The organism is Solimonas flava DSM 18980 (assembly GCF_000426685.1).
Lineage (GTDB): Bacteria > Pseudomonadota > Gammaproteobacteria > Nevskiales > Nevskiaceae > Solimonas > Solimonas flava.
This window is the reverse complement of record NZ_AUFV01000001.1, coordinates 456,476-511,865: the sequence shown is the minus strand read 5'-3', so window position 1 is coordinate 511,865 and position 55,390 is coordinate 456,476. Positions and strand designations below refer to the sequence as shown.

Annotated in this window: 58 protein-coding genes and 3 tRNA genes (2 of these 61 cut by a window edge); 46 read left to right on the top strand and 15 right to left on the bottom strand. The window is 69.2% G+C overall.

All coding sequences use genetic code 11. The features are described from left to right. Positions 1-266 carry the start of a hypothetical protein gene (locus tag K343_RS23135; protein WP_051277862.1) on the bottom strand. Its footprint begins 580 nt before the window's first position, so 266 of the gene's 846 nt are visible here — the first part of the coding sequence; it begins with the start codon at positions 264-266; its stop codon lies beyond the left edge, outside the window. Between the two features lie 306 nt (positions 267-572). Here K343_RS23135 and K343_RS0102255 point away from each other — a divergent pair, with 306 nt between their 5' ends. From K343_RS0102255 to K343_RS20605, 8 genes are all read left to right on the top strand, one after another. Next, complete coding sequence (locus tag K343_RS0102255) at positions 573-1,994, top strand: 3-oxoacyl-ACP reductase (protein WP_028006670.1); 1,422 nt, start codon at positions 573-575, stop codon at positions 1,992-1,994. A gap of 168 nt (positions 1,995-2,162) precedes the next feature. Beyond that, complete coding sequence (ribA, locus tag K343_RS0102250) at positions 2,163-2,765, top strand: GTP cyclohydrolase II (RefSeq protein ID WP_028006669.1); 603 nt, start codon at positions 2,163-2,165, stop codon at positions 2,763-2,765. Positions 2,766-2,872: 107 nt separating this feature from the next. Next, positions 2,873-3,892: a quinone-dependent dihydroorotate dehydrogenase gene (locus tag K343_RS0102245; protein ID WP_028006668.1), complete on the top strand. Its 1,020-nt coding sequence runs from the start codon at positions 2,873-2,875 to the stop codon at positions 3,890-3,892. 156 nt (positions 3,893-4,048) lie between these two features. Then, the gene (locus K343_RS23130; protein ID WP_084615609.1) at positions 4,049-5,284 is read left to right on the top strand and encodes an OmpA family protein; all 1,236 of its coding nucleotides are present in this window, start codon (positions 4,049-4,051) and stop codon (positions 5,282-5,284) included. Positions 5,285-5,381: 97 nt separating this feature from the next. Further along, positions 5,382-6,488, top strand: a complete 1,107-nt coding sequence (locus tag K343_RS0102235) for a metallophosphoesterase (RefSeq protein WP_028006667.1) — start codon at positions 5,382-5,384, stop codon at positions 6,486-6,488. Between the two features lie 4 nt (positions 6,489-6,492). Next, a complete protein-coding gene (locus tag K343_RS0102230; RefSeq protein ID WP_028006666.1) occupies positions 6,493-7,029 on the top strand; it encodes a hypothetical protein in 537 nt (178 codons plus the stop codon). Next, a complete protein-coding gene (locus K343_RS0102225; protein WP_043111865.1) occupies positions 7,016-7,234 on the top strand; it encodes a DUF1289 domain-containing protein in 219 nt (72 codons plus the stop codon). Before K343_RS0102230 ends, K343_RS0102225 begins: the two co-directional genes overlap by 14 nt. Beyond that, complete coding sequence (locus K343_RS20605; protein ID WP_051277860.1) at positions 7,234-7,677, top strand: acyl-CoA thioesterase; 444 nt, start codon at positions 7,234-7,236, stop codon at positions 7,675-7,677. The genes K343_RS0102225 and K343_RS20605 overlap by 1 nt, the downstream gene beginning before the upstream one ends. Before the next feature lie 39 nt (positions 7,678-7,716). On the opposite strand, the gene K343_RS20600 is transcribed toward K343_RS20605, so the two are convergent. Then, complete coding sequence (locus K343_RS20600) at positions 7,717-8,235, bottom strand: DUF7931 domain-containing protein (RefSeq protein ID WP_051277859.1); 519 nt, start codon at positions 8,233-8,235, stop codon at positions 7,717-7,719. A gap of 169 nt (positions 8,236-8,404) precedes the next feature. Beyond that, positions 8,405-9,772, bottom strand: a complete 1,368-nt coding sequence (purB, locus tag K343_RS0102210) for an adenylosuccinate lyase (RefSeq protein ID WP_028006664.1) — start codon at positions 9,770-9,772, stop codon at positions 8,405-8,407. 155 nt (positions 9,773-9,927) lie between these two features. On the opposite strand from purB, the gene K343_RS0102205 reads away from it, so the two are divergent. Then, positions 9,928-11,316 carry a class II fumarate hydratase gene (locus tag K343_RS0102205; protein WP_028006663.1) on the top strand — a complete coding sequence of 463 codons (1,389 nt, stop codon included), beginning with the start codon at positions 9,928-9,930 and terminating at the stop codon, positions 11,314-11,316. A gap of 13 nt (positions 11,317-11,329) precedes the next feature. Further along, complete coding sequence (locus K343_RS0102200) at positions 11,330-11,713, top strand: VOC family protein (protein ID WP_028006662.1); 384 nt, start codon at positions 11,330-11,332, stop codon at positions 11,711-11,713. Here K343_RS0102200 and K343_RS0102195 read toward each other — a convergent pair. After that, positions 11,701-12,258: a cytochrome b gene (locus K343_RS0102195; RefSeq protein ID WP_028006661.1), complete on the bottom strand. Its 558-nt coding sequence runs from the start codon at positions 12,256-12,258 to the stop codon at positions 11,701-11,703. The genes K343_RS0102200 and K343_RS0102195 overlap by 13 nt on opposite strands. Then, complete coding sequence (locus K343_RS0102190) at positions 12,255-13,349, bottom strand: catalase family peroxidase (RefSeq protein WP_028006660.1); 1,095 nt, start codon at positions 13,347-13,349, stop codon at positions 12,255-12,257. Before K343_RS0102190 ends, K343_RS0102195 begins: the two co-directional genes overlap by 4 nt. A 156-nt stretch (positions 13,350-13,505) precedes the next feature. Here K343_RS0102190 and K343_RS0102185 point away from each other — a divergent pair, with 156 nt between their 5' ends. The 3 genes from K343_RS0102185 to K343_RS0102175 all read left to right on the top strand — a co-directional run bounded on the left by K343_RS0102185 (position 13,506) and on the right by K343_RS0102175 (position 16,271). After that, positions 13,506-14,015 (top strand): sigma-70 family RNA polymerase sigma factor, encoded by a 510-nt coding sequence (locus K343_RS0102185; protein WP_028006659.1) that lies wholly within the window; start codon positions 13,506-13,508, stop codon positions 14,013-14,015. Beyond that, positions 14,012-14,752 (top strand): anti-sigma factor family protein, encoded by a 741-nt coding sequence (locus K343_RS0102180; protein WP_028006658.1) that lies wholly within the window; start codon positions 14,012-14,014, stop codon positions 14,750-14,752. The genes K343_RS0102185 and K343_RS0102180 overlap by 4 nt, the downstream gene beginning before the upstream one ends. A 196-nt stretch (positions 14,753-14,948) precedes the next feature. Further along, positions 14,949-16,271, top strand: coding sequence for a sigma 54-interacting transcriptional regulator (locus K343_RS0102175; protein ID WP_028006657.1), 1,323 nt, complete (start codon positions 14,949-14,951; stop codon positions 16,269-16,271). 56 nt (positions 16,272-16,327) lie between these two features. On the opposite strand, the gene K343_RS0102170 is transcribed toward K343_RS0102175, so the two are convergent. Then, positions 16,328-17,455, bottom strand: coding sequence for a cytochrome-c peroxidase (locus K343_RS0102170; RefSeq protein WP_245585094.1), 1,128 nt, complete (start codon positions 17,453-17,455; stop codon positions 16,328-16,330). Between the two features lie 128 nt (positions 17,456-17,583). Beyond that, positions 17,584-18,879, bottom strand: a complete 1,296-nt coding sequence (locus K343_RS0102165) for an alkaline phosphatase family protein (RefSeq protein ID WP_028006655.1) — start codon at positions 18,877-18,879, stop codon at positions 17,584-17,586. 210 nt (positions 18,880-19,089) lie between these two features. Here K343_RS0102165 and K343_RS0102160 point away from each other — a divergent pair, with 210 nt between their 5' ends. From K343_RS0102160 to darH, 8 genes are all read left to right on the top strand, one after another. Beyond that, a complete protein-coding gene (locus K343_RS0102160) occupies positions 19,090-20,622 on the top strand; it encodes a fumarate hydratase (RefSeq protein ID WP_028006654.1) in 1,533 nt (510 codons plus the stop codon). 26 nt (positions 20,623-20,648) lie between these two features. After that, positions 20,649-21,155 carry a disulfide bond formation protein B gene (locus K343_RS0102155; RefSeq protein WP_043112012.1) on the top strand — a complete coding sequence of 169 codons (507 nt, stop codon included), beginning with the start codon at positions 20,649-20,651 and terminating at the stop codon, positions 21,153-21,155. Positions 21,156-21,158: 3 nt separating this feature from the next. After that, complete coding sequence (gene rraA / locus K343_RS0102150) at positions 21,159-21,647, top strand: ribonuclease E activity regulator RraA (protein WP_028006652.1); 489 nt, start codon at positions 21,159-21,161, stop codon at positions 21,645-21,647. Between the two features lie 128 nt (positions 21,648-21,775). After that, positions 21,776-23,140 carry an MATE family efflux transporter gene (locus K343_RS0102145; protein WP_028006651.1) on the top strand — a complete coding sequence of 455 codons (1,365 nt, stop codon included), beginning with the start codon at positions 21,776-21,778 and terminating at the stop codon, positions 23,138-23,140. A 249-nt stretch (positions 23,141-23,389) separates the two neighbouring features. After that, positions 23,390-24,325, top strand: coding sequence for a hypothetical protein (locus K343_RS0102140; protein ID WP_028006650.1), 936 nt, complete (start codon positions 23,390-23,392; stop codon positions 24,323-24,325). Between the two features lie 5 nt (positions 24,326-24,330). Further along, entirely contained in the window at positions 24,331-25,509 is a 1,179-nt protein-coding gene (locus tag K343_RS0102135) for a beta-ketoacyl-ACP synthase III (protein WP_051277857.1), read from the top strand. After that, complete coding sequence (locus K343_RS0102130) at positions 25,506-25,901, top strand: DarG family dialkylresorcinol biosynthesis protein (RefSeq protein ID WP_028006648.1); 396 nt, start codon at positions 25,506-25,508, stop codon at positions 25,899-25,901. Before K343_RS0102135 ends, K343_RS0102130 begins: the two co-directional genes overlap by 4 nt. Next, entirely contained in the window at positions 25,898-26,911 is a 1,014-nt protein-coding gene (gene darH, locus K343_RS0102125) for a BtrH-related acyltransferase DarH (protein ID WP_028006647.1), read from the top strand. The genes K343_RS0102130 and darH overlap by 4 nt, the downstream gene beginning before the upstream one ends. A 16-nt stretch (positions 26,912-26,927) precedes the next feature. On the opposite strand, the gene K343_RS23125 is transcribed toward darH, so the two are convergent. The 5 genes from K343_RS23125 to K343_RS20580 are packed head-to-tail and all read right to left on the bottom strand — an operon-like array spanning position 26,928 to position 31,074. Next, positions 26,928-27,776 carry a hypothetical protein gene (locus tag K343_RS23125; RefSeq protein WP_051277856.1) on the bottom strand — a complete coding sequence of 283 codons (849 nt, stop codon included), beginning with the start codon at positions 27,774-27,776 and terminating at the stop codon, positions 26,928-26,930. After that, positions 27,770-28,885 (bottom strand): beta-ketoacyl synthase N-terminal-like domain-containing protein, encoded by a 1,116-nt coding sequence (locus K343_RS20590; RefSeq protein WP_051277855.1) that lies wholly within the window; start codon positions 28,883-28,885, stop codon positions 27,770-27,772. The genes K343_RS23125 and K343_RS20590 overlap by 7 nt, the downstream gene beginning before the upstream one ends. Continuing rightward, positions 28,882-29,148: an acyl carrier protein gene (locus K343_RS0102110; protein ID WP_028006646.1), complete on the bottom strand. Its 267-nt coding sequence runs from the start codon at positions 29,146-29,148 to the stop codon at positions 28,882-28,884. Before K343_RS0102110 ends, K343_RS20590 begins: the two co-directional genes overlap by 4 nt. A 4-nt stretch (positions 29,149-29,152) precedes the next feature. After that, positions 29,153-30,352, bottom strand: coding sequence for an ABC transporter permease (locus K343_RS20585; protein WP_043111861.1), 1,200 nt, complete (start codon positions 30,350-30,352; stop codon positions 29,153-29,155). A 2-nt stretch (positions 30,353-30,354) separates the two neighbouring features. Further along, on the bottom strand, positions 30,355-31,074 hold the full coding sequence (locus K343_RS20580) for an ABC transporter ATP-binding protein (protein ID WP_043112007.1): 720 nt from the start codon (positions 31,072-31,074) through the stop codon (positions 30,355-30,357). 109 nt (positions 31,075-31,183) lie between these two features. Between K343_RS20580 and K343_RS24300 the strand changes: the two genes are divergently transcribed. From K343_RS24300 to K343_RS0102055, 9 genes are all read left to right on the top strand, one after another. Further along, entirely contained in the window at positions 31,184-31,546 is a 363-nt protein-coding gene (locus tag K343_RS24300) for an EF-hand domain-containing protein (RefSeq protein WP_043111859.1), read from the top strand. 158 nt (positions 31,547-31,704) lie between these two features. Beyond that, positions 31,705-33,012: an isocitrate lyase gene (aceA, locus tag K343_RS0102090; RefSeq protein ID WP_028006645.1), complete on the top strand. Its 1,308-nt coding sequence runs from the start codon at positions 31,705-31,707 to the stop codon at positions 33,010-33,012. Between the two features lie 542 nt (positions 33,013-33,554). Continuing rightward, complete coding sequence (locus K343_RS0102085; protein WP_028006644.1) at positions 33,555-34,586, top strand: SRPBCC family protein; 1,032 nt, start codon at positions 33,555-33,557, stop codon at positions 34,584-34,586. A 127-nt stretch (positions 34,587-34,713) separates the two neighbouring features. Continuing rightward, positions 34,714-35,370 (top strand): UvrY/SirA/GacA family response regulator transcription factor, encoded by a 657-nt coding sequence (gene uvrY / locus K343_RS0102080; RefSeq protein ID WP_028006643.1) that lies wholly within the window; start codon positions 34,714-34,716, stop codon positions 35,368-35,370. 50 nt (positions 35,371-35,420) lie between these two features. Next, complete coding sequence (gene uvrC / locus K343_RS0102075; RefSeq protein ID WP_028006642.1) at positions 35,421-37,232, top strand: excinuclease ABC subunit UvrC; 1,812 nt, start codon at positions 35,421-35,423, stop codon at positions 37,230-37,232. A 48-nt stretch (positions 37,233-37,280) separates the two neighbouring features. Further along, positions 37,281-37,859 (top strand): CDP-diacylglycerol--glycerol-3-phosphate 3-phosphatidyltransferase, encoded by a 579-nt coding sequence (gene pgsA, locus K343_RS0102070; RefSeq protein WP_028006641.1) that lies wholly within the window; start codon positions 37,281-37,283, stop codon positions 37,857-37,859. Between the two features lie 82 nt (positions 37,860-37,941). Next, positions 37,942-38,017, top strand: a tRNA-Gly gene (locus K343_RS0102065). Between the two features lie 88 nt (positions 38,018-38,105). After that, positions 38,106-38,179 (top strand) — tRNA-Cys (locus K343_RS0102060). Positions 38,180-38,191: 12 nt separating this feature from the next. Next, positions 38,192-38,278, top strand: a tRNA-Leu gene (locus K343_RS0102055). Positions 38,279-38,446: 168 nt separating this feature from the next. On the opposite strand, the gene K343_RS0102050 is transcribed toward K343_RS0102055, so the two are convergent. Beyond that, entirely contained in the window at positions 38,447-38,851 is a 405-nt protein-coding gene (locus tag K343_RS0102050; protein WP_028006640.1) for an SWIB/MDM2 domain-containing protein, read from the bottom strand. A gap of 307 nt (positions 38,852-39,158) precedes the next feature. Here K343_RS0102050 and K343_RS0102045 point away from each other — a divergent pair, with 307 nt between their 5' ends. Next, positions 39,159-41,309, top strand: a complete 2,151-nt coding sequence (locus tag K343_RS0102045) for a putative bifunctional diguanylate cyclase/phosphodiesterase (protein ID WP_245585093.1) — start codon at positions 39,159-39,161, stop codon at positions 41,307-41,309. A 255-nt stretch (positions 41,310-41,564) separates the two neighbouring features. On the opposite strand, the gene K343_RS0102040 is transcribed toward K343_RS0102045, so the two are convergent. After that, positions 41,565-42,170, bottom strand: a complete 606-nt coding sequence (locus K343_RS0102040) for an OmpW/AlkL family protein (protein WP_028006638.1) — start codon at positions 42,168-42,170, stop codon at positions 41,565-41,567. Between the two features lie 160 nt (positions 42,171-42,330). Here K343_RS0102040 and hemN point away from each other — a divergent pair, with 160 nt between their 5' ends. From hemN to K343_RS0101965, 15 genes are all read left to right on the top strand, one after another. Beyond that, entirely contained in the window at positions 42,331-43,719 is a 1,389-nt protein-coding gene (gene hemN / locus K343_RS0102035) for an oxygen-independent coproporphyrinogen III oxidase (RefSeq protein ID WP_028006637.1), read from the top strand. 97 nt (positions 43,720-43,816) lie between these two features. Then, the gene (gene ccoN, locus K343_RS0102030; protein WP_028006636.1) at positions 43,817-45,250 is read left to right on the top strand and encodes a cytochrome-c oxidase, cbb3-type subunit I; all 1,434 of its coding nucleotides are present in this window, start codon (positions 43,817-43,819) and stop codon (positions 45,248-45,250) included. Beyond that, positions 45,247-45,882 (top strand): cytochrome-c oxidase, cbb3-type subunit II, encoded by a 636-nt coding sequence (gene ccoO, locus K343_RS0102025; RefSeq protein WP_028006635.1) that lies wholly within the window; start codon positions 45,247-45,249, stop codon positions 45,880-45,882. Before ccoN ends, ccoO begins: the two co-directional genes overlap by 4 nt. Then, positions 45,879-46,064, top strand: a complete 186-nt coding sequence (locus tag K343_RS20570; protein ID WP_043111855.1) for a cbb3-type cytochrome oxidase subunit 3 — start codon at positions 45,879-45,881, stop codon at positions 46,062-46,064. Before ccoO ends, K343_RS20570 begins: the two co-directional genes overlap by 4 nt. Then, entirely contained in the window at positions 46,061-46,951 is an 891-nt protein-coding gene (ccoP, locus tag K343_RS0102015) for a cytochrome-c oxidase, cbb3-type subunit III (protein WP_028006634.1), read from the top strand. Before K343_RS20570 ends, ccoP begins: the two co-directional genes overlap by 4 nt. Further along, positions 46,948-47,259 carry a hypothetical protein gene (locus K343_RS0102010; protein WP_028006633.1) on the top strand — a complete coding sequence of 104 codons (312 nt, stop codon included), beginning with the start codon at positions 46,948-46,950 and terminating at the stop codon, positions 47,257-47,259. Before ccoP ends, K343_RS0102010 begins: the two co-directional genes overlap by 4 nt. Continuing rightward, entirely contained in the window at positions 47,246-48,748 is a 1,503-nt protein-coding gene (ccoG, locus tag K343_RS0102005) for a cytochrome c oxidase accessory protein CcoG (RefSeq protein ID WP_028006632.1), read from the top strand. The genes K343_RS0102010 and ccoG overlap by 14 nt, the downstream gene beginning before the upstream one ends. Before the next feature lie 19 nt (positions 48,749-48,767). Then, positions 48,768-48,950: a hypothetical protein gene (locus K343_RS0102000; protein ID WP_028006631.1), complete on the top strand. Its 183-nt coding sequence runs from the start codon at positions 48,768-48,770 to the stop codon at positions 48,948-48,950. A gap of 37 nt (positions 48,951-48,987) precedes the next feature. Beyond that, positions 48,988-51,186: a heavy metal translocating P-type ATPase gene (locus K343_RS20565; protein WP_051277853.1), complete on the top strand. Its 2,199-nt coding sequence runs from the start codon at positions 48,988-48,990 to the stop codon at positions 51,184-51,186. Continuing rightward, the gene (gene ccoS, locus K343_RS23795) at positions 51,186-51,329 is read left to right on the top strand and encodes a cbb3-type cytochrome oxidase assembly protein CcoS (RefSeq protein WP_084615607.1); all 144 of its coding nucleotides are present in this window, start codon (positions 51,186-51,188) and stop codon (positions 51,327-51,329) included. Before K343_RS20565 ends, ccoS begins: the two co-directional genes overlap by 1 nt. Before the next feature lie 59 nt (positions 51,330-51,388). Then, on the top strand, positions 51,389-51,730 hold the full coding sequence (locus K343_RS0101985) for a TraR/DksA family transcriptional regulator (protein WP_028006630.1): 342 nt from the start codon (positions 51,389-51,391) through the stop codon (positions 51,728-51,730). 1 nt (position 51,731) lies between these two features. Then, on the top strand, positions 51,732-52,370 hold the full coding sequence (locus K343_RS0101980; protein WP_028006629.1) for a sulfite exporter TauE/SafE family protein: 639 nt from the start codon (positions 51,732-51,734) through the stop codon (positions 52,368-52,370). After that, entirely contained in the window at positions 52,367-52,807 is a 441-nt protein-coding gene (locus K343_RS24725; protein ID WP_161628848.1) for a thioredoxin family protein, read from the top strand. The genes K343_RS0101980 and K343_RS24725 overlap by 4 nt, the downstream gene beginning before the upstream one ends. 49 nt (positions 52,808-52,856) lie before the next feature. Beyond that, positions 52,857-54,383: a PAS domain-containing sensor histidine kinase gene (locus K343_RS0101970; protein WP_051277850.1), complete on the top strand. Its 1,527-nt coding sequence runs from the start codon at positions 52,857-52,859 to the stop codon at positions 54,381-54,383. Positions 54,384-54,401: 18 nt separating this feature from the next. Next, the gene (locus K343_RS0101965; protein ID WP_028006627.1) at positions 54,402-55,013 is read left to right on the top strand and encodes a response regulator transcription factor; all 612 of its coding nucleotides are present in this window, start codon (positions 54,402-54,404) and stop codon (positions 55,011-55,013) included. Between the two features lie 21 nt (positions 55,014-55,034). Here K343_RS0101965 and K343_RS0101960 read toward each other — a convergent pair whose 3' ends face one another. After that, positions 55,035-55,390 carry the end of a Crp/Fnr family transcriptional regulator gene (locus tag K343_RS0101960; protein ID WP_028006626.1) on the bottom strand. The gene runs 412 nt beyond the window's last position, so 356 of the gene's 768 nt are visible here — the last part of the coding sequence; its start codon lies beyond the right edge, outside the window; its stop codon occupies positions 55,035-55,037.

Below are 55,390 nucleotides of genomic sequence, written 5' to 3'. Positions count from 1 at the left end.
GCGGCGGGTGCCGCCGCGTCGTCGGTGTTGACCGCCGGGCCGCTGGCGCTCGCCTCGGCCGCGCCGGCCTGCTCGGCGCCCGGCGTCGCGGTCGCGGCGGCCACCTCGGCCGGCGACTGCAGCGTTCCGGAGAACACCGTGTCGGCAGGGATCAGGCCCTCCAGCGTCACTTCAGTCTTGTGATGCGGCAGCAGCAGCTTGAGGACGGCATAAGTGCCGACGCCGATGACGACCGCGAGCGCGGCGATCTTCCAGCCTTTCGTCATGAATGACCCCAACCGAAGTATTTCGTTGAAATTGTAGTGTGTGCGGATGATGCCGCGGCGCCGCCTGCGCGCGCCCTGCAGACGGGGCTTGCAGTCCGGGCACGGTCATCATGCCGTCGGTCTGTCCCGGAAGAATCGGACCGCCACGGGCGGCTCACTATCGTTGCACTCCCGGCGGGCGTCAATGGCGTTTGCGTCGCACCGCAGTGGTGGCGCTGCGCTGTCGGCTGGACCGGGCGCTTGCCATAATCGCAGCCTTCGCATTTTGCCCATTCCTTGACCCTTTCTGCGTCCGGACCCGTCACGATGAACGACCGTTATCTCGAATTCACGCATTCCTCCTTCGGCAAGAGCCTGGCGGCGATGATCGGCCTGCCGACGCCGCCGCGCCTGAAGCGCGCCGACGGTCCGTGGGAGTCGCAGCCGCTCGACGGCAAGGCGGTGCTGGTCGGTTCGAGCCGCGGCGCGACGCTGGTCGGCCCGCTGCTGTCCGCCTTGAGCGGCGCCGGCGCGACGCTGCGCATCGTGCCCGAGCATTCCGGGCTGGCGCCGCTTAAGGAAGCCGCCGCGGCCCTGCGCATCACCGTGCACGGCAATCCGGCCGACGGCGCCGGCGAGCCGCGCAACCACGCGGTGGTGTTCGACGCCTCCGGCCTGTCGTCGCCGGCGCAGCTGCGCGAGCTCTACGATTTCGTGCAGCCGGTGCTGCGCGGCATCGCCGCCAACGGCCGCATCCTGCTGCTGTCGCGCGCGCCCGAGTCGCTGCAGGACGTCGCCGCCAAGACCGCGTCGACGGCGCTGCGCGGCTTCATCCGCTCGCTCGGCAAGGAAGTCGGCAAGAACGGCACGACCGCCAATCTGATCGAGGTGCCGACCGGTGCCGACGAGGCGATCGATCCGGTGCTGCGGTTTTTCCTGACACCGCATTCGGCTTATGTCACCGGCCAGGTCCTGCCGCTGGCAGCGCCGCAGACGCGCGGCGTCGCGCTGCCGGGCAGCCTCGAAGGCAAGATCGCGCTGGTCACCGGCGCCGCGCGCGGCATCGGCGCGTCGATCGCCGAGACGCTGGCGCGCGAAGGTGCCAAGGTCATCGGCATGGATCATCCGTCGGCCGAAGGCGGCCTCGGCGAGACCATGGCCAAGATCGGCGGCGTCGGCCTGGCGCTCGACGTCACCGCGCCGGACGCGGCCACCCGCATCGCGTCCGAGGTCGGCAAGAACTTCGGCGGTCTCGATATCGTCGTCCACAACGCCGGCATCACGCGCGACAAGATGCTGCGCAACATGCCGGCGCACTTCTGGGACATGGTGCTGAACATCAACCTCGGCGCGATCCTGAAGATCAACGAGGGCCTGCTCAAGGAAGGCTTCCGCGACGGCGCGCGCGTGGTCTGCATTTCGTCGATCGGCGGCATCGGCGGCAACGCCGGCCAGACCAACTACGGCGCGACCAAGGCCGGCGTGATCGGTTACGTCGATGCCATGGCCTCGACCTTCGCGCGCCGCGGCGGCGCGATCAACGCGGTGGCGCCGGGCTTCATCGAGACGGCGATGACCGCGGCGATGCCGTTCGGCCCGCGCGAAGTCGGCCGCCGCATCAACTCGCTGTCGCAGGGCGGCCTGCCGCAGGACATCGCCGAGGCGGTGACGTTCTTCGCCTCGCCGGCGGCCAGCGCGGTCAACGGCCGCACGCTGCGCGTCTGCGGCCAGAACTTCTTCGGCCAGTAAGCCGCGTCCGCCGCTAGCATGCCGCTCCGCCGCCGGCGGGGCGGCACGCTGGCGGCGGGGCGGGCGAGGGCCCGAGTCGGTTATGCTTGGCGCCCCGTACCGGTGCATGCCGGGGTGGCGGACCCTCGAAGCCCGTCGCCACCCGCACCGCAGAACCGCGAGAACGCTTTGAAGTCCCCTCAATACGTACTGGAACGGATCGCCGAGTCGAAGCTGCCGACGCCGTTCGCCGAATTCCGGATCACCGTTTTCCGCGCCGCGGACGGCAAGGAGCATGTCGTCATCGCGCTCGGCGAGCTGTCCGGTCCGCCGCCGCTGATCCGCGTCCACTCCGAATGCCTGACTGGCGACGCCCTGTTTTCGCTGCGCTGCGACTGCGGCGCGCAGCTCAAGGCGGCGCTGCAGAAGATCGCCGAGGAAGGCCGCGGCGCCGTGCTTTACCTGCGCCAGGAAGGACGCGGCATCGGGCTGGGTAACAAGATCCGCGCCTATGAGCTGCAGGATCGCGGCGCCGACACAGTCGAGGCCAATCACCAGCTCGGTTTTCCGGCCGACGCCCGCGAGTACGGCCTGGCCGTCGAGCTGCTGCGCCGACTCGACCTGTGCCACATCCGGCTGATGACCAACAACCCGCGCAAGCTCGACGCGCTGCGCCGCGATGGCGTCGAGATCGTCGAGCGCGTGCCGCTGGAAAGCGGCCGCAATCCGTACAACGAGCGCTACCTCGACGCCAAGGCCGCCAAGCTCGGCCATCTGTTCACGCCGCACTGAACCGGCGCGTGGCCGGCCGTGCCGGCCGCCACGGCCGACTGACTGCCGCTCGCCGCGCCGGCCGCAGCTGCGCCGATGCGGCCCGCCACCGATCGGAAGACTGACCCATGTACGCCGCCGCCCGCTCGCTGCTGTTCCGACTCGACGCCGAACGCGCGCACGAACTGACGCTCGAGACGCTGCGCCGTGCGCCGGCGCTGGCGACGCTGCCGTTCGCGCGCGCGCCGGTCGACGATCCGGTCGAACTGCTCGGCCTGCGCTTCGCCAACCGCGTCGGACTCGCCGCCGGCCTCGACAAGAACGGCGAGTGCCTGCGCGCCTGGAGCCGGCTCGGCTTCGGCTTCGTCGAGATCGGCACGGTGACGCCGCGGCCGCAGCCGGGCAATCCGCGACCGCGCATGTTCCGCCTGCCGGAGCATGAGGCGATCATCAACCGGCTCGGCTTCAACAACAAAGGCGTTGACTACCTGCTCGAACGCGTCGCCGAGAGCGATTACCGCGGCGTGCTCGGCATCAACATCGGCAAGAACTTCGACACGCCGATCGAGCGCGCCGCCGACGACTACCTGATCGGCCTGCGCAAGGTCTATCGCGCGGCGGGCTACGTCACCGTCAACATTTCCTCGCCGAACACCAAGAACCTGCGCGAGCTGCAGAGCGAGGACCGGCTGCGCGAGCTGCTGACGCAGCTGAAGGCCGAGGCCGAGCGCCTCGCGCAGACGCACGGCAAGCACACGCCGCTGCTGGTCAAGATCGCCCCGGACGTCGATGACGAACAGCTCGACGCGATCGCCCGCGTCGCCCGCGAATCGGGCATCGCCGGCCTGATCGCGACCAACACCACGATCACGCGGCCGGGGCTCGAAGCCGATCCGCGCGCGCGCGAAGCCGGCGGCCTGTCCGGCGCGCCGCTGCGGCCGCTCGCCGATCGCACGCTCGCGGCGCTGCGCGCGCGCGTCGGGACGGATTTCGCGCTGATCGGCGTCGGCGGCATCACTAGCGCCGAGGGCGCGCGCGCCAAGCGTGCAGCGGGCGCCGATCTCGTGCAGATCTATACCGGTTTCATCTATCGCGGCCCCGCGCTGGTGCACGACTGCGCGCAGGCGCTGCGGGCGGCGTCCCGCTAGCGCCGGCGCGCTCAGGCGCTGTCATCGGAGCGCGGTTGCCGCTGCCGTTGCGAATCCTATAGAGTCGCGCGATCAGCAGGCGGTGACAATCAACAAGCTGAGCAGGACGGAACGCTGCGTGCGTTCTCAATCGCGTCCAACTTTGGGAGTCTGACAATGCGCTTCAAACGGGGATTTGCGGGCGGGGTGTGGGCGGCGCTGGCCATCGGCTGGGCGGGTTCGGCGGCGGCGGTGACGACGGAAGGCCATGACATTCCGTACATCGGCGGCAGCTACGTTTACGAGATTCCGGATTCGGCGCGCGATTCCGACAACGGCCAGGGCTTCCAGCTGCAGTTCGGCTGGCCGCTCAGCGAGTACGGTCACCCGAATCTGTCGGCCGAAGTGACGGTGCACAGCCTCAAGCGCGATCGCGATCTCGACGGCAAGAGCGACTACCAGACCGGCCTGCTGCTCGATCTGGTCTACGACTTCGGCCAGCAGGGCTTCGGCAATTTCGGCGGCGGCTACCAGTTCAAGCCCTTCGTGCTCGGCGGCCTCGGCGTCGTGCAGAACGACGTGCTCGGCGATCGCCACGAGCACTTCGGCCTCAACGTCGGCGGCGGCGTGCTGCTGCCGCTGGGCTGGAAGGGCCTGGCGGCCCGCGTCGAGGCGCGCGCGCTCGGCCAGTTCGATGATCAGAGCACCGACAAGAACTTCCTGCTCGACTACCGCTTCACCGCCGGTCTGCAGCTGCCGCTGTTCTTCCTGTTCAAGGAGCCGGCGCACGATGTTTCGGCGGCGCAGGAATGCGAGCTCGCGGTGGTCGATCCGGTCACCGGCCGCAGCGACTGCGGCGTCGATTCAGATCGCGATGGCGTGCTCGATGGCGCCGACCTCTGCCCCGGCACGGCGGCCGGCACGCCGGTCGACGGCCATGGTTGTCCGGTCACCGGCGAGACGCCGGCGACGCCGGGCGACGAGGACGGCGACGGCGTGCCCGACGAGGTCGACCAGTGCCCGAGCACGCGCCGCGGCCTGAGCGTCGATGCCAGCGGCTGCATGGTCGCGCAGTCGCTGACGATGAGCGGCGTGCAGTTCGACAACAACACGGCGATCCTCACCGACGACGCGCGCAAGCTGCTCGACGAAGTCGCGGCGACGCTGAAGAACCAGGACGGCGTCAACGTGCAGATCGTCGGCAACACCGACAACGTCGGCGATCGCGCCTATAACCTGATGCTGTCGCAGGAGCGCGCCGAGTCGGTGCGCCAGTATCTGATCGCGCGCGGCATCGACGGCAGCCGTCTGGTCGCCACCGGCCACGGTCCGTTCTACCCGATCGCGTCGAACGACACGGCCGAGGGCCGCGCCAAGAACCGCCGCGTCGAGTTCAAGCTGATCGTCGAGTAGGCGCTCGGTACCGGTTCATGCGCGGCCCTCGCGAGACGGCCGCGCATTTTTTTGCGCGGGATGTATTTTCAGTCTGCTGACAGGGCAGGGAAAGCAAATGAACAAGTGGCTATGGACGGCGCTGCTGAGCTGTACGCTCGCGGCCTGCGGCGGATCGAGCGGCGGCGGCGAAGCGGGCGCGCGCAAGGCGCGCTTCATCGCGCTCGGCGACACCGGCGCGCCGGCACCGGACGGCGAGTCGGACAATGTCGCCAAGATCGTCGCCCAGGTCTGCGCGCAGCGCGGCTGCGATTTCGCGACGATGGCCGGCGACAACATCTACGAGACCGGCGCCGGCTCGGCCGACGATCCGATCTTCCAGGCGGCGTTCGAGACGCCGTATCAGGATCTCGACTTCCCGTTCTTCGTCGCGCTCGGCAACCACGACAACTCGCTGGCGATCCCCGGCGGCGGCGGCGCCAACGCGCGCGGCGACGCCCAGGTCGACTACGCGATGTCGGCGCACAACGCGGCGGGCAAGTGGGTGATGCCGGCGCGCTACTACAGCGTGACCTGGCCGCGCGAAGCCAGCACGCCGCTGGCCGAGTTCTTCGTCATCGACTCTTCGCCGATCACGCACTACCTCGACGACCCGAACGCCGAGTGGCGCGGCGACGCGCTGCAGGCCTACATCGCCGAGCAGCAGACCTTCCTGCAGGACGGCATGGCGGCGAGCCGGGCGCGCTGGAAGTTCGCGCTCGCGCATCACCCGTACATTTCCAACGGCGACCACGGCAACGCCGGCGACTACGAGCGCGGCTCGGGCGCCGATATCTGCGTGCTGCAGGGCGTGCTGGTCAGCGGCAGCTGCCGCGGTGCCGACTACAAGGCCTTCCTCGAACAGACGATCTGCGATCAGGCCGACGTCTTTCTCAACGGCCACGACCACAACCTCTACTGGCTCAAGCCGGTCGCCGGCTGCGGCAAGACCCAGCACATCCTGTCCGGGGCCGGCTCGAAAGCACGCTCGACGCTCGACGCGGCGCGCAACGAAGCCTACTTCCAGACCGGCGACCTCTTCGGCTTCTTCTGGATCGAGCTCGACGGCGATACCGCGCGCGTCGCCGTCTACACGGTGAAGGCGGGCGGCGAGCCGGCGCAGGTCGACGCCGCCGGCCGCCCGGCGCCCGCCTACGAGATGAGCTTCCAGCGCCAGGCCAGCTGAGCCGATGGTTCGAGGTCTTGTTCGCGCGGCGACGGCCGCGGCGCTGCTGACGTTCGCGGCCTGCCAGACGCAGCCGCCGCCGACGCCGCTGGTGATCGCCGGCTCGTCGCTGCGCGTGCCGCTGCCGGCCGGCTGGCAGGCGACGCCGGGCATCGGCGCCGATCTCTACCTGCGGCCGACCGAGCACGGCCGGCCGGTGCGCGGCGCGTTCCTGCTGGTGGCCCACGACGAGCCGCGGCACGCCGATCCGAGCCTGGCGTCCTACGTCGACTTCAAGCTCGAACGCGAGGCGCGCGCGAGCCCCGAGCAGACGCTGCTGCGTCGCGAGGGGCTGCGCATGTCCGGGCACGAGGCGGTGCGCGTGCTGCGCCGCATGCGCGGCGTGCAGTCGACGCGCATGGTGTGGACGCAGTACGTGATCGCCGACGGCCGCGGCTGGACGCTGGTCGCCAGCTGCGAGGCACGCGACTATCCGCGGCTCAAAGGCGCGTTCCGGCGCTGGCTCGACGGTGCTACCGTAGCGGACGATGTCCGAAGCTGAGCCACCATCCGGCGACGTGCCGTCGCCGTGCACCCGCATCTGTCGCATCGGTCCGCAGGGCCACTGCGTCGGCTGCGGCCGCGATCTCGACGAGATCATGGCCTGGCCGCGTGCCGACGGCAGCCGCAAGCAGGCGATCCGCGCGCGTGCCGCGGCCCGGCTGCGTGAACATCCCCCGACCCTTTCCGACCCGGAGCCCCAGTGATGATCGAGCGCCCCCGCGCCGAGGATTTTTCGTACTTCTTCGAACTGGCGACGCGCTGGTCCGACTGCGACATGCTCGGCCACGTCAACAACGCGCGCTTCTTCACCTTCGACGAGTCGGCGCGGCTCGATTACTTCGAAGCGCTGGTCGGCGGCGACCGCTTCGTCAACGGCGGCGGTTTCATCCTTGCGCACATCGAGTGCGACTTCCTCGAACAGCTGCACCATCCGGCCACGATCCGTCTCGGCTATCGCGTGCGCCGCATCGGCCGCAGCAGCATGAACACCGAGGGCGCGCTGTTCGTCGGCGAGCGCCTGGTGGCGGTGACGCGCAGCGTGCTGGTCTGGTTCGACTACCGCGACAACAAGACCCGGCCGCTGCCGGAGCACGCGCGCGCCTTCATTCGCGCGCGCGAGCGCGTCGCGCCCGAAGAAGCGCGCTGAGCCGCAAGGTCGCGGCCCCTGCAGGGCCGCGACCAGGCCCTACAGACGCAGCTCGGCGAGCTCGCGCGCCGGCGGCGATTCCTCCCAGAGCTGGTCGAACTGGTGGCGCCGGCGCCGCGCCTCGAGCGGTGCGTGCGCGTACCAGTACGCTTCGAGATCGTCGTGGCGGCGCTTGTGCAGCAGCGCGTATTCGTCGGCGATCGCGTATTCCTCGCCCAGGCCGCGGCGCTCTTCGGCCAGCTCGCGCAGCTGGATGCGGCTCGGCAGCCGCCGTGCGAGCTCGACGAGCCGGTGGCCGCGCTGGGCGGCGGCCTTCGGATGGTTCAGCAGCACGCGCAGCTCGGCGTGGGGCGAGCGCAGCGCGAAACTGCGCAGCAGCTCGACGACCCCCGGATCGCTCCAGACGCGACGGTCGAGTTCCTGGCTGAACACGCGCAGCTGCAGATGCGCGCGCGTGATCAGTTTCAGCGTCGCGCTGGCGTACGCCGCCGTGCCGTGCAGTATCTCCGCGTCCGGAGCGGAGGTCGGGGAGGCGGGCTGCTGGGCGCCGTCGGTCATGGCACGCAGCTTAACGTGCGCATGACGTCAGCGGCGTCGGCGAGCGTGATGCGAAGCCGCTGCCGGCGCACGATCCGACGGCCGGCGGCCTGTGCATGGATGGCAGGTCGCCACGGACGCCGCCGCGCGGCCGGCGGCGACGTCCAGCAGCGGCAGGACCGTGGCCGGTTCAGACGGCCTTGGCCTGCTGCAGGGCGTTGCCCGTGTAGCTGGCCGGCGTCATCTGCAGCAGACGCTGCTTCTCGGCTTCCGGCAGGTCGAGGCCGGAGACGAAGTCGCGGATCGCATCGCGGCCGATCTTCTGGCCGCGCGTCAGGCGCTTGAGCTGCTCGTACGGCTCGGGCAGGCCGTAGCGGCGCATCACGGTCTGGATCGCCTCGCCGAGCACTTCCCAGTTGTGGTCGAGATCCTGGCTCATCTTCCAGGCGTCGGCTTCGAGCTTGCCGATGCCCTTCTGCGCCGACTGGTAGGCGATCATCGCGTGGGCGACGCCGACGCCGAGGTTGCGCAGCACCGTCGAGTCGGTGAGGTCGCGCTGCCAGCGCGAGATCGGCAGCTTCTCGGCGAGGTGCTGCATGATGGCGTTGGCGAGGCCGAGATTGCCTTCGGCGTTCTCGAAGTCGATCGGGTTGACCTTGTGCGGCATCGTCGAGCTGCCGACTTCGCCGGCGACCGTGCGCTGCTTGAAGTAGCCGACCGAGATGTAGCCCCAGACGTCGCGGCAGAAATCGATCAGGATCGTGTTGAAGCGCGTCAGCGCGTGGAAATACTCGGCGATGTAGTCGTGCGGCTCGATCTGCGTGGTCGCCGGGCTCTGGCCGATGCCGAGCGCGGTGATGAAGCGGCCGGTCATCGCCGGCCAGTCGACGTCCGGATAGGCGGCGTAATGCGCGTTCCAGTTGCCGACCGCGCCGTTCATCTTGCCGAGGATCTCGACCTGCGCGAACTGCTCGCGCTGGCGGCGCAGGCGCTGCGCGAACACCGCCATTTCCTTGCCGAGCGTGGTCGGCGAGGCCGGCTGGCCGTGCGTGCGCGACAGCATCGGCTGCTCGGCGTAGGCCTGGGCCAGCGCCGCGATCGAGGTGATCAGCTTGTCGAGCGCCGGCAGCAGCACCTTGTCGCGCGCGTCCTTGAGCATCAGCGCGTGCGAGAGGTTGTTGACGTCCTCGGACGTGCAGGCGAAGTGGATGAATTCCTTGATGCCGGCCAGCTCGGGATGCGAGCTGATCTTTTCCTTCAGGTAGTACTCGACGGCCTTGACGTCGTGGTTGGTCGTGTCCTCGATCGCCTTGACACGCTGCGCTTCATCGAGCGTGAAGTGGGCGGCGATCTTCTCCAGCTTCTCGTGCGCCGACGGCGACAGCGCCGGCACTTCGGGAATGCCGGCGTCGGCGGCGAGCGCTTCGAGCCAGCGGATCTCGGCGATGATGCGGTAGCGCATCAGGCCGTACTCGCTGAAGATCTCGCGCAGCTTGACGGTCTTTTCGGCGTAGCGGCCGTCGATCGGCGAAATGGCGGACAGGGACGTCAGGTTCATGAATGCAAAGGCTCGGCAGGCGGGTCGCGCGGCGGCCGGTCGGCAGGCGCGGCAGCCCCGGTGTAGGCTGGGCGCGCATTTTATCCGAGGCCGGCGCCGCGCAGGGCTTTCCGCACGGCGCGGCGGCGATCTCATTCGCATGGAGCCCTGAACGCATGGCCAAAGCCGCATTCCGCATCGAGCACGACAGCCTCGGCGCGCTCAAGGTGCCCGCCGAGGCGCTGTGGGGCGCGCAGACGCAGCGCGCGGTCGAGAACTTTCCGGTGTCGGGGCTGGCGATGCCGCGCGCCTTCATCCGCGCGCTGGGCCTGATCAAGGCGACCGCGGCGCAGGTCAACGCCGGGCTCGGGCGGCTCGACGCGGCGCGCGCCGAGGCGATCGCCGTCGCCGCGCTCGAGGTCGCCGCCGGCCGTCACGACGCGCAGTTCCCGATCGACGTCTTCCAGACCGGCTCGGGGACCTCGACCAACATGAACGCCAACGAGGTGATCGCCCACCTCGCGGCCCGGCGCCTGCGTCAGAAGGTGCATCCGAACGATCACGTCAATTACGGCCAGAGCTCCAACGACGTGATCCCGACCGCGATCCACGTCGCCAGCGCGCTGCTCGTGCATGACCGGCTCAAGCCGGCGCTGAAGCAGCTGGCGGGCACGATCGAACGCCGCGCGCGCCAGCTCAAGGGCGTCACCAAGACCGGCCGCACGCATCTGATGGACGCGATGCCGGTGCGCTTCGACCAGGAGCTGTCGGGCTGGGCGACGCAGATCCGCCACGGCCTCGAACGGCTCGACGCGGTGCAGCCGCGCCTGCTGCAGCTCGCGCTCGGCGGCACCGCAGTCGGCACCGGCATCAATGCCGATCCGCGCTTCGGCAAGCGCTTCGCGCGCGCGCTCGCCGCGCGCACCGGCCTGCGCTTCGTCGCCGCGGACAATTATTTCGAAGCGCTGTCGGCGCAGGACGCGGCGGTCGAGCTGTCCGGCCAGCTGAAGACCATCGCCTGCTCGCTGATGAAGATCGCCAACGACCTGCGCTGGATGAACTCGGGCCCGCTCGCCGGGCTCGGCGAGATCGAGCTGCCGACGCTGCAGCCGGGTTCGTCGATCATGCCGGGCAAGGTCAATCCGGTGATCCCGGAGGCGACCTGCATGGTCTGCGCGCAGGTCATCGGCAACGATGCGACGATCACCGTCGCCGCGCAGGCCGGCAATTTCCAGCTCAACGTGATGCTGCCGGTGATCGCGCTGAACCTGCTGCAGAGCATCGAGCTCGAAGCCAGCGTCGCGACGCTGCTGGCCGAACGCGCGATCGCCGGCTTCCGCGTACGCCGTGCGCACATCGGCGAGGCGCTGGCGAAGAACCCGATCCTGATCACCGCGCTCAACGCGCGCATCGGCTACGAGAAGGGCGCGGCGATCGCCAAGCAGGCGTACAAGGAAGGCCGGCCGATCCTCGACGTCGCGGCGGAGGCGACCGGCCTGCCGCGGGCCGAGCTGGCGCGGCTGCTGGACCCCGAAAAACTGACGCACGGCGGCGTGGAGGCCTGAAGCGGAAACACCTATGCATATCGAACGAATCGACCATCTGGTCCTCAACGTCCACGATCTGGACGCGACGATCCGCTTCTACCGCGAGGTGCTCGGCATGCGGCCGCTGCACGCCGGCGACGGCCGCCACGCGCTGGCCTTCGGCACGCAGCAGCTCAAGCTCTATCCGGTCGGCGCGCCGGCCACGCCGCACGCCGCGCATCCGACGCGCGGTTCGGCCAATCTGTGCTTCGTCAGCACCACGCCGATCAAGGAGATCGTCAACCAGCTCGAACGCTTCGGCATCGCGATCGAGGCCGGCCCGGTCTCGCGCGCCGGCGCGCTCGGGCCGGTCGAGTCGGTCTATTTCCGCGATCCGGACGGCAACCTGATCGAAGTTTCCAACTATCCGGACTGACCCGGGCGGCGGCGCCACGGCGCCATGCTCGCCATCACGCCGTCGCGGCGCAGCCAGGCGTGCTGCAGCGCGGCAGCCAGATGCAGCAGCACGGTGCCGAACAGCAGCAGCGCGAGCGCCGTGTGCGCCCGCCGCCGCAGCGCGTAGAGCGCGGCGTCGCGCGGCACGATCGGCGGCAGCGTCAGGCCCGGTGCCAGCGTCAGCGGATAGTCGCCGGCCGAGAGCATCGCCCAGCCGACCAGCGGCAGCGCGAACATCAGGCCATACAGCAGGCCGTGCGAAGCGCCGGCGGCGTGGCGCTGCCAGGCCGGCAGCGCGGCCGGCAGCGGCGGCGGCCGATGCCGCAGGCGCACCGCCAGACGCAGCGCGACGAGCACGAGCAGGGCGAGGCCGAGCGGCCGGTGCAGCGCCAGCAGCGTCTGGCGCAGCGGGCTGACGGTCGACGCCATGCCGACGCCGACGAACAGCATCGCCACGATCAGGATCGCCATGCTCCAGTGCAGCAGGCGCGCGTACGGGTGGAACGAAGCGGGGCGGGCATTCATCGGACGGTCTCGCGGAACGACGGGTCGCGCGCCAGCGCGCTGCGCGGCGCCGGCTCGCCGGCGCGGCGGGTGAAGGAACGGGCGTAGGCGGCCGAGCGTGCCGCCAGCAGCGGGTCGTCGGACGCGGCGATGCCGGCCGGCAGGATCAGAGGGTCGAAGGTGAGATCGCGGCACGGTCCGTCGTCTTCGAGCGTCGCGCGCTCGAGCGTCAGCGTGCCGAGCGTCAGCTCACGGCGATCCGCCGGCCACGGCCGGGTCGCGTCGTTGCCGGCATCGCCGGGCCCGGCAAGCGTGACGATCAGCTGCCAGCGCAGCGGACCGGCGCGCAGGCGCGTGGCCAGATCGGCGAACAGGAAATCCGCGTCGCGCTGCGCCAGCGTCGCCTTGTCGAGCTCGGCGAACGGCGCTTCCGGCTGCATGCGCCAGCGCACCGTCCGCGCCGTACCGGCGGCGTCGATGAAGCGAAAGGCGTTGACGCTGTAGTAGGTGCCGTTGGCGAAGCTCGACGGCAGCGGGTGCTCGCGCAGCCAGGCCATGAAAGCCCGCGTTTCGGGATGCGCCGCCAGATAGGCGGCGACGCGCGCCGGATCGGGCTTGCCTGTCGCAGGGGCGGGACGCGTCGCAAGCTGGAAGGCGAGGAAGTCCTGCGGCGTGGCGACCGGGAAGATCGGCACATGATTCATGCCGGTGCGCCACTGGCTGCCGTCGGGCAGCGTGAAACTGAGCGCCATCGAATGGAACACGACGCGGCCATCCGGCGCATCCGGAATGCCGCCGCCGGTCGAGAAGCGTCCGACCACCGGCACGCGCGCGCCGGCGGCGAACAGTGCGGCCTTCGACAGTGCCGCGCCGGCGCCGTTGCCGGCGAACTCGCCGATCACGCAAACGCCCTTGGCGTGCGCGCGGCGAAAGCCGGGATGCAGGCCGTCGTGGCCTTGCAGCGCATCGACGATGCGGCCGGGCGTCAGCCGCGCCGGCGTGAGCCAGCCGGCGCTCGCGGCGAAGGCCAGGGCGAGTGCACCGGCGATCAGGGCGATGGCCGTCAGGCGCAGCGTGCGCTGACCGGCGGACAGGGGTTCGGGGGTCGGCATGCGGGTTTTCCGGAAGGGATACGTCGGTGAGACGCTGCCGCTGCGCCTTTATTCCGTTGTCCCGCGACGGAATAAAACCGGCTGTCGCGCGTCTTACGCGACAATGGCCCGTGTTTTCGGGTCGGCATGCGACGGATCGGCTGCGGGCCATGGGCGATGATCGACGACGATGAATTGCGGGAACTGCTGCCGGCGCTGCGACGTTTCGCGCTCGGCCTGGCGCGCGATGCCGGCGACGCTGACGACCTGGTGCAGGCCTGCCTGGAACGCGCGCTGTCGCGCTGGCGGACGCGACGGCCCGACGGCGAACTGCGCGCCTGGCTGTTCTCGATTCTCTACCGGCAGTTCGTCGATGCGCAGCGCCGCAGCCGGCGCTGGCGGCGCGTGTTCGAGCCCTACGTCGGCGACGAGCCCGGCGCGCTGGCGCCATCGGCCGAGGACACGGTGCTGGCGCAGGATGCGCTCGCCGCGCTCGGCCGCTTGCCGGCCGAGCAGCGCGCGCTGCTGCTGATGGTCGCGGTCGAGGGGCTCGCCTACCAGGAAGCGGCCGACGCGCTCGGCGTGCCGATCGGCACGGTGATGTCGCGTCTGTCACGCGCACGGCAGCGCTATCGCGAGCTGATGGACGGCGGGCCGCTGCGGCCCGCGCTGCGGAGAGTCAAATGAACGACATCGACGACACCGAACTGCAGGCCTATGTCGACGGTCGCCTCGACGCCCGGCGGTGCGCCGATCTCGAGGCGCGCCTCGCTGCGCAGCCGGCGCTGGCGGCGCGCGTCGCCGCCTGGCGCGAAGATGCACGCCAGCTCGGCGAAGCGCTGCGCCGCGCCACGCGGCCGGCTGCGCCGCAGCTCGATCCGGCCGTGATTCGCCGCGGCCTGCGTCGCCGCCGGCAGCGGCTGGCCTTGCTGTGTGCGTCCTGGCTGCTGGCGGTCGGGCTCGGCGTGCTCGGCGGCTGGCAGGGGCGCGGCGCGCTGGCGCGGCCGGCGCCGATGGCCGACGCCGTCGAGGCCTACCGCGTGTTCGCCAGCGATCGTCTGCGGCCGGTCGAACTGCGTGCCGGGCAGGGCGCCGATCTGCAGGCCTGGCTCGCCGGCCGGCTCGGTCGGCCGCTGGCACTGCCGGATCTGGGCACCTACGGTTTCGCGCTGCTCGGCGGCCGCCTGCTGTCGACCTCGGAAGGCGCGGCGGCGCTGGTCTTCTACGAGTCCGCCGACGGCCGCCGCATCAGCTTCTACGTGCGGCCGAGTCGTCGCCAGCCGGAGCCCAGCGTCGGCACGCGCCGCGACGGGCCGCTGACGACGCGCTGGTGGTTCCACGACGGCTACGGCTATGCCGTGGTCGGCGCCGCCGATGACGCGCGCACGCGCGCGATCCAGGACGCGCTCCCGGACACCATCTGAGCCGCGGCGTCCGCCGCGCAGGCGCGGACGACGGGGGACGAACGGTGCCTGGCGGGCGACGAGCGCGACGCAGGCAATTTCGGTTCCAGGCCGAGGCGCCGTCGGTCGGCGGGGCGCAGCGCTTCATCGGTGCCGGCCGGCGCCGTCGTTATGCGGCTCGTACGCTGCGTCCCACGATCGAGTCCAGGGGACGGATATGTTCGGTATCAGCACACGCAAGTCGGGCCCGGCAACGCCGACGCTGGAGCGCCAGCCGCAGCCGTATCTGCGCATCTACGCGTCGGATTTCCATGCCCGCGATCCCGAGCTGGCGCGCAATCTCTCGCTGCTGATCCCGGAAGGGCGTCATCACGAGCTGTGCAGTGCCGCGGAACTCGGCGCGCAGATGGTGCCGCCGGAAGCCGATTTCGTGCTGAGCCTGCTGCTGGCGCCGAGCCTGCTCGACGGTCTCGCCGACGCCGTGCTCGCCGCGCGCGCCGCCGGCCGCAGCACGACGCTGATCGTCGCCGTCACCAACGCGCAGCTGACCGCGCTCGGCGAATGGCTGACGCGGCGCGGCAACGAGAACCGCCTGGCCGGCGTGCGCCTGATGCTGGCGCCGAACGCCGAGAGCGCGGTCCGCCAGCTGCCGCTGCGCCTGATGCCGGTGGTCGAAGACAACCTGATCCGCATGCCGATCTCGACCGAAGTCGAGGGCTCGCCGATGCGCAATTTCTACGTGTTCAGCCCGGAACTGCAGGCGCTGGTCGCCCGCATCCGCGCCTACGCGGCGAACGGCATCCATCGCACCTACCTGCTCGGCGGTCCCGGCAGCGGCAAGACCTCGCTGGCGTTCTACTACTACCTGGTGCGCAATCGCGGCCGCTTCGTGTCCGTGAACCTCGCCGCCGAGAACACCGGCGACAAGGCGGCGGTGAAGTCGCTGCTCTGCGGCCACGTGTCCGGCGCCTTCGCCGGCAGCGGCGCGCGCACCGGCGCGTTCATGCACGCGCGCGACGGCGTCTGCTTCATCGACGAAAGCCACGGCATCACCGGTCCGGTGATGGAAGTGCTGATGGAGGCCTTCGACAACGGCCAGTACCTGCCGTTCGGCGCCAGCGCCAAGCAGCCGCTCGAATGCGCGATCGTGTTCGCGACCAATCGCAGCTGGGAGACGCTGCAGAACTCGGTGAACATCGACGAGTTCACGCGCATCGGCGCCGCCACGCTGTCGGTGCCGGAGCTGCACAAGCGCGAGGAGGACATGATCGCCGTGGTCGCGACCACGCTGGCCAAGCTCTCGGACCGCTGCACGAGCTGGACGCAGCCCAAGGGCGTCAGCGAGGAAGCGTGGCTGCGCATCAAGCAGTGCCGCTGGCACGGCAACATCCGCGCGCTGGTGCGCGTGCTGGAGTTGGCCTTCGTCGACTACGGCATTCGCGGCGGCGACACGCTGATCCAGACTGAGGAGATCGATGCCGGTCTCAAGCTCTGGGAGCCGGCCAACCACCACAGCCATCAGCTCTACGCGGTGGCGTAAGCCGCAGCACGGCGGAGCGTGACCAAGGCCGGCCTGAACAGGCCGGCCTTTTTCGTTCACGGCGTTTGCGGGGCGGGCGGCACCGGCTGCGCGTCGGCGTCGCTCAGGGTGGCGAGGAACGCCAGCACATCGCCGATCTCGGCTGCGTTCCATACCGGCTCGTCGCCCTTGCGCTGCGTCAGCGGCGTATTGATGTGGTCGACGTTGTCCTGCAGCGCCAGCGGCAGGTCGTCGTAGAGCTGCGGGCCGTCCGGATGCGGATACCACTGCGCCGGCCGCGCGTCGCGCTGCACATAGAAGCGCAGCGCCGCCTCGAGCGTGTGAAAGCGGCCGTTGTGGAAGAAGGCGCCGCGCGTCGCGACATTGCGCAGCGACGGCGTCTTGAACAGTCCGCACCAGGACTTCTCGTGGCGCTGGTCGGTGCGTACGGGGCCGCAGAGGCCCAGGTCGTAGTAGGCCGGATCGGCGTTGGCCGGAATTTCCGGATTGCGCGGCACGCCGAGCGCTTCGAAGCTGAAATCGGTCAGCAGCGGATGCGCGCCGTTCGCGCCCATCTGCACGGGATGGCAGGCCGCGCAGTTGCCGCGCTCGCGATCGCGGAACAGCTCGAAGCCGCGCTGTTCCTGCGCGGTGAAGCGCGCCTTGCCGTCGAGCACGGCGTCGAACTTGCTGCTGTACGGCTGAAAGCTCGGATCGTCGAGCTCGAAGCGCTGCAGCGCCTGGCCGAGCGCGGCGAGGGCATCGGCCGGCCGCGTAAAGATGTCGGCGCCGAACACGCTGCGAAACTGATCGGCATACGCGCTGCGCGACAGGCTCTGCACCACGGCTTCGGCGCCGGCATTGGCCATTTCGTTCGCTGCCAGCAGCGGAAACGCCGCCTGCTCCGCCATCGTGTCGAAGCGTCCGTCCCAGGTGAAGCCGCCGACCGGCACGTTGTCGGTGTCGGTGAGACGTTCGCGCGGATTGCCGACGTAGGTCTTGAACCAGATCGGCGTGCGCCGCAGGTAGCGCAGCGACGGCACCGCGCGCGTGCCGTAGCCTTGCAGGTCGGCGCCGCCGCGCTGCACCGCCAGCGCGTTCGGCGGACCGTAGGCGTGTGCGGGATCATGGCAGCTCGCGCAGGACTGGCGCCCGGACGCCGACAGTGACGGATCGAAGAACGCCAGGCGCCCGAGTTCGGCCATCGCCGCCGGGGTTCGGGCGGAGGCGGCAGCGGCCGACGCCGGGGCGGCCGGCTCGCGCCCGCAGGCGGCGAGCCCGAGGCAGAGCGCCGCCGCGGCGCCCGCCAGAACGCGTGTGTACACCGCGGGCTTTACGGCAGCGCGGTGAATACGTCCTTGCCGAACGGCTGCAGGCCGTCCTCGTCGGCGTAGCCCAGGTACTCGCCGGTCTCGAAGATGTCTTCGAGGCTCCTGAGCAGCGAATAGTGGTTGTACGGCGTGTCGCTGACCGTGCCCGGCTTGATCGCCTTCGACAGCAGGATCGCCCCGGTGCGGTCGCCGCCGACGCCGACGTAGTGCAGCTGGTATTCCATCGTCGCGCTGACCGGCAGGTACTGGTCGTCCGGCCGCGTCACGTTCGGGCCGACCTTCTGGCCGCAGCAGGCAGCGCCGGGCAGATTGAGGATGACCGTCGTCTTGCCATTGTGCGTGCCGGTGCCGGCCGGCTGGATGTCGGCGGACTCGTCGAAGTTGATGATGATCAGGCCGTCCTTCTGGTAGGCGGGCGAGGCTTGGATGATCGGGATCCACTTCTGCAGGAATGCGTCGATCGAGGCGAGACCGCCCTTGTCGCCGTTGACGCAGGGCTTGGCGCCGGTGCCGTCGCCGTCGTGGCCGTCGTCGCAGAGATTCGGCGTGATGAAGACGAAGTTCGGCGTCGTGTCGATCGACTTCAGGTCGTTCTCAAGCTGGCTGTCGAGGTTGACGACGTGCGCGTCGCAATACGCCTGATCGTCGATGATCGAGTGGAAGTAGACGAAGGGATTGTGGCGCGTCGCGTACTGGTCGCCTTCCGGCACGTCTGCGGTCGGCGCCTGCGCCGCCTGCGTATTGTCGATCGCGCCGATCTGCGGATGGCCGCAGGTCGCCGCTTCGCGGGTCGGGTCGTTGCCCATGTCGCCCATGTAGCCCTTCCAGCGGTAGCCCTTGTCATCGAGCTGGTTCGGGAATGTCCTGACGCTGGCCGGGTAGACGCAGCCGGCGCCGTCCTTGACCTTCAGGACCTTGGGATTGTCGGTGTCCCAGCCGTCGGCGATGGCGTCGTTGAAGCCCTGGAAGCAGTCGCTCTCGGTGTCCTTCGTCGACGGCTGGCCGCTCATCATCGCGACATAATTGTCGAGACTGACGTGGCCGGTGCCGTAGTACTCGGTCAGCAGCGCGCCCTGGGTCGCCAGGTCGCGCATGTACGGATTCTGCGTGCTGGTGTCGAAGGTGTCGGCGTAGTTCTTGTTTTCCATGACGATGACGAACACGTGCCGGATGTCCTGCTGCGTCTTGATCGGGCTGCCGTGGTCGTCATCGCTGCAGGCGACGAGCACGCCGAACCCGGCGCACAGGCTCAGCGCTGCGCCGGCTGCGACGGCGGCGCCTTTGATTTTCCTGAACATATTGTTTTCTGTCTGGGGAAGGGAGGAGGCCGGCGGGCACGGCGGCACGGCCGCAAAACTACGGCCCCACGATGACGTTTGAATGACCGGAGCGTCAGCAAGACGCTGGCGAGCGGTCATCGACTGCCGTTTTCCGCTAGCATTCGCGCCCGGAAATTCCCGTTATTCGCGCCCAGCGCTTCAGCCCCCGCAAAAGTCCCGAGCCCGTCAATGTCCACGATTCGCCAGGAAGACTTCATCCAGTCGATTGCCGACGCCTTCCAGTACATCAGCTACTACCATCCGCTCGACTACGTGAAGGCGCTCGGCGAAGCCTGGGAGCGTGAGGAGAATCCGGCGGCGAAGGACGCGATCGCGCAGATCCTGACCAACTCGCGGATGAGCGCCGAAGGCCATCGTCCGATCTGCCAGGACACCGGCATCGCCACCGTGTTCCTCAAGGTCGGCATGAACGCGCGCTGGGACGCGACGCTGTCGGTGACCGAGATGGTCAACGAAGGCGTGCGCCGCGCCTACAACGATCCGATCAACAAGCTGCGCGCCTCGGTGCTGGCCGATCCGGCCGGCAAGCGCAGCAACACCCGCGACAACACGCCGGCGGTGATCCACTACGAGATCGTGCCGGGCGACCACGTCGAGGTGATCTGCGCCGCCAAGGGCGGCGGCTCGGAAGCCAAGTCGAAGATGGCGATGCTCAACCCGTCCGACTCGATCGTCGACTGGGTGCTGAAGACGGTGCCGACGATGGGCGCCGGCTGGTGCCCGCCGGGCATTCTCGGCATCGGCATCGGCGGCACGCCGGAGAAGGCGATGCTGCTGGCCAAGGAATCGCTGATGGCGCCGGTCGACATCCACGAGATCAAGAGCCGGGGACCGAAGAACCGGGCCGAGGAACTGCGCCTCGAACTGTACGAGAAGGTCAATAATCTCGGCATCGGCGCGCAGGGCCTCGGCGGCCTGACCACGGTCGTCGACGTCAAGGTGCTCGACTACCCGACGCACGCGGCGAACCTGCCGGTGGCGATGATCCCGAACTGCGCGGCGACGCGTCACGTGCACTTCCATCTCGACGGCTCGGGGCCGGCGCATCTGCCGACGCCGAAGCTCGAGGACTGGCCGAAGGTGACCTGGCAGGCGAACACGCAGACGGCGACGCGCGTCAATCTCGACACGCTGACCCGCGAAGAAGTCGCCAGCTGGAAGCCGGGCCAGACGCTGCTGCTGAACGGCCGCATGCTGACCGGCCGCGACGCCGCGCACAAGCGCATCCAGGACATGCTGGCCCGCGGCGAGAAGCTGCCGGTCGATTTCACCAACCGCGTGATCTATTACGTCGGCCCGGTCGATCCGGTGCGCGATGAAGTCGTCGGCCCGGCCGGCCCGACCACGGCGACGCGCATGGACAAGTTCACCGAAATGATGCTCGGCCAGACCGGCCTGATCGCGATGATCGGCAAGTCCGAGCGCGGTCCGGTCGCGATCGAGTCGATCAAGAAGCACCGGAGCGCGTATCTGATGGCGGTCGGCGGCGCCGCGTATCTGGTCGCCAAGGCGATCAAGGCGGCCAAGGTCGTCGGCTTCGAGGATCTCGGCATGGAAGCGATCTACGAGTTCGAGGTCCAGGACATGCCGGTGACGGTCGCGGTCGACGCGCAGGGCACTTCGGTGCACGAGACCGGCCCCAGGCTCTGGCAGCAGAAGATCGCCGGCAAGATCGGCACGATCCCGGTCGCGCTCGCCTGAGCGCGGCGCCGCCACGGAGCCTGATGATGCGCCTGAACTTCCGCCTGCTGTGCCTGCTCGGCTTCGTGGCCTGCTACGGTGCGCTCGCGTTCGCGATCGTCTATCTGCAGAACACGCTCGGCTACGAGCCGTGCCCGTTCTGCATCTTCCAGCGCGTGGCGATGGCGGTGGTCGGCGCGATCTTCCTGATCGCGGCGATCCATGGTCCCCGCGACTGGGGGCGCCGGGTCTACGCCGGGCTCGCGGCGCTGGCGTCGCTCGTCGGCATCGGCATCGCCTGGCGCCACGTCTGGCTGCAGAGCCTGCCGCCGGATCAGGTGCCGGCCTGCGGGCCGACGCTCGACTATCTGATGGAGATGATGCCGGTCAACGAAGTGGTGATGACCGTGCTGCGCGGCGACGGCAACTGCGCCAAGATCGACGCGCAGTGGCTCGGCATCGCGCTGCCCGGCTGGGTCCTCATCAGCTTCATCGGCCTGACGCTGTATTCCCTGTTGCTGCCCGTTCTGGCAAGGACGCTTGAAAGGAGATAATGCATGAGCTTTGCGACGACCGATCTTTCCGATGCCCATCCCGAGGCGCAGGTCGCCGATCCGGTGTTCGGCGATTTCGGCGGCGTGTCGGCCTTCCATGGCCCCGTCGTCACGCTGAAGGTGTTCGAGGACAACACGATGGTGCGCGCGCTGCTCGAAGAGCGCGGCAACGGTCAGGTGCTGGTGGTCGACGGCGGCGGCTCGGCGCGCTGCGCGCTGGTCGGCGGCAACCTCGGCCAGCTCGGCGTCGACAACGGCTGGGCCGGCATCGTCGTCAACGGCTTCGTCCGTGATTCCGAGGAACTGGCCGAACAGGAAATCGGCATCAAGGCGCTCGGTACCCATCCGCGCAAGTCGGAGAAGGGTCTGCACACCGGCCACCGCAACCGCGTCGTGACCTTCGCCGGCGTGACCTTCAAGCCGGGCCAGTGGCTGTACGCCGATGCCGACGGCATCGTCGTCGCCGACGCGCCGATTCACGAAAAGGCCTGAGCGGTCCGCCGTTCCGGCCACGGCCGGGACGCCAGCGGGAATATTTCGGCCGCGGCCTTCGTGCCGCGGCCGCTTGCTGCCCGTCGCCGTGACGGGCACGCTACGCGACCTTTTTCCGGGAAGTTCCCATGGCGGCGCGCGATCTGACCGGCGGCTCCGTCCGCGGCCACCTGCTGCGGATGAGCGGCTTCATGCTGCTGACGATGCTGGTGCAGACGGCGTACGGCCTGATCGACATCTTCTGGGTCGGCCGCCTCGGCCGTGACGCGGTCGCTGCGGTCGCGCTCGGCAGCAATCTGATGATGGCGCTGATGGCCGTGGCGCAGACGCTGTCGGTCGGTGCCACGGCGCTGGTCGCGCAGGCCGCGGGCCGCAAGGATTTCGACGAGGCGCGGCGTCTGTTCACGCAGTCGCAGCTGCTGTCGGCGCTGCTGGCGCTGGTCTTTCTCGCCGTCGCGCTGGCCCTGTACGGCCCGTACAGCGACCGACTCGCCGGCAGCGCCGAGGCGGCACGCCTGACGCGCGAGTTCCTCGTGCCGTTCATTCCGGCGATGGCGCTGCAGATTCCGATGTTCGTGCTGTCGGCCGCATTGCGCGGCGTCGGCGACGTGCGCACGGCTTCGCTCGCCCAGCTCGGCACGGTGCTGCTCAATATCGTGCTGGCGCCGGTGCTGATCTTCGGCTGGGGCACCGGCCGGCCGCTCGGTGTCGCCGGGGCGGCGCTCGCGACCCTGCTTTCGGTGCTGGCCGGTCTGAGCGGCCTGCTGATTCACGTCCTGCGCCAGAACCGCTTCCTCGATCGCCGCGCAACGGCCTGGCGGCCGCATCCGACGCTCTGGCGGCGCATCGTCCGCATCGGGCTGCCGTCCGGACTCGAGCTCGCGCTGCTGGCGTTCTACTTCGGCTTCATCATGGCCATGCTGCAGCGCTTCGGCGCCGCGCCGCAGGCAGCGTTCGGCATCGGCATGCGCGTGCTGCAGTTCGGCATGATGCCGGCGATGGCGATCAGCTTCGCGACCGCGGCGATCGTCGGCCAGAATTTCGGCGCCGGCCGCCCGGGCCGCGTGCGGCAGGTCTTCGTCGACGCGCTCAAGCTGAATCTGACCGCCGTCGGCCTGTTCTGCGTGGCCTTCCATCTGGCGCCGGATGCGCTGATCCGGCCGTTCTCCCCCGATCCCGAGGTGATTCGCTACGGTGCCGAGTTCCTGCGCTGGATTTCGTGGAACCTGCTGGCGATGGGCGTGGTGATGGCCTGCGGCGGCGTGTTTGCGGGCTTCGGCAACACGCTGCCCTCGCTGTTCGGCACGGTCCTGCGCTTCGGCTTCATCGTCGCGGCCGGCCTGCTGCTGTCGTCGCGCGCCGACTTCGCGCCGGTCTGGCTGTGGGCACTGTCGATCGCCGGGGCGCTGCTGCAGCTCGGGCTCAATCTGTTGCTGCTGCGCGGCCAGCTGCACCGCCAGCTGGCGCCGCTGGAGCGGACCTCGCTGGCCTGAGGACACCACATTCTGTCGGATGCCTGACAGTGCGGCATTTTGCGTTGCGGGCCGCGGAAGCGCATGGCTATAGTCTGCCGCTCCGGCTGAGCCGCCTGCCGTGCAACATGTGCCGGGCGTCGCATTCCGGCGCCGGCGCGCAGCGTGCGGCGATGACATTCTGATTACACTCGCAGCCGATATTTGAGACCAGGGCGCGTAAACCGCGCCCTTGTCGTTTGGGTGCGGGGAATGCGGGCGGGAAGGGGAATGAAACGCGTTCTGTTGGTCTACTACTCGCAGACCGGCCAATTGCGCCGGCTGGCCGAATCGGTGTGCGCGCCGCTGAGCGCGGCCGGCATCGCCGTCGACCGCTGCGCGCTGCAGCCGCGCGAGCCGTATCCGTTTCCGTGGCCGTTCTTCCGCTTCTTCGATCAGTTTCCGGAGGCGGTCCATCTGGATCCGCCGGAGCTGCAGCCGCTGCCGATCGCCGCCGACGCGCGCTACGACCTCGTGATCCTGGCGTACACCGTCTGGTTCCTGTCGCCGGCGCCGCCGGTGACCGCGTTCCTGCGCTCCGAGCAGGGGCGGCGCCTGCTGCGCGATACGCCGGTGGTGACGCTGATCGGCTGCCGCAACATGTGGCTGCTCGCGCAGGAGTGCGTCAAGGACATGCTCGCCGCCGCCGGCGCGCGGCTGTCCGACAACATCGTGCTGACCGACGCCGGTCCCAGCTTCGCGACCTTCATCACCACGCCGCGCTGGATGCTCAGTGGCCGTCGCGACGCGTTCTGGGGGCTGCCGGCGGCGGGCCTCGGCGACGCGCAGATCGCCGGCGCCGCACGCTTCGGCGTCGCGCTCGCCGCCGCGCTGCGCGACGGCCGCCTCGACGGCCGCGCGCCGGTGCTGCGCGGGCTCGGCGCCGTCAATGCCGATGTGCGCCTGCTGCCGAGCGAACGCATCGGCCGGCGCAGCTTCCAGATCTGGGGGCGCCTGATTCGCGCGATCGGCCCGCAAGGCTCCTGGCGACGGCGCCCGGTGCTGCTCGTGTACGCCGCTTTCCTGATCACGATGATCGTCACCGTCGTGCCGGTCACGATGCTGCTGCGTGCCGCGCTGCGGCCGCTGACGGCGCGGCGCCTGCGCGCGCAGAAAGCCTATTTCGAACAACCGTCGGGGTCGGGGACGGAATCGCTGGGGTGTTGAGGTTAATGACCGCTCGTTCTTCGGAAAAGTCCGGCCCGGCCGGAGTCTTCATCACGCGCATCGGCACCGCCCTGCCAAACGCCCCGGTCGACAACGACCGCATGGAGGCGGTGCTCGGTCAGGTTGGCGGCAGGCCGTCGCGAGCCCGCGCGCTGGTGCTGCGCAGCAACGGCATTCAGACGCGGCATTACGTGTTCGATCCGGAATCCGGATGCCAGACGCACAGCAACGCGCAGCTGACCGCCGAGGCGGTCCGCGATCTGGCCGGCGACGGCTTCGAGATCGACGACATCGAGCTGCTGGCCTGCGGCACGAGCACGCCCGATCAGATCGCGCCGAATCATGGCGTGATGGTGCATGGCGAACTCGGCAGCCATCCCTGCGAGGTCGTTGCGACCGCCGGCATCTGCGTCTCCGGCGTGATGTCGCTGAAGTACGCCTACATGTCGGTGCTGGCCGGACTGACGAGCAATGCCGTCGCCACCGGCTCGGAGACGGCTTCAACCTTCATGCGCGCCTGGAACTTCGAGGCGGAGAACGAGGCGCGCGTCGCCGCGCTCGAGAAGAAGCCGGTCATCGCCTTCGAGAAGGACTTCCTGCGCTGGATGCTGTCGGACGGCGCCGGCGCGATGCTGCTGGAAGACCGCGCGCGCACCGACGGACTGTCGCTGCGCATCGACTGGATCGACCAGTGGTCATACGCGCACGAACTGCCGACCTGCATGTACGCCGGTGCCGAGAAGACGGCCGAGGGCCGCCTGATGGGCTGGCGCGAGCTCGGCTCGATGCAGGCCGTCGCCGACCGTTCGCTGCTGTCGCTGAAGCAGGATGTGCGCCTGCTCGAGGACGGCATCCGCATCAGCTCGCGGCGCGCTTTCGAGGCGATGATCGAGCGCCGTGGCCTGCGCGCCGACGAGGTCGACTGGTACGTGCCGCATTATTCGTCGGCGCACTTCGCCGACGTGATGTGGGAAGTGATGCCGGACGACTGGAAGATTCCGCGCTCGCGCTGGTTTACCAACCTGCGCTATCGCGGCAACGTCGGCTCGGCGTCGATGTACCTGCTGCTGGACGACCTGATGCGCTCGCAGACCCTGCAGCCCGGCCAGCGCATTCTCTGCTACGTGCCGGAGAGCGGTCGCTTCTCGATCGCCTTCGTCGCCTTGACGGTGGTCGGTCCGTGAAGCGCGACGAGGTACCGCAGGACGGTCTGCCGTACTACGGTGAGCAGCGCAAGGCGGTCTATGCGCTGGACCGCAACGGTCACTACGAGGCCGTGGCCTCGAGCGGCTGGCAGGTCGAGGCGACCGTCACCGGCGATGCGATCGCCGAGTTCGAGCGGCTCGCGCAGGCAGCGCTGCAACGCGCGCGGCGCGGCGAGTGCTCGCCGCTCGAATACCACATGTACGCCCGCCGCATGGATCTGCCGACGCTGGCGCAGAGCACCGGCTTCTGGCGCTGCGGCGTGCGCCGCGCGCTGCAGCCGCAGGTCTTCGCGCGCCTGCGCGCGCGCCGCCTGCAGGCCTACGCCGACGCGCTCGGCCTGGGCGTCGACGAACTCAAGAAACTGCCGTGAAAGTCGAGAACTTCGAGCATCGCCATGCCGGTCACTGCGAGACCGGCGTGACCAGCAGCCTGCTGCGCCACTACGGCGTCGAACTCAGCGAGCCGATGGCGCTCGGCCTGTCGGCCTCGCTGACCTTCTTCCACTTCCCGTTCGTCAAGGTCGGCGGCTTTCCGATCACCGCCTACCGGATGCCGCCGGGCAGCGTCTACGGCGGCCTGCGCAAGGCGCTCGGCCTGACGATGCGCAAGCAGCGCTTCGGCGATCCCGACGCGGCGATGGCGGCGCTCGACGCCGAGCTCGCCGGCGGCCGTCCGGTCGGCCTGCAGGCCTCGGTCTACTGGCTGCCGTACTTCCCGCCGGAAATGCGCTTCCACTTCAACGCGCACAACCTGATCGTCTACGGCAAGGACGGCGACGACTACCTGATCAGCGATCCGGTGTTCGACCAGCCGCAGCGCTGCGCCGCCGCCGACCTGCGCAAGGCGCGCTACGCGCGCGGCACCTTCGCGCCGAAGGGGCTGCTGTACTTCCCGCAGGCGCTGCCGGCGCAGTTCGATCTGCGCGCGGCGACGCAGCGCGCGATCGGCAAGACCTGGAAGATGATGCTGCACACGCCGGTTCCGTACGTCGGCGTGCGTGCGATCGAAGCCCTTGCGCGGCGCATCGAGACGCTCGCGCGCAAGAACCCGGACCTGCGCTGGCAGCGTCTGTTCGTCGGCAACGTGATCCGCATGCAGGAGGAGATCGGCACCGGCGGCGGCGGCTTCCGTTTCATGTACGCGGCCTTCCTGCAGGAAGCCGGTGAGCGGCTCGACGAGCCGGCGCTGCGCGCTGCCGCACAGCGCATGACGGACTGCGGCGACGCCTGGCGCCGCTTCGCGCTGGCCGGCGCGCATTTCGCGCGCAAGAAGCCGGACGTGACGCCGGCGCGACTCGCCGCGCTGCTGCGCGAGTGCGCCGCCCAGGAGCGCGCCAACTACGAGGCGCTCAAGGCCTGGTCGAAGGCGCGCGCCGCGTAGCTTCCGGCCCCGCGCTTCAGCCTGCGCCCGGCTGCACGTGCAGCAGATACCACAGGCCGTCCTCGCCGCGGCTCAGATGGCACCACGGCGCCGGCGCGCCGCTGTCCAGATAGCGGTACAGCGCCTCGGCGCAGGCGCCCTGGCCGTGCAGGCCGTGGCCGGGCAATCGTTCGAGCGTCGCCGGCAGCGGCGGCGCGTCGCGCTCCAGCCGCGGGTGCAGGGCGAGGCGCGTGCCGCCGGGCAGCGCGCGCAGGCAGGTCTCGATCGCGCCGTAATCGGCCTGCGGCAGCAGCGCCGCGACACGCGCGAGCGGCGCCGCGCAGTCGGCGTCGATGTGGAACCAGTGGCTGCTTTCGTGCAGCGGCGTGTCGGCCGCAAGGCCGAGGCGGTCGCGCTGCTCGTCGAGCGGCCAGACGCCTTCGTCGACGCAGCCGAGCAGCGCGCGGCGGTGGCTGCGATGGCCGATGCCGAGCAGTTCGATGCCGGCTTCGAGGCCGCCGTGGCGGCGCGCGACGGCGAGCTGCGGACCGCCGATGCCGAGTTGCTGGGCAATGTAGAAGCCGGCCATGTTGCCGGAGATGTTCATGAACTCGAACGGCGTCGGCGGCCGCTGCTCGGCGATCGTCGAGCGCAGCGCCTTGACGCAGTCGTTGAGCATCGGCGTCTCGGCCGCCACGTACAGCGCCGCGTCGGTGCCGATGTCGCCGCTGCGCTCGCGGCAGCGCAGCGCGCCGAGCAGGGCCAGCTCGATGAAACGGTTGACGCGGCGCACGCTGACGCCGAGCGCCTGCAGCTGCGCCCGCAAATCGTCCGGCGCGGTACCGAGCGTGCCGACATGGCGTCCGAACCCGGCGATGTTCAGCATGGCGGCAGCTCGCGCAGCAGCAGCGAGCAGTTGTTGCCGCCGAAGCCGAAATAATTGAGCAGGACGATGCCGCCGCGCCAGGGCGCCGGCGCGCGCAGCGGCGCGATGCCGAATTCGTCGTCCTCTTCCTCGAAGCCGGCCGTGGCCGGCACGAAGCCGCGTTCGAGGCAGGCGACGAAGGCGGCGGTCTCGAGCGCGCCGCAGGCGCCGAGCGTGTGTCCGAACACCGGCTTGAGCGAGGTGAAGGGCGGCACCGCGTCGCCGAACACCTGGCGCAGGCCGAGCGCTTCGGCGAGGTCGTTGGCGCGCGTGCCGGTGCCGTGCGCCTTGACCGCGGCGACCTCGCGCGACGCGACGCCGGCGTCGGTCAGGGCGGCGGCGATGGTGTCGGCGATGCGCTGCGGCGACGGATTGGTCGGGTGCGAGACGTCGCAGAGGCTGGCGCCGCCGAGCAGCTGCCAGCGCGCCGTGCCGCGCGTCGCCGACAGGCGCAGCGCCGCAGCGCATTCGCCGAGCACGATGCCGTCGCGGCGCGCGTCGAACGGCCGGCTGCGCGCGCGCGTCGCCAGCATCATGCTGAAGAAGCCCTGCTGTGAAACCTGGTTCTCCTCCTCGACGCCGACCGCGAGCGCCTCGTCGAGTGCCCCGTCGCGCAGCGCAAAGCCGGCGTAGAGCAGGGCGTTGGCGGCGCTCGAGCAGGCCGTGCTCAGGGTGTAGTACGGCCCGCGCAGGCCGAGCGCGCCATGCAGGCGGCGCGCGCTGCGGCTCTGGTCGGGCGAGCGGATCGGAAAATCGTCGCGGCCGGCGGCGCGCGCCTCGACGTAGGCGCGCTCGTGCGCGGCGATGCCGGCCGAGGAACTGCCGAAGTAGAGACCGAGGCGCGGTGTGCCGCGATCGGCGTCACCGAGCGCCCGCGCGGCGAGAGCGGGCGTCGCAGCCTCGACGCCGGCGGCGCGGAAGTACGGCAGCGTGATTTCGCTGCCGAGGCTGCGGAAGCGCACGTCGGCCGGCGTCGGCGCGTCGGCGCGGCAGGCGGCGGCGATCGCGGCGGCGTCATCGCCGGCGGCGCAATGCGCCTGCGCGCCGCGCAGATAGACCGCGCGCGTCATTGCGGCTGCAGGTGGTCGGCGAGCGTGTTGACGTCGGCGAGCAGGCGACGCATCTGCTTGGGGTCCTCGACGCGCAGGCCGAACTCGACTTGCAGCGCCATCGAGATCTGCAGGCCGTCGACCGAGTCGAGTTCCAGCGCCGACTTCGGCCCGAACAGCGGCTGGTCGTCGGGCACCGTCGCCGGATCGACGGCCTTGTCCGTTTCGCGAACGATCAGTTGCTTGAGGCGCAGCTTCAGCGCCGCGTCTTGCGAGCCTTTCATGGGATCAACCAGGGTGGGATTGCACGGTGTGGCGGTAGAGCAGCGCGGCGAGCGCGAGCGTCGCCGCGGCGAAGGCCAGCAGCGCGCCGCCGGCCGGCAGGATGTCGTGCACGCCGCCGCCGGCGACGAGCAGGCGCGAGAAGCCATCGAGGCTCCAGGCCATCGGCGACAGCTGGGTCAGGGTCTGCATCGCCGGCGGCATCACCAGCTTGGGCACCATCACGCCGCCGAGCGCGGCGAGCAGCAGGCTGATCGCGCCGCCGGCGATCGTCGCCTGCAGAGTCGTGCGCACGGTGACCGCGACGCACAGCGCCAGGCCGATCGCGGCGAGGCTGGTCGCGCTGCCGAGCAGCCACAGGCCGAGCGCGCTGTGGCCGGGATCGAGACGGTCGCCGCCGAGCGCCGGCACCAGCCAGATGCCGACGGCCAGCATTACCAGCATTTGCAGCAGATTGACGCAGTAGTACGGCAGCGCCTTGGACAGCAGCAGCGTGCCGGCCGGAACGCCGAGCACGCGCAGGCGCAGCAGGCTGCCCTGGCTGCGCTCGACGACGAAGCTGGTGGCCAGCGGAATCACCGCGAAGAACATCGCGAAGATCAGCCAGCCCGGCACGTTCTGCTGCACGGCGGTCGGCGCCGCCACCGTGCGGCCGGCGCCGTCGCGGAAGGCCTCGGTGATCGGCAGCCGCCGCGGATCGCCGAGGAAGCGTAGCTCGGCGCGGCGCGCTTCGGGGTAGCCGAGCACCTCGCGGAACAGGTAATCGCTCTGCACCTGCAGCAGCGCGCCGCGCACGTTCAGGGCGGCGAGTCCGCGCGTCTGCGGCAGCGTGCTGGCGGCGTAGTCGATCTGCAGCAGGGCCGGTTCGGCCTGGCCGGCGATCAGTTCGGCGGCGAGGTCGGCGCGCGTCGCCAGCAGTTCGGAGAAGCCGGGCAGTACGGTGACGCGCACCGGCGCCTGCGCGTCGAACTCGACGCCGGGCAGTGCCTTCAGCTCGGCGGCGAACTGGCGCGCCAGCGCGCCGCGATCCTGGTCGACGAGCTGCAGGCGCAGACGCGCGCTGGCGGCCGGATCGAAGGCATCGCGCAGTGCCAGCGACAGCAGCAGGATGAACAGCACCGGCACGGCGAACAGCACGGCGAGGCCGTGCCAGTCGCGCGCCAGCAGACGCAGTTCCTTCAGCGACAGGGCGAGCAGGGCGTTCATCGTCAGTCGCGCAGCGTCCGTTCGGTGAGCTGCAGGAAGGCGTCCTCGATGCGCGCGTGCGCGCCGCGCAGCGTGGCGATGTCGCCGTGCATGACGACGCGGCCGCGGTCGAGCAGCAGCGCGGCGTCGCAGATGCGCTCGATCTCCTCCAGGTAATGCGAGCTGTAGAGGACGGTCACGCCGCTGGCGCGCAGCGCGGCGATGCGCTCGAGCAGGAAGTTGCGCGACTGCGGGTCGACGCCGGCGGTCGGCTCGTCGAGCAGCAGCAGGCGCGGCCGGCCGAGCAGGGCGATCGCGAAGTTCAGGCGCCGCTTCAGGCCGCCCGACAGCGTCTCGGCGCGCCTGCGCAGGTGTGCGCCGAGGTCGGCGGTGGCGATCGCCGCCGCGCGGCTGGCGGCATCGGCGCCGGGTGTCAGCTTCGCGAACAGCCGCAGGTTCTCGTCGACGCTCAGCGCCGGATAGAAGGCCAGCTCCTGCGGCGCGAAGCCGAGCAGCGGGCGCAGCGCGTCGATCTGCGCCGGCAGCTCGGCGCCGGCGACCGTCAGCCGTCCGGCGTCCGCGCGCTGGATGCCGGTCAGCAGCGACATCAGCGTGGTCTTGCCGGCGCCGTTCGGGCCGAGCAGGCCGAATACGCTGCCGGCGGCGACGTCGAAGTCGATGCCGGCCAGCGCCGGCTGTTCGGCGCCGCGGTACAGCTTGGTCAGGCCACGGGCGTGGATCACGTTCGAAGGTTCGGCGCTGGGGTCCGGGCGACAGGCCGCCGGCGGCGCTGGCGGCGCGGCGGGCGGCATCGGACAATTCAGTTCGTTTTCGTTCGCCGGTCTGATCACGATGTGCCGACGTCTGCCGTTCATTTTGCCAGTTCTCGCTGCCGCGCTGGCGTGCGGCTCGTCGCAGGCGGGCGAGCCGGCCCCGGGCGCCGACGCGCCGCGCCGCCAGGCCCTGGAGGCGCGGCGTGAGCAGCTGGCCCGCAAGCGCGAGGCGCAGTTCCGCGCCGCCGACCGCGACGGCGACCGCGGCCTGTCGCGCGAGGAACTGGCGGGCTCCGGACTGCCGCGGGTGCTGCTGCAGCGCTTCGACGCGATCGACCGCGACGGCGACGGCCGCCTGAGCCCGGAAGAACTGCAGGCGCTCGATCGCGAGCGTCTCGATTCCGCGACAGTGGGAAATGCAGTGGCCGGCCAGACACCGTGATGCTGATCCGGCGGATATGCAATGCCAAAACCTGATCGCTATAATCCCGGCCCCCAATAGGTCCGCCGCGCTCACCGACGCCGTGACTGAAACCTCCGTCGGGAGTCCGTACAGGGCTTACGGAATCCGTTTCTTTCACCCCGTGAGGAATGTTGCAAATGACGCGCGAAGAGCAGATCAAAGCCCTTGAGCAGGACTGGGCGAACAACCCCCGCTGGAAGACCGTGAAGCGTGCCTACTCGGCCGCCGACGTCGTCCGCCTGCGCGGCTCGCTGCAGATCGACTACACGCTGGCCAAGCGTGGCGCCGAGAAGCTCTGGAAGGCGATCAACGGCGAAGCCAAGAAGGGCTACGTCAACGCCTTCGGCGCGATCACCGCCGGTCAGGCGATGCAGCAGGCCAAGGCCGGCCTCGAGGCCGTGTATCTGTCGGGCTGGCAGGTCGCCGCCGACGGCAACACCTCGGAAACGATGTACCCGGACCAGTCGCTGTACGCGTATGACTCCGTGCCGACGATGGTCCGTCGCATCAACAACACCTTCAAGCGCGCCGACGAGATCCAGTGGGGCAAGGGCGTCGGCCCTGGCGACAAGGACTTCGTCGACTACTTCCTGCCGATCGTGGCGGACGCCGAAGCCGGTTTCGGCGGCGTGCTGAACGCCTTCGAGCTGATGAAGAACATGATCGCCGCCGGTGCCTCGGGCGTGCACTTCGAAGACCAGCTCGCGGCCGTCAAGAAGTGCGGCCACATGGGCGGCAAGGTGCTGGTGCCGACGCAGGAAGCGATCGAGAAGCTGGTCGCCGCGCGCTTCGCGGCCGACGTCATGGGCGTGCCGACGATCGTTCTGGCCCGCACCGACGCCGAAGCGGCCAACCTGCTGACCTCGGACCACGATCCGAACGACAAGCCGTTCCTCACCGGCGAGCGTACGCAGGAAGGCTTCTACCGCGTCAAGAACGGCCTTGAGCAGGCCATCTCGCGCGGCGTCGCCTACGCGCCGTACGCCGACCTGGTGTGGTGCGAAACCGGCACGCCGGACCTCGGCTTCGCGCGCGAATTCGCGCAGGCCGTGCTCGCCAAGAACCCGGGCAAGCTGCTGTCGTACAACTGCTCGCCGTCGTTCAACTGGAAGAAGAACCTCGACGAGAAGACCATCGCCAAGTTCCAGGACGAGCTGTCGGCGCTGGGCTACAAGTTCCAGTTCATCACGCTGGCCGGCATCCACATCAACTGGTACAACACCTTCCAGTTCGCGTACAACTACGCGCGTGGCGAAGGCATGCGGCACTACACCGAGATGGTGCAGGAGCCGGAGTTCAAGGCGCGCGAGCAGGGCTACACCTTCGTGTCGCACCAGCAGGAAGTCGGCGCCGGCTACTTCGACGACGTGACCACCGTCATCCAGGGCGGCTCGTCGAGCGTCAAGGCGCTGACCGGCTCGACGGAAGAAGAGCAGTTTCACTGACGAAGCGGGCGGCGTCGAGGAATCCCACGCCGAACGTGTGAAACCCTGACGCTGTCAGTGTTCGTGCTGAAACCCGGAAAGGGCCGCCTCGTGCGGCCCTTTCTGTTTCCGGCCGACACGAACGATACGAAGCGGAGATTTCGCACGCGGACGGTCGACGGTGCGTCGCGGCGCCGGTGGTAGCATCTGCGCGCCGTCACCGCCGGCGACGCACCCGAGGCCTGTTAGCGCGAATGGCGTCGCTGCGGCCGAGTCCGTTTTGCCGCAGCGCAAGGAACAAGAAGCGACATGCACTGGATGTACACGAGCGACCAGGCCGTTCGCGAAGCGAACGGCCTGCGATGCGGCAAAATCAATTGAGGGGAGCCGGTTCCTTCGAGGCGCCGTCTGGCGAACCGCCGCGCGGCGCGGCAGGCCGCTGCCTGGGTATCGCCCGGGTGCGCGGCCCGCGCCTTTTTCTTGGCCGGGGACCCGGAGCCTGGCGGCTCGCCGGGCGTCACGACAGCGACGCTATCGGCGTCGACAGGCCCTAGGAGGGATACATGCGGCTGCTCAAGTTCCTGGTGCTGGCGACGCTCGCCGCCGTGATCGCCGTCGTCGCGATCGGTCTGGCGCTACCCGATACCGTGCATCTGGAGCGCTCGATCGCCGTGCGTGCCCGCCCCGCGACGGCCTACGTGGCGCTGAACAGTTTCAGGCGCTTCCAGCAATGGTCGCCATGGGCCGGTCTCGATCCGAACACGCAGTACACAGCCGAAGGGCCGCTCTGGGGCGTCGGCGCCAAACTCAGCTGGAGCAGCGAGCACCCGAGTGTCGGTCACGGCAGCCAGGACATCGTCGCCGCGGTGCCGTACCGCGAGATCCGCAGCCGGCTGGTGTTCGGGGGCTTTGGCAGTGACAGCGAGTCGACGCTGACGATCGCGCCGGACGGCGACGGCGCCCGTATCACCTGGAGCTACGACAGCCACCTCAACGGTGACCTGTTCGGCCGCTATCTGGCGCTGAAGCTCGACGACTGGGTCGGCGCCGATTACGAGCAGGGCCTGCAGCGGATCAGGACGATGGTCGACGCACTGCCCGACGTCGGCGCCGATCCGCTGGCGACGATTGCGCTGGTCGAGGTGCCGGCGCAGACGCTGGCGCTGGTTTCGGGCGAGGTTCGGGGTTCGAGCGACGAGGCGGTGCGGGCGGCGCTGGCCGCCGCCTATGCGCGCCTGCGTGCCGCGCTGGCGGCAAAGCAGATCGAGGTCGTCGGTCCGCCGCTGGCGATCACCCGTCGCTTCGATGAAGCGACGCGCGACTGGCGCTTCGACGCGGCGTTGCCGGTCGCCGCCGCGCCGGCCGCGGCGGGCGACGAAATGGTCCGATTCGTGCAGGGCTACGCCGGCCCGGCGCTGCGGCAGCGCGTCGTCGGAGCGTACGACCGGATCGGCCCGGCCTATGCGGCGCTGCAGGCATTCAAGCAGGCCGCCGGGCTCGCCGATCACGGCGATGCCTGGGAGCGCTATCTGAGCGATCCGGCGTCGACGGCGGCCGAACGGCGCCAGATGGAGATCGTCTGGCCGGTGCAGTAGGCCGCCCCTGCGGTCGCGATGCCGGCCCGCGCTGCGGGCCTTCCGTTTTTGCCGCGAGGCTTGTGCGGCATTCAGGTTGAGAGTTGTCCGATTCGTTCTATCATGGATGTCATTCTGGGAGGGGATGATGATTCGAATCATGCTGGTCGACGATCACCGTCTGGTGCGAGCGGGCCTGCGCCGAGTGCTGCAGGAAACCGCCGACATGGAGGTGATCGCCGAGGCGAGCAGCGGGGAGGAGGCCCTCGAGCTGGTGCGCAATCAGGCGCCGGACGTGGTGCTCATGGATATCAACATGCCGGGCATCGGCGGCCTCGAAGCGACCCGGCGCATGATCCAGCGCAATGCCGCGATCAAGGTAATCGTGGTGTCGATGCATCTTGAGGAGCCGTATCCGAGCCGCATGCTGGCGGCCGGCGCCGCCGGCTACATCAGCAAGGACTCGGCGGCCGAGGAAGTGGTCGCCGCGATCCGCCGTGTGCACAGCGGCGGGCACTACGTGGCCGCCGACGTCGCCGGCAACCTCGCCGCCAGCCTGGTCAAGGGGCCGGGCGGGGCGTCGCCGTTCGACCAGCTCTCGCAGCGCGAGACCCAGGTCATGCTGATGGTGACCAAGGGCTATTCGACGCAGGAGATCTCGGATCGCCTGCATTTGTCGCCGAAGACCGTCAGCACCTATCGCTACCGGCTGTTCGAGAAGCTCAACGTCTCCAACGACGTCGAGCTGACGCGCATGGCGATGCGTTATGGCTTGCTCGAGGACAAGGCGGAGCCCTCCGCTTAAACCGGGCGCGGCGCTCCAGTACCATGACGGCGCCCGAGGGCGCCGTTTTCATGTCCAACGATCGTTTCGACCACCGCAGTTTCCTCCAGCAGCTGACGACGCAGCCCGGCGTGTACCGCATGTTCGGCGCCGGCGACGAGCTGCTGTACGTCGGCAAGGCGCGCAACCTCAAGAAGCGCGTCGGCACCTATTTCCTGCGCGCCAGCGGCAATCCGCGCATCGAGTCCATGGTGTCGCAGATCCGCCGCGTCGAGGTCACGGTGACGCGGACCGAGGACGAGGCGCTGCTGCTCGAAGCCAACCTCATCAAGGAGTTCGGGCCGCGGTACAACGTCATGTACCGCGACGACAAGAGCTATCCGTACGTGCGCTTCTCGGCGCATCGCTATCCGCGGATCAGCTATTACCGCGGCGCCAAGACCGGGCACGACCGCTATTTCGGCCCGTTCCCGTCGGCCAGCGCCGTGCGCGAGACGCTCAACACGCTGCAGAAGCTGTTCCAGCTGCGCCCCTGCCGCGACAGCTTCTTCGCGCACCGCGACCGGCCGTGCCTGCAGCACCAGATCAAGCGCTGCTCGGCGCCCTGCGTCGGCCTGATCGGCGAGGCCGATTACGCCGGCGAACTGCACAAGGCCGAGCGCCTGCTCGAAGGCAAGGCCGACGAGCTGGCCGGCGAACTCGCGGTCGGCATGCAGAACGCTGCCGACCGACTCGATTTCGAACTGGCGGCACGCCTGCGCGATCAGATCGCCGCCCTCAAGCGCGTGCGCGAAAGCCGCGTCATCAGCGGCGGCGCCGATGATCTCGATCTGGTCGTCGTCGCCGAGCATGCGTCGTCGAGCTGCGTGGTGGTGATGAGCGTGCGCGATGGCGTCAACCTCGGCCATCGCAGTCATTTCCCGCGCCACGCCGCGCATACGCCGCCGGGGGAACTGCTCGAGAGCTTCATCAGCCAGCACTACCTCGAACAGCCGGCGCCTCCGGAAATCCTCGTCAGCCATGCGGTCGACGAGCAGGAACTGCTCGAAGAAGTGCTCGGGCGGCGGGCCGGACGCAAGGTTTCGATCGGCCAGCCGCAGCGCGGCACCAAGCGTCGCCTGCTGGAGATGGCGCTGAATACCGCTGCGCAGGCGCTGTCGACGCGTCTCGTCGAGGCGGCGAGCATGGATCAGCGTCTGATCGAGCTGCAGCGCGCGCTCGAACTCGACGCGCCGCCGCGTCGCCTGGAGTGCTTCGACATCTCGCACACCATGGGCGAGAAGGCGGTGGCGTCCTGCGTGGTATTCAACGAGGAAGGGCCGCTGAAGAGCGCCTACCGCAAGTTCAACATCGACGGCGTCACGCCCGGCGACGATTACGCGGCGATCAAGCAGGCCGTGCAGCGCCGCTTCGCGCGGCTCAAGAACGGCGAGGGGCAGGCGCCGGACGTGCTGTTCATCGACGGCGGCCAGGGCCAGCTCAATGCCGCGCTCGAAGCGCTCGACGAGCTGGAGATCGGCGATCAGCGCGTGGTGGCGATCGCCAAGGGACCGACCCGGCGGCCGGGCCTGGAGGAACTGCTCCTGCCCGAGCGCGAGCACGGCCTGACGCTGCCGCCGGACTCGCCGGCGCTGCACCTGATCCAGCGCATCCGCGACGAGGCGCATCGCTTCGCGATCACCGGCCATCGCGGCCGTCGCGACAAGGCGCGCGTCAGCTCCGGGCTGGAGGCGATCGAAGGCCTCGGCCCGGCGCGGCGGCGCGCGCTGCTGAAGGCCTTCGGCGGACTCGCCCAGCTCAAGCGCGCGTCGGTCGACGATCTGGCGCGCGTCGACGGCGTGTCGCGCACGCTGGCCGAGCGGGTTTACGCTCACTTCCACTGATCGTTACTATCGCGGCTGACTTGCCTGCCGCGGCGAAGGAAGCAAACGGTGCGTCTCAATCTGCCTCTGGTCCTGACGATGCTGCGCGTCGCCGTGATCCCGGTCGTGCTGGGCCTGTTCTATGTCCCGTGGGCGCACGCCCGGCAGGTCGCCACCGTGCTCTACGCCGCCGCCGCGATCACCGACTGGCTCGACGGCTATCTGGCCCGACGCTGGAAGCAGACCACCAAGTTCGGCGCCTTCCTCGATCCGGTCGCCGACAAGCTGCTGGTCGCCGTCTGCCTGGTGATGCTGCTGCGCGACGCCTACGTGCAGAACAGTCCCGCCGATCTGCTCGGCGTGCTGGTCGCCATCATCATCGGCCGCGAGATCACGATCTCGGCGCTGCGCGAGTGGATGGCGGAGCTCGGCGCGCGCACCAGTGTCGCGGTCAGCTGGGTTGGCAAGTGGAAGACCGCGGTGCAGATGACCGCGATCGGCATGATGATCTGGCAGACGCGCACCTTCGGCATCGCCTGGTACGAGCTCGGCTACTGGCTGCTGTTCGTGGCCGCCGCACTGACGATCTGGAGCATGGTGATCTACCTGCGCGCCGCCTGGCCGATGATGCGGGAGAGCGGCGAATAGCCCTTCGCATCAATTGACGAAAAAATGACCTAATAAAATGCTTGACTTAGGTCGTCCGGTCTCTAAAATACGCGTCCTCGATGCGGGAATAGCTCAGTTGGTAGAGCGCAACCTTGCCAAGGTTGAGGTCGCGAGTTCGAGCCTCGTTTCCCGCTCCAAATCGAATAACCCCGGCGGTGCAGACCACGGGGTTTTTTGTTAGTCGAGTCGCTGGGCCGTTACAATCTCGGCCCTTCACGACCATGGGGCTAGGTGGCAGAGTGGTCATGCAGCGGACTGCAAATCCGCGTACGCCGGTTCAATTCCGACCCTAGCCTCCACTTTAATTCTTTGCCCGAGTGGCGAAATCGGTAGACGCAGGGGACTTAAAATCCCCCGGCCTCGCGGTCATGCCGGTTCGAGTCCGGCCTCGGGCACCAGCTCTGCGCCGCCGACGAATCACCCTGCCGACAACGTCGGCATCCAGATGCCTGCGCGGGCAGGCATATCCCGCAAAACCGGGGCAGGAGAGCCTCCCGCCCTCGGATGACGGCCGGGAGCGCGACACAAGCCCGATGCCTGCGTCGCGGCTTCCTGCCTGAGTGGCCTCAGCTGATGTGCTTGCTGACCAGGGCGGTCATCTCGAACATGCTGACGCTGGACTTGCCGCCGAAGATCTTCTTCAGCTTCTCGTCGGCGTTGATCTGCCGCTTGTTGACCTTGTCCTGCAGGCCGTTCTTCTTGATGTAAGCCCAGAGGTTCTTGGTGATCTGGCCGCGCGGCTGCGGCTTGGCGCCGACGATCTCGGCGAGCATCGGGCTCGGCGTCATCGGCTTCATGAGGGCGGCGCTCGGCTTGCGCTTGGCCTTCTTCACCGCCTTCTTGGCCGGGGCCTTCTTCGCCGCCACCTTCTTCACCACCTTCTTGGCCGGGGCCTTCTTCGCCGCCGCCTTCTTCACGACCTTCTTGGCCGGGGCCTTCTTCGCCGCAGACTTCTTCTTCGCAGTCGCCATCCAACACTCTCCTCGATGAAAACCCGATACGGGCCTGGCTATCGTAGGAGAAGTGCATCTGCAACGCTATTGGAATCGGCGTGTCACGAAGGCTTTGCCGACAGGCGGTGGCAGCGGCCCGAGTTGACAGCCGCAGACGGGCGGGGCAGCGCGTTAAGCTGTGGGCGCGGGTTCTGGTCGCCGAGGCAAGCCCGGCGGCTTGATGCAGATCATGGGCGTAGTGCCGCGCTTCACCTCTACTGCCCCGATACGAAACGTCGCGTCGTGCGCGATCATCAACCGGTAGCACCGTTTTCCGGGCCTCAGCATGTCGAACGACGAACACTCCTCTGCGGCGGAACGCTCCCGGGATATCGCGGCGGCGCGCAGTGCCGGATGGCTGGGCGCGGTGCTCGACGGCATGCCGAACGCGGTGATGCTGGTCAATGCAGATGGTGGTATCGAACTCGCCAACCATCGCGCCGCGCGCCTGTTCGGCTATGACGCGGCCGAGCTTCGCGGCCTGTCGATCGACAGGCTGGTGCCGGAGGACAAGCGTGCCGCGCACGCGACCGACCGCGCGCGCTTCATGCGCAGCCCCGGCACCCGCGAGATGGGCGCCGGTCGCGAACTGTTCGGCGTGCGCAAGGATGGCAGTCGTTTGCCGATCGAGGTCGGGCTCGACGTCCTGCGCTCCGGCAGCGAAGTCATGGTGCTGGCCTCGATTTTCGACGCCAGCGAGCGTCATGCGGAACGGCGGCGGGCCGAGGAAGCGTCGGCGCTGGCGCAGTCGATCATCGACTCGGCGGCGTTCCCGATCATCGCCACCGACATCGACGGCCGCGTCCTCGAATTCAGTCCGTCGGCCGAGCGGGTGCTGCGCCTGCGCAAGGCCGAGCTGCTCGGGCATCGCCTGCCGATCGTCGTGCGCGACCAGCCGGATTCGGCGATCCAGCTCATCGAGCTGGACGAGAACGCCGAGCCGGGCCACGCGCGTGGCCGGCGCGGCGAGATCCCGTTCGGCAACGGCGAGATGCGCGAATACGTCTGGCGCTGCTCCGACGGTACGCGCGTGCCGATCCACCTGGCGATCTCCGGGCTGCGCAATCGCAGCGGCATGCTGTTCGGCTACATCGCCATCCTCTACGACCTCAGCGAGCGCAAGCGCTATGAAGAGCACATGCGCATCATCGCCGAGCAGGACGCGCTGACCGGCCTGCCGAACCGTCTGGTGCTGCATGAACGCCTCGCCGCCGCGATCGGCGCCGTCGAGCGCGAGGGCGGCCAGGTCGGCGTGCTGCTGATCGACCTCGACAACTTCAAGCGCGTCAACGATTCGCTCGGGCATTACATGGGCGACAAGCTGCTCGGCCTGGTGGCGACGCGCCTGCGCAGCTGTGTGCGCATCAACGACATGGTGGCGCGCATGGGCGGCGACGAGTTCGTCGTCGTGCTCGCCGGCATGCGGCGTCCGATCATCGCGCAGCTCGTCGCGCGCAAGATCGTGCGCGAGCTGTGCAAGCCGCTGCAGCTCGACGGGCACACGGTCGAGATTTCACCGAGCATCGGCATCTGCCTGTATCCGGACGACGCGCTCACCGTCGACGATCTGATCAAAAATGCCGACACCGCGATGTACGCGGCCAAGGAGGCCGGGCGCGGACGCTTCATGCCGTTCAGCCACAAGATGGCCGACGCCGCCAGCGAACGCTGGCGCATCGAGCACGCCATGCGGCAGGCGATGGGCCGCAACGAATTCTGCGTCGCCTATCAGCCGCAGGTCGATCTGCGCTCGGGTCGGGTCACCGGCGTCGAAGCGCTGCTGCGCTGGCCGTGCATGAACGGCATTACGACTTCGCCGGCGCATTTCATCCCGGTCGCCGAACAGACCGGCCTGATCGCACCGATCGGTGAATGGGTGCTGCGCACCGCCTGTCGCGAAATCAGCCAGCTCGATCTCGGTCGCGTGCCGGGGCTGCGCCTGAGCATCAACCTCTCGCCGCGCCAGCTGCGCGAGTCGAACATGGTCGAGATCGTCAGCGACGCGCTGGCCGACAACAACTTCGATCCGGAGCGCCTGGAACTCGAAATCACCGAAAGCGCGTTCGTCGACGACGACATCGCGCATGCCATCATGGATCTGCACGAACTCGGCGTGCGCGTGGCGATCGACGATTTCGGCACCGGCTATTCGAGCCTGGCGCAGGTCACCCGCTTTCCGCTCGACCGCTTGAAGATCGATCGCATGTTCGTGCACGAGATGGCGGCCGGCGTGCGGCACGCGGCGGTCACCGCGGCGATCATCGCCATGGGTCGACACATGAGCGTCGACGTCGTCGCGGAAGGGATCGAGACCGAGGAGCAGGCACAGGTGTTGCGCGAGCTGGGCTGCCAGGAAGGTCAGGGCTTTCTGTATTCGCCGGCCGTGCCGCTCGACGAACTGGCCGCGACGATTCACTGCATCGAAGACCGCCGGTAGGTTCCGCTGGCGCTGCGCGCCGACGGTCCGGCAGATTCGCCGCCGGAGAAGGCCGCACAAAAAAAGATGGCCGGCGTCCGCCATCGGTACGCCAGCCAGAGGAGGGCTCGGTTCGATCACGCTACGGCAGGCCCGGATGCTGGATCTCGGAGGCCGTCTTGCGGCCTGGGCGCCGTGGGTGCTCGGTTGGAAAATCTTGTTCTAAAGGTGCGGGCGGCGCATTGACCGATGTCATGGCCGCCCGCGCCGTCCCCCTTAGAAGCGATAGCCGACGCTGACGCCGTAGCCGAACGGATCGATTTCGACCGTGCCGACCGACGTGCCGTCGACCTTGGCCTTGGTGTCGATGTCGAAGTAGCGGGCGTCGACGACGACGCTCCACTGCGGCGTGAAATCGACCTGCAGGCCGACGACCGCGGCGATGCCGAACGAGTCATCGAGCTTGAGCTTGGTGCCGGCCAGCGGACCCTTGGTCTTCTCGTCGAAGAAGGTCGTGTAGTTCAGGCCGGCGCCGATGAACGGATGCCAGGTCTGGTCGAGCTGCGGATACCACACGAGCGACAGCGTCGGCGGCAGGTGGCGCGTGCTGCCGACCTCGGTGCCGTCCTTGAGTTCGATGTCGTGCTTGTACGGTGCCGCCAGCAGCAATTCGGCGGCGAACTGCGGGGCAATGAAGTACGAAACGCTGCCGGTCAGGCCGAGCGCGCCCTTGACGTCCACGGTGTCGTTGTTGTCGCTCTTCGGATCGATGTAATGCGTGCCGACGCGTGCGACCCAGTCACCACTCTCGTACGCCGGCGCCAGCGCCGAGTACGAAAGCACAGCGAGGCCTGCAGCGATCGGGAGGAGGGTCTTTTTCATCGTGATGCTCCGGTGGGTGAATACGGAGCGCAGTGTCGGCGCACGGCGAAAACCCAACATTGACGCGGATCATCGGTGCTGCGGCCAAACCCTGATCCGGATCAAGGCGGACGCATGCCCCGCTTCCCAGAATCGCGCCGCCCCCTTCTCGGTGCACGCCATGGCTTCTCGCGACAATACCGATTTCGATGCCGACCTGATCCGCCGCTACGGCGGTTCGGTGCCGCGCTATACCTCCTATCCGACCGCGCTGCAGTTCGACGAAGGCTTCGGCATCGACGCGCTGCGTGCGGCGATCGAACGCGTACCGCCGGGCTCGGCGCCGTCGATCTACCTGCACGTGCCGTTCTGCACCAGTCCCTGCTTCTATTGCGCGTGCACGCGCGTCATCAATCGCCAGCGCGAAGTGGTCGAGCGCTACGCCGATCGTCTCGCCGACGAAATCCGCCTGTGGGGCGCGCTGTGGGACGGGCAGGGTCGCGGCATACGCCAGCTGCATTTCGGCGGCGGCACGCCGACCGAGTTCGACGAACGCCAGTTCGCGCACCTGATGTCCTCGCTCGAACGCCAGTTCGGCTTCGTCGCGGACGCCGAGCGTGAGTATTCGCTGGAGATCGATCCGCGCACCGTCGACGCCGGTCGCCTGCGCGCGCTCGCCGAGCTCGGCTTCAACCGCGTCAGCTTCGGCGTACAGGATCTCGATCCGGCGGTGCAGCAGGCGATCAATCGCGAGCAGCCGCTGGCGCTGACCGCGGCGGCCGTCGAGGCGGCGCGCGCCGCCGGCATCCGTTCGATCGCGATCGACCTGATCTATGGCCTGCCGCGACAGACGCCGGCTTCGTTCGAGAAGACGCTCGCTCAGGTCGCCGGGCTGCAGCCCGACCGCATTGCGGTCTACGCCTACGCGCACATGCCGCAGATGTTCCCGGCGCAGCGGCAGATCCATCGCGACGAGCTGCCGGACGCGGGCACGCGCCTCGAACTGCTGCGCACGGCGGTCGAGGCGTTCACCGCCGCCGGTTATCGGCGCATCGGCATGGATCACTTCGCGCGGCCGGGCGACGATCTGGCGCAGGCGCTGGAGCAGGGCAGCCTGCATCGCAATTTCCAGGGCTATTCGACGCACGCCGGCGCCGAACTGATCGGCATCGGCATGAGCGCGATCAGCCGCATCGCCGATTGCTATGCGCAGAACGCCAAGCGGCTCGACGACTATCTGCAGTGCGTCGATGCCGGCCAGCTGCCGGTGCGGCGCGGGCTGCGCCTGGATGCCGAGGATCTGCTGCGACGCGATGTGATCGACCGGATCATGTGCGCCGGCGAAGTCGATGGCGCTGCGCTCGGCGCCCGCCACGGCGTCACCTTCTGGAGCCATTTCCACGCTGCGCGCGATGCGCTGCGCGCGCTTGCCGACGACGGTCTGGTCCGAATCGACGGCGAGCGCCTGCTCGTCACGCCGCGCGGCCGTCCGCTGGTCCGCAATATCGCCCGCGTGTTCGATCGTTACGCCCCGGCCATGCCGGCGGCGCGACATTCGGCCGCGATTTGATTCCGGTGCCGGAGCGACTTGACGGCGGTCAATGCCGCAGTCGAGGTCCGCTCCGACACTCCCTGCCGCAAACACCCGCGAGTCCGAGAGCCTTCCGATGAGCACAAGCGATGTCGCCGTACCGCACTACCACGACAGAGTCGTGCGGCAATTCAGCATCATGACCGTGGTCTGGGGCCTGGTCGGCATGACGGTCGGCGTGTTCATCGCCGCCGAACTGCTGTGGCCGGCGCTGAACATGGATGTCCCCTGGCTGACCTACAGCCACCTGCGCCCCCTGCACACCAACGCGGTGATCTTCGCGTTCGGTGGCTCGGGTTTGTTCGCGACCTCGTACTGGGTCGTGCAGCGGACCTGCCGCGCGCCGCTGTTCCTGCCCAAGCTCGCCGCGTTCACGTTCTGGGGCTGGCAGGTGGTGATTCTGGCTGCGGCCATCACGCTGCCGCTGGGCATGACACAGGGCAAGGAATACGCCGAGCTCGAATGGCCGATCGATCTGCTCATCGCGGTCGTCTGGGTCGCGTATGCGGTGGTCTTCTTCGGCACGATCGCCAAGCGCACCGTCAGCCACATCTACGTTGCCAACTGGTTCTACGGCTCGTTCATCATCGCCGTCGCGGTGCTGCATATCGTCAACAGCGCCGCCATTCCGATCTCGCTGACCAAGTCCTACTCGCTCTACGGCGGTGCGGTCGACGCGATGGTGCAGTGGTGGTATGGCCACAACGCGGTCGGATTCTTCCTGACTGCCGGCTTCCTCGGCATGATGTACTACTTCGTGCCGAAGCAGGCCGGCCGGCCGATCTACAGCTACCGGCTCTCGGTCGTGCACTTCTGGGCGCTGATCAGCGTCTACATGTGGGCCGGCCCGCATCACCTGATGTACACGGCGCTGCCGGACTGGGCGCAGTCGCTGGGCATGGTGTTCTCGCTGATCCTGCTGGCGCCGTCCTGGGGCGGCATGATCAACGGCATCATGACGCTGTCGGGCGCCTGGCATAAGCTGCGCGACGATCCGATCCTCAAGTTCCTGATCGTCTCGCTGTCGTTCTACGGCATGTCGACCTTCGAAGGTCCGATGATGTCGATCAAGACGGTCAACGCGCTGTCGCACTACACCGACTGGACGATCGGCCACGTGCACTCCGGTGCGCTCGGCTGGGTCGCGATGATCACTTTCGGTTCGATCTACGCGCTGATTCCCAAGCTCTGGAACAAGCCGGCGATGTACAGCGTGCCGGCCATCAACCTGCATTTCTGGCTGGCGACGATCGGCACCGTGCTCTACATCGTCGCGATGTGGATCGCCGGCGTCATGCAAGGCCTGATGTGGCGCGCCACCGAAGCTGACGGTTCGCTGACCTACAGCTTCATCGAAAGCCTCAAGGCCACCTATCCGTTCTACGCGATGCGCCTGGCCGGCGGCGCGATCTATCTGACCGGCATGTTGGTGATGGTCTGGAATGTCTGGAAGACCATCGGTCCCGCTTCTGAACCCCAGGCCGTTGCGGCGGCGGAGGCCCGCGCATGAACCACGAAAAGATTGAGAAGAGCGTCGGCTGGCTGGCCATACTGACGGCCGTCGCGATCAGCTTCGGCGGCTTCGTCGAGATCGTGCCGCTGATGGCCGAGCAGGCGAAGATGCAGCCGGCGCCGGGCATGAAGACGCGCACGCCGCTCGAAGTCGCGGGCCGCGACGTCTACATTCGCGAAGGCTGCTACAACTGCCACTCGCAGATGGTGCGCTCGCTGGCCGAGGAAGTGCTGCGTTACGGCCCGGCCGGCCAGGCCTCCGAGTCGATCTGGGACCATCCGTTCCAGTGGGGCAGCAAGCGCACCGGCCCGGACCTTTCGCGCGTCGGCGGTCGCTACTCCGACGACTGGCACCGCATCCATCTGCTGAACCCGCGCGACGTCGTGCCGGAGTCGAACATGCCCGGCTACCCGTGGCTCGCCGAGCAGGCGCTCGACGCCGAGGACGTGCAGGCCGAGATGCGCGCGCTGTCGCGCGTCGGCGTGCCGTTCAGCGAGGCTGACATCGCCTCGGCGCCGGAAGCGGTCGCCGGCAAGACCAAGCTCGACGCCCTCATCGCCTTCCTGCAGTCGCTGCGCGCGCCGGTCGCCCCGGCCGCCGCGCCTGCGTCCACCGGAGACGCCTCATGATCAGCGGTCTGGTCACTGCCACGCTATTGCTGGCCTTCCTCGGCATTACCGCCTGGGCTTACTCGGCGCACAACCGCGCCCGTTTCGAAGAGGCGGCGGAACTGCCGCTCAAGGATGACGTGCCGCTCGGCGTCGAATCGAGCCACTGCTGCCGCGGCCGGCAGAACGGAGGTCGGTCATGAGCGGATTCTGGCACTGGGTGGTCATCGGCATCACGGTGGCCATGATGGTCGGCGCGCTGTGGCTGCTGCTCGCCAACGCGCGCGGCAAGCAGGGCTCGGCCGATACCGGCCACGTCTGGGACGACGACCTGCGCGAGTACAACAATCCCTTGCCGCGCTGGTGGCTGAACCTGTTCCTGATCACGGTCATCTTCGGCGCCGCGTACCTGATCTTCTATCCGGGTCTCGGCAACTTCGCCGGCCGGCTCGGCTGGTCCTCGCAGAAGCAGATGCAGGGGGATCTCGACGCCTACCACGCGCAGCGCGACCGGCAGTTCGCCGCGTTCCACGATCTCGACGTGGCGGCGCTGGCCGCTGATCAGAAGGCGGTGGCGCTGGGCCGCGGCGTGTTCCTCAACAACTGTGCCGGCTGCCACGGCGCCGACGCGCACGGTGCGCTGGGCTTCCCGAACCTGTCCGACAAGGACTGGCTGTACGGCGGCACGCCCGAAGCGATCGTGGCGTCGATCACCAACGGCCGCGGCGGCACGATGCCGCCGTTCAACGGTGCAATCGATGCGGCGACGGTCGATGCGCTGGTGCGCTACGTCAGCCATTGGAACGACCCGAAGCTCGATCCGGCGGTGCGCGAGCGTGCCCAGAAGCAGTTCGCGATCACCTGCGCGGCCTGTCACGGTCCCGACGGCCACGGCAACCCTCTGCTCGGCGCGCCGAACCTGACCGACGACATCTGGCTGCACGGCGGCACGCGCGAGCGCATCCGCGAGACGATCCTGTTCGGCCGCCACAGCCAGATGCCGGCGCACGAGAAGATTCTCACGCCGGACGAGATTCGCGTGGTCGCCGCCTACGTCTACAGCCTGTCGCAGACGGACGCCAAGCCGTGAACGACGAGCCCGATCTCCACGCGGAAGACGAGGCACCGGCGATCGTCGCCGGTGCCCGTCGCCGGGCGCTCGGCGGCCGGCGCGAATTCCAGCAGATCAGCGCGGTGCTGTGGGCGTCGTTCCTCGGCGCCAGCGTGTCGCTGATCACGCTGCTGCTGCTGCCGGCCGAGGGCTGGCTGCCGCTGAAGACGCCGGCGCGCGTGGCGATCGGCTTTGCAGTGCTGTGGCTGCTGGCGGTGGTCCCGGCACTGATCGCCGCGGTACTGGCGACGCCGGTCGAGCGGGGGGATCAACGTGGCACACGGTGAGCAGCAGGTGAAGGAACAGCCGGTCCTGATGTACCAGTCGTCGGGCAAGGTCTATCCGCGCGACGTGCGCGGCCTGTTCGCGCGTCTGCGCGTCGCCACGGTGCTGGTGTTGCTCGGCCTGTTCTACGGGCTGCCGTGGGTCCGTATCGGCGAGACGCCGCTGGTGCTGTTCGACCTGCCGGCGCGGCGCTTTCACGTCTTCGGCCTGACCATCGTGCCGCAGGACTTCTACCTGTTGTCGGCGCTGTTGCTGGCGGCGGCGCTGACGCTGTTCTTCTTCACTACACTGGCCGGCCGCCTGTGGTGCGGCTATGCCTGCCCGCAGACGGTGTGGACCGAGGCCTTCCTGTGGATCGAGCGCGCGATCGAGGGCGACCGCCATGCGCGCATGAAGCTCGACCGCGGGCCGTGGCATGCGCAGAAGATTCTGCGCAAGGGGGCCAAGCATCTGGCCTGGGCGCTGTTCGGGCTCTACACCGGCCTGAGCTTCGTCGCGTATTTCGTGCCCGCACGCGAGCTGTTCGCCGATGCCGCGCATTTCACGCTCGGCGGCTGGTCGCTGTTCTGGGTGCTGTTCTACGGCTTTGCGACCTGGGGCAACGCCGGCTTCCTGCGCGAGCAGGTCTGCAAGTACATGTGCCCGTACGCCCGCTTCCAGAGCGCGATGTTCGATCGCGACACGCTGATCATCGCCTACGATGAGAAACGCGGCGAGCCGCGCAAGGGCATCTTCAAGAAGCTGATGCAGCAGCGCGCGCCGACCGCGGCCGCGGTGCTCGCCGGCGAGCGTTCCGAGAACGAGGTGGAGCTCGCGCCGCTCAAGCAGGGCGATTGCATCGACTGCTCGATGTGCGTGCAGGCCTGTCCGGTCGGCATCGATATCCGCAACGGCCTGCAGTACGAGTGCATCGCCTGCGCGGCCTGCATCGACGCCTGCAACGAGGTCATGGATCAGGTCGGCAAGCCGCGCAACCTGATCCGCTACAGCAGTGCCCGCCACGATACCGGCGGCGGCTTCCATATCTTCCGCGGCCGCATGATCGGGTACGGACTGGTCTGGATGGCGGTGCTGGCGGCGACCGCCTGGCTGATCTTCACACGCAGCCCGTTCGATCTCGACGTCGTGCGCGATCGCAAGCAGCTGTACCGCGAGCTGGTCGACGGCCGCATCGAGAACGTCTACGCGGTGAAGATCTCGAACAAGGACACGCATACGCGCCACTACAGCGTGCTGGCGCGTTTCGACGACGGCGGCGACGTCGAGCTGGAGCCTGACAGCCTGAGCGCCGCGCCGGGCGAGCACGTCTCGGCGACGGTCACGGCGCGGGCGCACGGCGCGCACCCGACGGTCGCCAAGCTGCATTTCGTCGTCACCGCCGACGACGCCAAGCAGTCGCGGCGCGAACGCGTCGCCACCTTCCTCTCCGACGGCCGCGATCACGACGAGGACGCCGAGGAACACGAGGGCGGGGAATCCCGTCACCACTGAAATGAAAAGAGGTATCGCGATGGACACGCCCAACGCCGTCACCACGCCGCGCCGCGGCTCGCACTACGGTCTCGAATTCGCGTTGCTGTTCCTGCTGCCGGCGGCGGTGCTGATCGCCGGGGCGGTGACGATGACGCTGGCTTTCGAGGGCGGCTTCACGCCGCTGCCCGAAACGCACGGGCCGATCGTCAATCCGCGCTGAACGACGACCGCAACCCGAAGTCACCGGAATCTTCCGCATGAGCGCGAGCGCCCTGCAGTGGCAGGTTTATGACCGTCCCGAGATGCGCGACAGCATCAGCGCACCGGCCGGCGCCGGTCAGCGCGAGGTGCTGCTCGGCCTGGACGGCATGCATTGCGGCGCCTGCGTCGCGCGCGTCGAGCGTCTGCTCGCGCCGCATGCCAGCCAGGTGCAGGTCAATCTGGCCGGGCGCACGGTGCAGTTCCGCTTCGCGCCGGAGATCGAGCCGCTGTCGTCGATCCTGGCGCTGCTTGACGGCGAGGGCTATACGCCGCGCGTCCTGGCCCAGGACGTACGGATCAACGGCGACCGCCGCGGTGCGCGCGAGCAGCTGGCCCGCATCGGCGTCGCCGTGCTGTGCTCGATGCAGGTGATGATGCTGGCCTGGCCGACCTACGGCAGCGATGCGGCCGGCATCGATCCGTCGGTGCTGCAATTGCTGCGCTGGACGCAGTGGCTGTTCGCGACGCCGTGCGTGATTTACGGCGGCTGGCCGTTCCTGGCCGGCGCGGCGCGGGCCTTGCGCGCACGCCGCGTCGACATGGATGTGCCGATCGCGGTGTCGATCGTCGTCGCTTACCTGGTTTCGGCCTGGCGCGTGCTGGCGGGCAGTGGCGAGCTGTACTTCGACTCGGCGACGATGTTCGTGATGCTGCTGTCCGGCGCCCGCTTTCTCGAAGGCCGCTCCCGCGCCAGGGCGGCCGGCCACCTGCGCCGGCTGGTCGGCATGCGCAAGCTGACGGCGACGCGGGTCGGCGAGAGCGGCGAGCAGACCGTGCCGCTGGCGCAGGTCGTGCTCGGCGATGTGCTCAAGGTTGCGCCCGGGGAGGCGGTGCCGGTCGACGGCGCGCTGCTCGATCTGGCGGCCGAGCTCGACGAGGCCCTGCTCAGCGGCGAGGCCAAGCCGGTTCTGCACCGCCGCAACGAACGCCTGCTCGCCGGCAGCGTCAATGTCGGCGCCGCGCCGCTGCGTCTGCGGGCCGAGGCGCTCGGCAGCCAGACCTGGCTGGCGCAGATCACCGCGGTGCTGCAGCGTGCCGAGCGCGAGCGTCCGCCGTTCCAGCAGGTGCTCGACCGTTTCGCCGGCGTATTCTCGCTGCTGATTCTGATGCTCGCCGCCGGCACCGCCTGGGCCTGGTGGTCGCACGACCATGAGCATGCGCTGTCGGCAGCGCTGGCGGTGCTGGTGGCGAGCTGTCCGTGCGCGCTGTCGCTGGCCGGCCCGCTGGCCTTCGCCGCCGGCAGCGGCCAGCTGGCGCGGCGCGGCGTGCTGGTCGCGCGGCCGCGCAGCCTCGGCCGCCTCGCCGATGTCGATACCGTGGTGTTCGACAAGACCGGTACGCTGACGCGTTCGCAGCCGGTCGTCGAACACGTCGAAGTGCTCGGTACGGAAACCGCCGAGCGCTGCTTGGCGATCGCCGCGGCGCTGGAGCGCGAGCTGACCCATCCGCTCGCGCAGGCGTTCCGCCGCTACGAGCAGAATCTGCCGGCACGCGAAGTGCGCAGCGCGCCGGGCCGCGGCGTCGCCGGTCTGGTCGAGGGCCGCCGCTACTGGATCGGCGCCGCCGACGGCCTGTCGGCCGGCGCCGGCGAGGCGGCGGCGACACTGCTGGCGCTGCGCGACGAGCAGCAGACGCTGGCGCGCTTCGCGCTGCAGGCGCCGCCGCGCCCGGAAGCCGCCGCCGCGGTCGCCGCGCTGCGCCGGCAAGGCATCGACGTGCGCCTGCTGACCGGCGACGCCGAGGCGCCGGCGCAGGCCCTGGCGCGTCTCGTCGGCATCACCGAAGTCCACGCCCGCATGCGCCCCGAGGACAAGCTGGAGCATGTCCGCCAGCTGCAGGCGCAGGGCCGGGTGGTGATGGCCGTCGGTGACGGCATCAACGACGCGCCGCTGCTGGCCGGCGCCGACGTCGCCTGCGCGATGCCGCAGGGGGCCGCGCTCGCCCAGGCGCGCGCCGATCTGCTGCTGGTCGACGAATCGCTGCGGGCGCTGGCCGGGGCGCCGACGCTGGCGCGCGACATCCGCCGCCGCGTGCAGCAGAACATCGGCTGGGCGCTGCTCTACAACGTCGCGGTGCTGCCGCTGGCGATGGCCGGAGCGCTGGCGCCGTGGATGGCGGCGCTCGGCATGTCGGCGTCGTCGCTGATCGTGGTGCTGAACGCGCTGCGTCTGCCGCGGCGCGGGGAGACGAACTGATGCAAATCCTGTTCCTGCTGATCCCGCTCGGGGTCGTGCTGATGGCGGCCGCCGGCGGCCTGCTGGTCTGGGCGATCCGCAGCGGCCAGTACGAGGATCTCGACAGCGTCGCCGAGAGGATGCCGGACGACGAACCGCGCTGACGCAGATCAAGGCGAAAGGGGGGTGTTCGCGACGATACTCCGCACAAACGGAGTTTTCGATGACCAACAGGACCATGCCCCCCGAGGTACGTGCCGGACTGCAGCGCCGCCGCGAGCAGTACGCCGAGCAGCTGAAGCGGCTTGAGAACGACCAGCAGCGCGTCGCCGCGCCGCTGTCGGCGGATTTTGCCGAGCAAGCGGCCGAAACCGAGAACGACGAGGTGGTCGACGCGCTGGCGCATCGCACGCGCACCGCGATCCGCCAGATCGATCATGCCCTGAGCCGCGCCGACGCCGGCCTGTGGGACGAATGCGAGCGCTGCGGCCAGCCGATCGGTGCCGCACGACACAGCAAGTTGCCGGAGGCGACACGCTGCAGCGCCTGCGCGGACGAGCGCTGAAATGTTCGAATTGGCCGTTCCGGCCATGTTCGTTGCCGGGCTCGCCACGTCTCCGCACTGCAGCCTGATGTGCGGCGCGGTCCAGCAACTGCACCTGCCGCGCGATGGACGCCGTCCGTTGCTGCTTGAGCTGTTGCCGCTGCATGCCGGCCGCATCGTCGGCTACGCGCTGCTCGGCGCCGCCGCCGGCGCCGGCGGTGCGCTGCTGACGCGGCTGTTGCCGCCGACCGGCCTGGGTCTGAGCCTGCAACTGATTGCGGCGGTCGCGCTGGTCGCCCTCGGCTGGCGCCAGCTCAGGCGGCGGGTCCCGGCCTGCTGCGTGCCGCGCACCGACGCCGGCCCCTGGCGCCGCTTCGGCCGCGGGCTGCTGTGGGCGCTGATGCCCTGTGCGACCTTGTACTTCGCGTTGTCCGCCGTCGCCTTCAGCGGCTCGTCCTGGCTCGGTGCGGCATTGCTCGCCGCGTTCGCGGCCGGCAGCAGCCCCTTGCTCGCCGCCAGCGGCTGGGCCTTCGCCGGGATGGGGCGCCTGCAGCAGGCGCCGCGCCTCGCCGGTGGCCTGATGATCCTGGTCGGCGTGACCGGCTTCGCCGCCTCCGCCGCGATGCCGGCTTTCCACGGCGGGCTGTGGTGTCTGCCGTGAGCGATTTCATTCACGGCCTCGTGCGCTGTCCCCAGTGCGGGTGTGCGGACCCGGGGCGCAACGGCGGCACCTGCGCGAATTGCGGCGAATTGCTGCCGCCGGCCGTGCAGGCGCTGAGCGCCGAAGACTTCGACCTGCGCCTCGGCGAAGCGGAAAGGCCGACGGTCGTGCATTTCTGGGCGCCCTGGTGCGGCCCGTGCTCGGTGATGGGGCCGATCTTCGCCGACGCTGCGTCCTATCGCCGCGATCTGGGTTTTGCGACCTGCAACGTCGACGAGGAGGAGGCGATCGCGGCGCGCGAGGACATCGCCAACCTGCCGACGCTGGTCTATTACGCGGGCGGCCGCGAAGTCGGGCGCATCAGCGGCACGATGCGGCTCGAAGCGCTGCTCGACTGGCTCGACCGCCAAGCGGCGGTCGCCAGAAGAGGGGTTTGAACCCCCGTTTTTCATTTCCTGGCTGCCGGCGATCCGGCGGATGAGTAAGATGGCTGCCTACCGCCTGTTCACCGTGCCCCCGCCCATGGCCAACCAGCCGCCGATCGCCGACGATCCGCTGCGTGCCCTGCTTGATGCCGCCGTCGACGCGATCATGCTGATCGACGCCGCCGGCCACATCATCGCCTTCAACCGCTCCGCCGAGATGCTGTTCGGCTACGCCGCGGCCGAGGTGCACGGACGCAATGTCAGCATGCTGATGCCGCAGCCGTATCGCGGCGAGCATGACGCCTACATCGATCGCTACGCGCACACCGGCGAGCGCCGCATCATCGGCATCGGCCGCGAGGTCGTCGCGTTGCGCAAGGACGGCACTACGTTCCCGATCGATCTATCGGTCGGCGAGTTCGTCACCGGCGGCGTGCGCGGCTACGTCGGCATCCTGCGCGACATCACCGAGCGCAAGCACCAGGAGGCGATGCTGCGCCAGACCGGCGAGGAATTGCGCCTGATCTTCGATTACGCGCCGACGGCGATGATGACCACCGATCTCGCCGGTCACGTCCTGCGCGCGAACCGGGCCTGCGCCGAGCTGTTCGGCGCCTCGGTCGAGGCGCTGATCGGCATGCGGCACTCGGATTTCGTCCATCCGGAGGACCGGCCGCGCCTGCTCGACGCCTTCGAGCGCCTGCAGAACGGCGAGGGCGAGTTCCGCCAGGAGTTCCGCTACCGTCGCCACGACGGTTCGGAGCTGCAGGCGCTGCACTACAGCGCGGCCGTGGCCGGCGAGGACGGCACGCCGGAACTGATCATCAGCGAGATCGTCGACCGCAGCGCCGTGCTCGCCGCCAACCGCGAAGCCGAAGCGCTGCGCGTGCGCCTGATGCACGCCAGCCGCGTCGGCCAGCTCGGCGAGATGGTCAGCGGCATCGCCCACGAGGTGAACCAGCCGCTGACCGCGATCGCCAACTACGCGAGCGCCTGCCGCCGCCTGCTGCAATCCGGGCAGGCGACGCCGGAAGATCTGTTCGAGCCGCTCGAGAAGATCGCGGCCCAGGCCGAGCGTGCCGGCCAGGTGATCCGCGGCCTGCGTGCGCTGACGCGACGCCAGGAGGAACAGCGCGAGCGGCTCGACGTCAACCAGCTCGTGCACGGCGTGCTGCCGCTGGTCGAGTTCGACACCCGTCAGGCCGGCGTGCGCCTGCGCGCGCATCTGGATCCTGATGTTCCGGACGTGCACGGCGACGCCGTGCAGATCCAGCAGGTGCTGCTCAATCTGGTCCGCAACGCGCTCGAGGCGATGGGCGGCGTCCGCACCAGCGACCGCATCGACATCGTCACCGCGGCGCTGGCTGGCATGTTCGTCGAGATTCGCGTCGTCGACGGCGGGCCCGGCATCAGCGCCGAGGCGGCTGCCCACCTGTTCGAGCCGTTCTATACGACCAAGCCGCAGGGCATGGGGCTCGGCCTGTCGATCTGCCAGTCGATCGCGCGCGCGCACGGCGGCGAGCTAAGCTACTACGTCAACGAGAACGCGGGCGCGACCTTCGTGCTGCGCCTGCCGATCGCCGACTGAACACCACGGGAGGGAAGCATGAGCGAGGCGCTGGTCTACATCGTCGACGACGAGGAAGCGGTCTGCGACAGCGTAGTCCTGCTCCTCAAAAGCGTGCGTCTGCCGAGCCGCGGCTTCAACGACCCGGCCCGGTTCCTCGCCGAATGGCAATCCTCGTGGCGCGGCTGCCTGCTGCTCGACGTGCGCATGCCGCGCATGAGCGGGCTCGATGTGCAGCGCCTGCTCAAGGAGCGCGGCAGCCGCCTGCCGGTCATTTTCATGACCGGCCATGGCGATGTGCCGATGGCGGTCGAGGCGATGCGCGCCGGCGCCTTCGATTTCCTGCAGAAACCTTTTCACGACGAGGATCTGCTGACCCGCGTGCGCCGTGCGCTCGACAATGACGAGAAGCAGGCGGTCTCCAACCAGCAGCGCTCCGAGATCGAGACCCGCTACGCGACGCTGACGCCGCGCGAACGCGAAATCGCCCAGCGTCTCGTCGATGGCCACGCCAACAAGGTCATCGCCCTCGAACTCGGTGTTTCCGAGCGGACCGTCGAACTGCATCGCGCCCACATCATGCAGAAGATGGACGCACGGGCGCTCGGGCCGCTGGTGCAGATGCTGCTGAACCTGCGCAGTCCGGCCTGAGAGCGCCCGGGCCCGGCCGCCTCAGGCGGCGCGGGCCAGGGTCGGCCGCGCGCGGGCAACCGGCGCGGCCGCGGAGGATTGCTCGCCGGCCTGCTGCTGCAGCGCCTCGGTATCGAGCACCTGCACGCTGTTGCCGTCGCAGGCGATCACGCCATCGAGCTGCAGGCGCGTGAACATGCGCGACACGGTTTCGGTCGCCAGCCCGAGGAAGCGGCCGAGGTCGACGCGGGTCATCGGCAGCGTGAAGCGGTCGATCTGCGCGCCGAACAGGCGGCGGCGGCGCTGCAGCTGCGCGAGCAGGAAGCTGGCGATGCGCGACTGCGCCGAGCGGCGCTCGTTCTGCAGACGCTCGTGCAGACGTTCGAATTCCTGGCCGA

Bases quoted from the DNA above. Each gene is read 5' to 3' on its own strand.
- K343_RS0102255 (WP_028006670.1), top strand. From the start codon at position 573: ATGAACGACCGTTATCTCGAATTCACGCATTCCTCCTTCGGCAAGAGC.
- K343_RS0102245 (WP_028006668.1), top strand. From the start codon at position 2,873: ATGTACGCCGCCGCCCGCTCGCTGCTGTTCCGACTCGACGCCGAACGC.
- K343_RS23130 (WP_084615609.1), top strand. From the start codon at position 4,049: ATGCGCTTCAAACGGGGATTTGCGGGCGGGGTGTGGGCGGCGCTGGCC.
- K343_RS0102235 (WP_028006667.1), top strand. From the start codon at position 5,382: ATGAACAAGTGGCTATGGACGGCGCTGCTGAGCTGTACGCTCGCGGCC.
- K343_RS0102230 (WP_028006666.1), top strand. From the start codon at position 6,493: ATGGTTCGAGGTCTTGTTCGCGCGGCGACGGCCGCGGCGCTGCTGACG.
- K343_RS0102225 (WP_043111865.1), top strand. From the start codon at position 7,016: ATGTCCGAAGCTGAGCCACCATCCGGCGACGTGCCGTCGCCGTGCACC.
- K343_RS20605 (WP_051277860.1), top strand. From the start codon at position 7,234: ATGATCGAGCGCCCCCGCGCCGAGGATTTTTCGTACTTCTTCGAACTG.
- K343_RS20600 (WP_051277859.1), bottom strand. From the start codon at position 8,235: ATGACCGACGGCGCCCAGCAGCCCGCCTCCCCGACCTCCGCTCCGGAC.
- purB (WP_028006664.1), bottom strand. From the start codon at position 9,772: ATGAACCTGACGTCCCTGTCCGCCATTTCGCCGATCGACGGCCGCTAC.
- K343_RS0102205 (WP_028006663.1), top strand. From the start codon at position 9,928: ATGGCCAAAGCCGCATTCCGCATCGAGCACGACAGCCTCGGCGCGCTC.
- K343_RS0102200 (WP_028006662.1), top strand. From the start codon at position 11,330: ATGCATATCGAACGAATCGACCATCTGGTCCTCAACGTCCACGATCTG.
- K343_RS0102195 (WP_028006661.1), bottom strand. From the start codon at position 12,258: ATGAATGCCCGCCCCGCTTCGTTCCACCCGTACGCGCGCCTGCTGCAC.
- K343_RS0102190 (WP_028006660.1), bottom strand. From the start codon at position 13,349: ATGCCGACCCCCGAACCCCTGTCCGCCGGTCAGCGCACGCTGCGCCTG.
- K343_RS0102185 (WP_028006659.1), top strand. From the start codon at position 13,506: ATGATCGACGACGATGAATTGCGGGAACTGCTGCCGGCGCTGCGACGT.
- K343_RS0102180 (WP_028006658.1), top strand. From the start codon at position 14,012: ATGAACGACATCGACGACACCGAACTGCAGGCCTATGTCGACGGTCGC.
- K343_RS0102175 (WP_028006657.1), top strand. From the start codon at position 14,949: ATGTTCGGTATCAGCACACGCAAGTCGGGCCCGGCAACGCCGACGCTG.
- K343_RS0102170 (WP_245585094.1), bottom strand. From the start codon at position 17,455: ATGGCCGAACTCGGGCGCCTGGCGTTCTTCGATCCGTCACTGTCGGCG.
- K343_RS0102165 (WP_028006655.1), bottom strand. From the start codon at position 18,879: ATGTTCAGGAAAATCAAAGGCGCCGCCGTCGCAGCCGGCGCAGCGCTG.
- K343_RS0102160 (WP_028006654.1), top strand. From the start codon at position 19,090: ATGTCCACGATTCGCCAGGAAGACTTCATCCAGTCGATTGCCGACGCC.
- K343_RS0102155 (WP_043112012.1), top strand. From the start codon at position 20,649: ATGCGCCTGAACTTCCGCCTGCTGTGCCTGCTCGGCTTCGTGGCCTGC.
- rraA (WP_028006652.1), top strand. From the start codon at position 21,159: ATGAGCTTTGCGACGACCGATCTTTCCGATGCCCATCCCGAGGCGCAG.
- K343_RS0102145 (WP_028006651.1), top strand. From the start codon at position 21,776: ATGGCGGCGCGCGATCTGACCGGCGGCTCCGTCCGCGGCCACCTGCTG.
- K343_RS0102140 (WP_028006650.1), top strand. From the start codon at position 23,390: ATGAAACGCGTTCTGTTGGTCTACTACTCGCAGACCGGCCAATTGCGC.
- K343_RS0102135 (WP_051277857.1), top strand. From the start codon at position 24,331: ATGACCGCTCGTTCTTCGGAAAAGTCCGGCCCGGCCGGAGTCTTCATC.
- K343_RS23125 (WP_051277856.1), bottom strand. From the start codon at position 27,776: ATGCTGAACATCGCCGGGTTCGGACGCCATGTCGGCACGCTCGGTACC.
- K343_RS20590 (WP_051277855.1), bottom strand. From the start codon at position 28,885: ATGACGCGCGCGGTCTATCTGCGCGGCGCGCAGGCGCATTGCGCCGCC.
- K343_RS0102110 (WP_028006646.1), bottom strand. From the start codon at position 29,148: ATGAAAGGCTCGCAAGACGCGGCGCTGAAGCTGCGCCTCAAGCAACTG.
- K343_RS20585 (WP_043111861.1), bottom strand. From the start codon at position 30,352: ATGAACGCCCTGCTCGCCCTGTCGCTGAAGGAACTGCGTCTGCTGGCG.
- K343_RS24300 (WP_043111859.1), top strand. From the start codon at position 31,184: ATGTGCCGACGTCTGCCGTTCATTTTGCCAGTTCTCGCTGCCGCGCTG.
- aceA (WP_028006645.1), top strand. From the start codon at position 31,705: ATGACGCGCGAAGAGCAGATCAAAGCCCTTGAGCAGGACTGGGCGAAC.
- K343_RS0102085 (WP_028006644.1), top strand. From the start codon at position 33,555: ATGCGGCTGCTCAAGTTCCTGGTGCTGGCGACGCTCGCCGCCGTGATC.
- uvrY (WP_028006643.1), top strand. From the start codon at position 34,714: ATGATTCGAATCATGCTGGTCGACGATCACCGTCTGGTGCGAGCGGGC.
- uvrC (WP_028006642.1), top strand. From the start codon at position 35,421: ATGTCCAACGATCGTTTCGACCACCGCAGTTTCCTCCAGCAGCTGACG.
- K343_RS0102050 (WP_028006640.1), bottom strand. From the start codon at position 38,851: ATGGCGACTGCGAAGAAGAAGTCTGCGGCGAAGAAGGCCCCGGCCAAG.
- K343_RS0102045 (WP_245585093.1), top strand. From the start codon at position 39,159: ATGTCGAACGACGAACACTCCTCTGCGGCGGAACGCTCCCGGGATATC.
- K343_RS0102040 (WP_028006638.1), bottom strand. From the start codon at position 42,170: ATGAAAAAGACCCTCCTCCCGATCGCTGCAGGCCTCGCTGTGCTTTCG.
- hemN (WP_028006637.1), top strand. From the start codon at position 42,331: ATGGCTTCTCGCGACAATACCGATTTCGATGCCGACCTGATCCGCCGC.
- ccoN (WP_028006636.1), top strand. From the start codon at position 43,817: ATGAGCACAAGCGATGTCGCCGTACCGCACTACCACGACAGAGTCGTG.
- ccoO (WP_028006635.1), top strand. From the start codon at position 45,247: ATGAACCACGAAAAGATTGAGAAGAGCGTCGGCTGGCTGGCCATACTG.
- K343_RS20570 (WP_043111855.1), top strand. From the start codon at position 45,879: ATGATCAGCGGTCTGGTCACTGCCACGCTATTGCTGGCCTTCCTCGGC.
- ccoP (WP_028006634.1), top strand. From the start codon at position 46,061: ATGAGCGGATTCTGGCACTGGGTGGTCATCGGCATCACGGTGGCCATG.
- K343_RS0102000 (WP_028006631.1), top strand. From the start codon at position 48,768: ATGGACACGCCCAACGCCGTCACCACGCCGCGCCGCGGCTCGCACTAC.
- K343_RS20565 (WP_051277853.1), top strand. From the start codon at position 48,988: ATGAGCGCGAGCGCCCTGCAGTGGCAGGTTTATGACCGTCCCGAGATG.
- ccoS (WP_084615607.1), top strand. From the start codon at position 51,186: ATGCAAATCCTGTTCCTGCTGATCCCGCTCGGGGTCGTGCTGATGGCG.
- K343_RS0101985 (WP_028006630.1), top strand. From the start codon at position 51,389: ATGACCAACAGGACCATGCCCCCCGAGGTACGTGCCGGACTGCAGCGC.
- K343_RS0101980 (WP_028006629.1), top strand. From the start codon at position 51,732: ATGTTCGAATTGGCCGTTCCGGCCATGTTCGTTGCCGGGCTCGCCACG.
- K343_RS0101970 (WP_051277850.1), top strand. From the start codon at position 52,857: ATGGCTGCCTACCGCCTGTTCACCGTGCCCCCGCCCATGGCCAACCAG.
- K343_RS0101965 (WP_028006627.1), top strand. From the start codon at position 54,402: ATGAGCGAGGCGCTGGTCTACATCGTCGACGACGAGGAAGCGGTCTGC.